Here is a 53,145-nt window from a genome sequence, read left to right as displayed (position 1 = left end):
GTCCGCCGGTTCGCTCGGCGAGCTGGACCGCGGTGGCGCCCGAGGCGGTCTTGACCTTCCGCACGAACACCATGAGCCTGACCCTACCCAGGCAATTAGTGTGTCAGCACACCCACTCGCAACTCGCTGACCAGCACAAACGCGAGCCGATCAACGAAAATCACCAAAAGTGGCACGAGTCAGGTCGTAGTGGCGGGATGCTCGGCGTGGTGACGGAGTGGGGGGTATTTGCCTCAGTAGGCACTGGTTTCGGAGATCGCGATACGCGCGGCTTTCTTATCCCCTTTGATCTCTCATCTGGGCCGCGTGAGGCCGATTTCGACGAGGTCTGCCAGTTCGTCGACGGCTGGCGTCTACTTTCTTCGAGCGGCTTCTTCGTGTGTCGAAGTGGCCCGATATCTGATGGCGTCGATGACGCACTGGACCGCGACGCGGAAGTTCTCCGGGTCGGTGACGTCGCAGAAGTACGGGGACAGGAATGCGATGTTGGGGAATCGATCTCGTGGCTGGGTTTGGTAGTCGACATGCCATGAGAGATCGTCCCCGGCAAGGATCGTAGGATCCAGCAGTGTCCGCGCAGCATCCATGGCGCTGTACGAGAGGACGAGGTCGCCGAACACGCGGTAGTAGCGTGCGGCGTCGTGTTCCTCGAGTCCGGCGCGTCGCATGCAGTCGATCTTCCATTCGACGGACTGGAACTCGTGCTCGCGGCGTGCGGTCCGTGGCGCGGCGATGGCTCCGACGCGCGGGTGTCTCATGAACGCCGCATGGGTGTGCAGGGCGATCTGCATCAGGTCTTCGGCCCAGTCATCCGACCGAGGCGGCATCTGCGCGAGGGCTTCCGCGTGCAGCGCATCGACCAGCGCCAGGATCAGTGCATCCTTGTTCTGGAAGTGCCGGTAGACCGACGTCGGGTGTGCCGACAACTCACGGCCTAGAGCCTGGAAAGTCAACTTCTCAACGCCCGACGCGTCGGCTACGTGCAACGCGGCCGCGACGATGAGTTCTTGGCTCAACGTGCCACGCGGCAGCCTCTTGTTCGTGTGCGTGGTCATCGTTGGCTCACGTTAACACGGGCCTTCCTACCAGCGCGGATCCATCGGCGCGCGGATCGGTCGCCGCCTCGAAGACCACGTCACCGGACCCGTCGCGGCTAGCTTGGATCACGTGCGCATGCCCGACTTCGTCATCCTGCTGCCCGAGGCGTTGAACCGTGAAGCCGGCCGCGGCGACCGAGTGAGCTGCCCGGTCGGGGACGCCTTGCTCCACTAGCACGGTGGATGTTTTCTCGATCGGGGCATCCCACTCCGCCGCATCTAGTACCCAGCGCGGTTGGGACACCGCTGCTTCCGCGCTGGCCCCGGCCGCGAGAGCCAGCACAAGGTGCGCCTGAATCTGTGGTTGGGCGCGACCGCCCATCGCTGCCTGACTGCCAACGATCAGCCCATCCTGCCGAACGAGAACCGGCATCAGCGTGTGTGGTGGTCGCTTGCCACCCGCAAGCCGGCTCGACGATCCGTCTCGTAGCGTGAACGATGCCCCTCGGTTGTGCAGCACGATCCCGGACCGAGGCTCGAGGATTCCCGACCCGAAGCCGTGGAAGACGCTCTGGAGCAAGGACACCCACAGTCCGTCAGAGTCTGCAGTGGTGACTCCGACCGTGTCCCCGTGTGCGGCGGGGAAGCCGGTTATGCGCGGGGGTTCTTGAGGCTTCGTCATGGATCGTACATGGTCATCGGAGAGTACCCACTCTGCCACGTCAGCATCGCCGAGGAACTGATCGCGGTCCATGGCGGCGCGACTCAGGACGGCAGCAACCCGCCCGGCGGACTCGCCTAAGGGATCGAGGTCGTCGCCATCCGCACGGAGCAGTTCCAGAGCGCGCACTGCGGCTAAGAAGAACACGCCCTGGGAGTTACCGCCGGTGGATACGTATTCACGATCAGCGAACCTCACGCCGATTCCGTGATCGAAGTCGACGTGGTGGCGGCTGAAGTCGTCCATGGACATTGCCGAGCCACGTGCGCGTAGCTCGGCCACGATGTGTTCCCCCAGTTCGCCGTGGTACATCGCCGCTGCCCCGTCGACCTTCAGCATGGCCAGGGAGTTGGCCAACTGGGGTTGACGAAGTGTGGCACCCTCGCGGAGGAACTCTCCACCCCTTTGGAACATGTTGCGTAGGCCTGGGTCCGCCGTAATCTTGTCGGGTTCCCGGCCGATACCACGGGCCAGACCCGCTGACACCTCGACGCCGTCACGCGCTGCCGCCTCCGCTACGGCGAGTGCGTCTGACAGTGGCTTGGTTCCCCAGCGCCGGCTGAGCACTTCCCATCCACTGACCACGCCGGGAACGGTCACCGGAAGCGCGCCCGTCAAGGGCATGAAGCGGTGGCTTGCCGCCACCTCGTCCACGTCGACTCCACGCGGAGCGCGCCCGCTGGCATTGACCGTATGAACCTCGCCATCCGCTGTGCCGACCAGGGCAATGAGGTCCCCGCCGACCGAGCACTGGTTGGGATACACCACTGCGAGCATCGCGGCCGCTGCTAGCGCCGCATCAACCGCGTTGCCGGCACTGGCGAACGTGCTGGCCGCAGCATCAGTTGCTGCCGAGTGTGGCGTGCTGACCGCCCACCCGGTACCAGTCTGCGCGATGGTATGCACACTCATCTTTGACCCGCTTCCTCATCTGCTTGCCCGGCTCCTGGCTGAGCCAAAACCCTTGACACTGCTCAGGCATAGATACACACTAAACCCTATAGTCAATGCCATCGGCTAGATAATCGGCTATCGCGTAGGCGTGACAATCGTCCTGCCTTCTAGCCCATGGGCTTACTTGAGGAGCGCGTATGCTTCGTCATCTTCGACACCGTCAGATCCTGGTCGCAGCAGCGGCAGCGACTACCCTTGCGGGGTCGCTCGCCGGCTGTGGTGGTTCCAGCAGCAGTGGGAGCACCGGCAGTGATACCCCATCAGCCTCCAGCGCACCGGACGGTTCCTCGTCCTCTGCGATCTCTGTTCCCTCAAGTGCCTTGATCACGCCAGGGAAGTTGACGGTCTGTTCGGACATCTCCTCTCCGCCCCTGGAGTTCTACACCTCATCGAACGTGCCGACCGGGTCCGACGTGGACCTCGGCGATGCGATGGCTGCCAAGATGGGCCTGACCGCGGTGTGGGCGAACACGGCCTTCAACGGGATCATCCCGGCCCTGCAGGCTAAGCGTTGTGACGTGATCATGAGCCAGCTCTACATCAAGCCCGCCCGGGAGAAGGTCGTTGACTTCGTCCCCTACATGTACTCCGGCAGCACGTTCATTGTGAAGAAGACGGGTGGCCTGACACTGACGAAACCGTCCGACCTGTGCAGGAAGAAGGCCGCGGCAGAGACCGGCACAACGGTCGTCGGCTTCTTGACGACGCAGTCAGCGGCCTGCCAGAAGGCTGGAAAGGCAGCGATTGACATTCGCCAGTTCAGCACGGACCCGGCCGCTCTTCAGCAGCTCAAGATTGGCCTGGTCGACGCGTACGGCACCACCGTCGAGACCGCCGCGTACGACATCAAACAGAACGCTGGCCAGTTCGTCATGGCAGGCAAGCCGTTCAACCGGATCAAGGTGGGTGCCGCCACGACGAAGAACAACACCGCCTTGCACGACGCCCTGACCAAGGCACTTTCGGCCATCCACAGGGACGGGCAATACCAAAAAGTCATGACCAAGTGGGGGCTGACCTCCGACATCCTCCCGCTCAGCTGAGGGGATAACACACCTTGATGATCCTCGACGCCGGCACCGGGGTGACGTTCGACTGGTCATTCTTTTGGGGTCACATCCTTGAGCCGTCGAGCGCGTGGCTTACCGGTCTGTGGCGCACGATCTACATCTCCGTCATCTCCCAGGCACTCGGCGTTGTGCTCGGGTTCCTGATCACGATTGTTCGGCGCTCCCGACTCGCTCCGCTGCGCGCGGTGGGAAGTTTTTACGTCTGGGTCGTGCGCGGCACTCCGCTACTGGTTCAGCTCGTACTGGTCTACAACGGGCTGGCAGCCACCGGAATATACAAGTTCTCCGACATCACCGTCGGCGACGTCACCGTCCTGGGAGTGGTTCAGGCCGCGATCCTCACGCTCGCCGTACATGAGGGCGCCTACATGTCGGAGATCATCCGGGCATCGCTCGACGCCGTCGACCACGGGCAGATCGAGGCCGCCGCCGCGCTTGGCATGACACCGTCATTGACGATGCGGATCATTCACATACCCCAAGCGGTACGCATCGTGATCCCGCCACTGGGCAACGAGTTCAACCTGATGATGAAGAACACCACGCTCCTGTCCGTGATCGGGCTCCAAGAAATGTTCCTGACCGCACAGGACATCAACTCGACCACCTTCAAAACGTTCGAGATATTCGCCGTGGCGGGCTGCTACTACCTTTTCCTCACAACCGTCTGGGGATTTGTCCAGCGGGGCATCGAGCGCAAGCTCGGTGATCCGTCCATGCGAGTGCCACGACAGTCCGCACTGACCAGACTGACTGGCATAGGTTCTCGTTCGACGGTGAGGGTGGAACATTGATGGCGCACCACACAAACCGAGAGGCGGATATCACGCACGACCCTGGAACAGTCCTGTCGGCCCGAAATGTTGTCAAGCGCTTCGGTGCCCTGACCGTTCTCGATGGCGTATCCTTGGACGTTCACCGCCAAGAAGTCGTCGTGATGATCGGCCGTTCCGGATCCGGCAAGACGACCTTCCTGCGTTGCCTGAACCATCTCGAGTCGATCGACAGCGGTGAAGTCCTCGTGAACGGCAGGCGCGTCGGATACCGCGAAGAAACCGACCAACCCGTCGAGGAATCACCCTCCAAAATTGCCGTGGCACGACGCAACATCGGGTTCGTCTTCCAGCACTTCAACCTCTTCGCCCACCTCAGCGCGTTAGACAACATCACCGCAGCACCCATCAAGGTCCTCGGGCTACCAAAGAACGAGGCGCAAGAACGAGCGCGCGACCTGCTCAAGCGCGTCGGACTCGCGGACAAGGCAGACGCACGCCCCTCCACGCTCTCCGGTGGGGAGAAACAGCGGGTAGCCATCGCCAGGGCCCTCGCGATGCGACCCGAGCTGATGCTCTTCGACGAACCAACCAGTGCACTCGACCCAGAAATGGTCGGCGAGGTCCTCGCCGTCATGAAGGAGCTAGCCACGGAGGGCATGACCATGATCGTCGTCAGCCACGAGATGAGCTTCGCCCGATCCGTCGCCGATCGGCTCGTCATGTTCGACAGCGGCCACATCGTCGAACAAGGCCCACCCGAGCGGCTGATCACCGCGCCACAGCACGACCGAACCCGTTCGTTCCTCCGCCTCCTCACCGACGGTGCATAAGATGCGCGCCGAAACCCTGCCCACCAGCTCGCAGCGTGTCGCCAGTATGGATCAAGCCACTACGACGGCACCTCGGTGAGCCTCTGGCAATGGGTGCTGGTCTTTTTTGCCGGGATCGCGGCAGGGGGAATCAACACCGTCGTCGGCTCGGGGACCCTGATCACCTTTCCCACCCTGGTCGCCCTCGGCATACCACCGGTGACAGCCAATGTCTCCAACGCCGTCGGCCTGTTCCCGGGCTCGCTCGCCGGGGCTTGGGGGTACCGGGAGGAACTCCGCGGCTGGCGTGGCCGAACGATCCGGCTCGCCAGCGGGTCGATCCTCGGAGCCGTGGGCGGTGCGACGCTGCTGCTGGTCCTGCCCACCTCGGCATTCCAAACCATTGCACCAGTACTGATCACCATCTCGCTGCTGCTGGTCCTGTTCGGCAAACAACTGAACACCTGGCTCGCCCATCGCGGCCACACACCCAGCAAGGCAGTGACACCAGCACTGTGGACCGCCACCCTACTGATCGGCGTATACGGCGGCTACTTCGGAGCCGCGCAAGGCGTCCTGATGATGGGCACGTTCGGATTACTGATGAGCGGATCCGTACAGCACCACAACGCCATGAAAAACCTGCTCTCCGGAGTGTCCAAACTAGTCGCGACCATCGTCTTCATAGCCACCGCTCACATCGACTGGCCAGTCGCCGGCACCATCGCTCTCGGATCCATCATCGGAGGGCTACTCGGCGCTCGAATCGGCCGCCGACTATCCCCGTCAGTACTGCGCGGAATCATCGTGATCGTCGGCCTGGTAGCCGTCGTCAAACTGCTTGCTTGATCGCGTTCTCCACTGGGCCGAGTGGCTCGGTGCCGGATGAGGTCGTGCGTGATGTGGGTTCACCGGATCCTCGCCGCGGTGGCAGCGTTGGAGACCTCGCGGGACCCCCGCCAACTGGGATCGGTCCTGCTCCTGTGCGACGTAAGGAATCAACCAAGATGACACGGCACGATCGGGCGCGACGTTGTCCACTCAGTCCTCCCGATTCAAATTGGCTCCGACGATTGGGCCGGGCGCAAGGTCTCGACACATAAGTCAGACTTGAACGGCAAGGTGCTTACGCACTATCGGCTGGGTGGAGGGGTGAATCTCTGTCCACCGGAATCGATCCAAGACGGGTATTCATGATGGTAATGGTGACGACATGAGTGATAAGCGAAAAGATGGATCCCCCGTGGAAGCGGTGCTGCTCGTGCCGCCAGTGCGGATGCCGACCGCGCAGGCCTGTGACGTCGCGGAGCGCACCTTTGGGATCGTTGCCGCGGATGCGTGTGATCTGGGTAGTGAGCGGGACCAGACTCTCCTTCTCCGTGACGCGTCGGGCACAGGCGTAGCCGTGATGAAGGTTTCGAATCCAGCTGAGGACCCGACGAGTCTGGACATGGAAGCGGAAGGTGCCCGCCATGCCGCTCAGGCGGATCCAGAACTTCGGATAGCCCAGCCAAGGTCGGCCGTCGAGCGTGGGAGCGGGGTGTACGAGCACCGCGTTCAGTGGGACCACGACGGCACAAGGCAGTGGGTGCGGATGTACGACGTACTGCCTGGCACTGCACGATCGGATCCGCGAAATCTCGACGATCGTGCGCTGATTGCATTCGGCCAGACTGCGGCCCGGTTGGGGCGAGCGCTGCGTGGTTTCATCCACCCTCGAGCAATACGTACCTTGCAGTGGGATGTGCAGCACGCCGCGAGTTGCCGGTCGATGGTGGCGGATATCGGAGACGCAACAACGCGAGCCGTCGTCACCGCGGTACTTGATCGATTCGACTCTGCGGTTGCCCCCCGGTGGTCATCGCTTCGTGCGCAAGTGGTGCACGGCGACTTCACGATCGACAACGTCCTGATGGACGATCGCGGGTTGGTTACCGCCATCGTTGACTTCGGCGACATGAGCCATACCGCGCTGATGGCCGACCTAGCTTCTGTGCTCGACTCCCTCTGCACAGGGCGAAGTGGCATGGAGATGTTCCGGGTCGCGCGCCTCGTCCTGGACGGCTACCAGCAAGTCACCCCCTTGGAGGCTCATGAGCTCTCGATACTCGCGGAGCTGTGGGCGACTCGGTCGGCGATCACTGTCGCAATCGGGTCTTGGCGCGCTTCCCACGGGCTAGAAGAGGCCACGTTTGCTGAGCGGTACAACGACACCGCACTTGCCATGATCGATCAGATCCGCACGACAGGGTGGGACCGAGCCGGCGAGATGCTTGGCGCACCCGTGGCATTACACGCAAACGGCGAGCTCGGCGACCGACGCGACGCAGCGTTCGGTCCAGCCATGGAACCACTGAGCTACGTCAAGCCACTTGAGATCGCAAGCGCGCACGGAGTGTGGATGACGGACGTCTCAGGTCGACGCTACCTCGACATGTACAACAACGTCCCCTGCGTTGGCCACAGTCACCCACGAGTCACCTCGGCCGTTGCGCGGCAGTGGCAAACACTCAACACAAACTTGCGCTACCTACACCCACTAGCGATCGACCTAGCGGAGCGGTTGCTCGCTACCTGCCCCTCATCCCTTGACACTGTCTTGTTCGTGAACTCCGGTTCGGAGGCCAACGACCTTGCCTGGCGTCTCGCAGCCCATCACACCGGCAATACCGCTGGCCTGTGCACGTCCTTCGCTTATCACGGCATCACCGACGCGATGGCTCCGTTCTCGCCCGAAACCCTTCCGCAAGCGTCGAACCGTGGGCACGTGGAGCGGTGGGCACCGACCGACACGTATCGCGGCCTGCACACCGACGCCACGGAGTTCACCGCCGCCCTGGAGCGCTTGGACCGGCGCGGCCTTTCGCCGGCGATGACCATCCTGGACGGGGTGCTGCAAAGTGACGGCGTGTATGACCTCAAGCCGGCCTACGTCCAAGAACTACTCCGACTGACACACGAGGCGGGTGGCCTGTGGATCGCGGACGAGGTACAGGGAGGCCACGGGCGCACCGGCGATGCAATGTGGTCCTTCGAGCGGTTCGGGATTGAGCCCGACATGGTGACCTTGGGAAAGGCCATGGGTAACGGACAGCCCGTTGGCGCGCTGATTACCCGACGGGAGATCACACGGACATTCTCCAATGACACGGTATTTTTCTCGACATTTGCTGGCAACCAGGTCTCGATGGCCGCTGCGGGCGCAGTGCTCGACGTACTGGACGACGAGCGCGTACTTGCTCGAGTCCAGCATGCAGGAAGCGAGCTTCGCCGAACCTTGAAAGGCGCAATGACAGGCGATGACAGGATCGGCGACATCCGCGGCATGGGACTGGCGAACGCAGTTGAGATCGTGCATGGCAGGGCAAACAAACTGCCCGACCCCGAGACAGCGAATCAAATCAAGAACGGGCTTCGCGCCCGCGGCGTCCTAGTCGGCACGACTGGACCTGCCGGAAACGTATTGAAAATACGACCGCCCTTAGCGTTCACCGAAGACCTCATACCAACCTTCATAGGTGCACTCCAGTCCACCCTGGCCCACCTCGCCTGACCGGACTTACGCAGGTCACAAGTCTCTTGCTTAATCGTGTGCCTGCCACCTGCGGAAGCCCGGACGACGAGATCGCCATGTCTCTTGCGGCATTCGGCGGGATCAGCGCTCCTCTGCGACGCTGTTCCCGCCGTCGAGGATGATCAACCTGGGGTGGCGTGGCTTGGACAAGCTCGAGGTGCACACAGGTGGATAGTGCACCGGTTCGCCCGCCACATTGCGGACCGTGCGCCCGAACCGCCAGCGCGTCCCCGTCCGCCGGTTGATCCCCACCGTCCGGCAGGCCTGCGCGTTACTGACGCCCTGGGCGATCAACCGAGTGAACTGCTCCTGCTTCTCTGCCATCGCCCTACTTGGACGCCTATGCCGACCCTGGCCCATCGCAACCTCCAAAACTGGTCTGGTGTTGCGACGTTCGCTGGAATCCGCCCGGCCAATTTGCGGCCAAACACGGCACCGTAGGCCTCTGACCTGCGGTTATGCCTACAGGTCGTAGTACATCTCGAACTCGTGCGGGTGCGGACGGAAGCGGATGGGGTCGATCTCGTTCATGCGCTTGTACTCGATCCACGTGTCGATCAGGTCCTCGGTGAAGACATCACCCTCGGTGAGGTAGTCGTGATCGGCCTCCAGCGCATCCAGCACTGCCGGCAGGGAGTCCGGCACCTGCGCGATGTTGGCGTGCTCCTCCGGCGGCAGTTCGTAGAGGTCCTTGTCCACCGGCTCCGGCGGCTCGATGCGGTTCTTGATGCCGTCGAGACCGGCCATCAGCTGCGCCGAGAAGCACAGGTACGGGTTGGCCGACGGGTCCGGGATCCGGAACTCGATGCGCTTGGCCTTCGGCGACGTGCCTGCGATCGGGATGCGGATGCACGCCGATCGGTTGCGGGCCGAGTAGACCAGGTTGACCGGCGCCTCATACCCGGGAACCAGGCGGTGGTAGGAGTTCACGGTCGGGTTGGTGAACGCCAGCAGCGAGGGTGCGTGCTGCAGCAGCCCACCGACATACCAGCGGGCGATGTCGGACAGGCCGCCGTAGCCCTTCTCGTCGTAGAAGAGGGCCTCGCCGTCCTTCCACAGGGACTGGTGGGTGTGCATACCCGAGCCGTTGTCACCGAAGAGCGGCTTCGGCATGAAGGTGGCGCTCTTGCCGGCCGCGAACGCGGCGTTCTTGATGACGTACTTGAACTTCATCAGGTCGTCGCCGGAGGCCAGCAGCTCGGAGAACTTGTAGTTGATCTCCTGCTGGCCGGCGGTGCCCACCTCGTGGTGCGCGCGCTCCACGGTCAGGCCCACCTGCTGCATGAACAGCGCCATCTCGTCACGCAGGTCGGCAAAGTGGTCGTTCGGCGGCACCGGGAAGTAACCACCCTTGAACCGGGTCTTGTAGCCCAGGTTCCCGCCTTCCTCCTCACGGCCGGTGTTCCAGGCGGCTTCGACCGAGTCGATGTGGTAGAAGCTGGACTGCGCCGAGGTCTGGAAGCGGACGTCGTCGAAGATGTAGAACTCCGCTTCGGCGCCGAAGTAGGCGGTGTCCGCGATGCCGGTGGACTTCAGGTAGGTCTGCGCCTTCGCGGCGATGTTGCGCGGGTCGCGGCTGTAGGGCTCCCCCGTGAACGGATCCACGATCGAGAAGTTCATGATCAGCGTCTTGTGCTTGCGGAACGGGTCGATGTAGGCGGACTGCGGGTCGGGGATCAGCTTCATGTCGGACTCGTGGATCGCCTGGAACCCGCGGATCGAGGAGCCGTCGAACATCTGGCCCTCATCGAACGCGTCCTGGTCGAACGACGACGCCAGCACATTGAAGTGCTGCATCACACCTGGAAGGTCGCAGAAGCGGACATCGACGAACTCCACTTGTTCGTCCTTGATGAACTTCAGAACCTCGTCAGCGGTGTTGAACATGAATCAATCCTCCATGGATCGGGTACCACGTGCTCACATCGGCGGACCACGTGTCCATTCGAATCTACCGGGTGTCCATTACCCGGCCGTGACTGAAATGTTTCACGAATGTTACGCGTCAGTCGGGTGGCAACGGGCAGGCGGCCAGGTGCTGGACCGGTGCGTCACCGGTGGACCGGTGGGTAGGTGAGGGGCGCTCAGCCACGGCGTCTAGCCTGACGCCGTGGTCAATCGCGATGAACTGGGCTCCTGGCTCGAGGGCCCTCCGACCTCCAGCGACCAGGACTGGCCCGGCCAACGCCTCGGTCGTCCCGAGTCGGGGCGCGGCGCGGTTGCGTCGATCGGCCGCCGCCTGCTGGCCCTGATCATCGACTGGGCCTTGTGCCTGCTGATCTCCTACGCACTCCTCGGGTACCACAACGGGCAGTCCGGCCTCACCGGATTCGAGCCGCTGCTGGTCTTCTTCGTCGAGAACCTGCTGCTGGTCGGCACCCTCGGCACGACGATGGGCCATCGCATCATGGGCCTACGCGTGACCCGGCTCGACGGCACCATGTCGAACCCGCTATTCATCGCCGCGCGCAGCCTGCTGCTGTGCCTGGTCATCCCCGCGGCCGTGTGGGACGGCGACCAGCGCGGGCTGCACGACCGCCTGGCGGGCACCATCATCACCCGCACCCGCTGAGGGGCTGGCGCGGCTCAGCGCCCGCGCATCGCCTTCCGGTCCATTCGCGGGGCGTTCCGCGGGTCGTAGCCCTTGGGGATCGGCGGCTTGGCCGCGCCGAGCGCGCGCAGTCGCTTGGTGACGGCGGTGACCTCGGCATCGGTGAGCTTCTTGTCGAGCTTGTTCATCGTCTTGACCAGCTTGGCGACTCGCACGGTGTCCTCGCCCTCGCCGACCCGCAGCGTGTGCACCGGCACCTCGGGCCCGGCGACGCGAGCGATGCGCTTGCTCTCGGAGTTCAGCAGTCGCGTCGTGGCGCCCTTCGGACCCTCACCGATGAGGACCACACCCGGTTTGCCCACCGCCCGGAATACCATCGCGGCCTGATTGATCTCGCTCATGCTGCGGGCGCGACCGCCGTCGGCAGCGACCGGCTCCTGCTCATAGCGCCAGCCCTTGCGCAGCGCGCCCATCGCGGCACTTGTCGCCCCCGGCTGCCCCTCGAGCGAGGCGTAGGCCGAGCGCTCGGCCAGCCGTCCGAAGACAACCAGGGCGAGCAGGGCGCCGAAGAAGACGCCGAGGATCGTGAAGTAGATCGGGTGACCCCACACCAGGCCGATGACGATGAAGACGACCAGGCCGACCAGGAAGGTCCCCAGCAGGTACCACGGAACCCGCGGGTTCTGCTTGCGCGCATTCTGGTAGAGCGTCTTGAACTGGTCGATGCGCTCGGCAAACTTCCCGCGCTGACGCGGGGGCTTGGGCGACTTCTTCGTCTTGGATGAGTCCTTCGAACGGGCCATAACTTCTAGGATACTTCGGACAGCCGCGATTCCACGAGCGACGCCGCCTCCTGTCGAGCGGGTGAGCTCGCGGCGGCGGCGAGATGCGTCAGGTTCTCTGGCAGCTCACGCCCGGATCGCCGCATGGCCTGTGCGTAGAGGCGCCCGGCCCGGTAGGACGAACGGACCAGCGGGCCGCTCATGACGCCCTTGAAACCGATCTCCTCGGCCAGATCCGACCAGTGTACGAACTCCTGCGGCTTCACCCAGCGGTCGATCGGATGGTGCAGCGGAGAGGGACGCAGGTACTGCGTGATCGTGAGCAGGTCGCAGCCCGCGTCGTGCAGGTCGTGCAGCGCCTCCTCGATCTCGTGGTCCTCCTCGCCCATGCCGAGGATCAGGTTGGACTTGGTGATCTGCCCCGCCTCCTTGGCCATCGTGAGCACCCGCAGTGACTTCTCGTAGGTGAATGCGGGTCGGATGCGCTTGAAGATGCGCGGCACCGTCTCGAGGTTGTGCGCGAAGACCTCCGGGCCGGCCTCGAAGAGCTGCCCCACGAGCTCGGGCTTGGCTCCGAAGTCCGGCGGCAGGATCTCCACGCCGGTGTTCGGGTTGAGCGCGTGGATCTGTCGGATCGTCTCGGCATACAACCCGGCCGCGCCGTCCGGCTGGTCATCACGGGCGACGCCGGTCACCGTGCAGTAGCGCAGGTCCATCTCCCGAATCGACTCCGCGACGCGACGCGGCTCGTCCAGGTCCAGCTCGGTCGGCCGACCGGTGGCGATGTCGCAGAAGTCGCAGCGACGGGTGCACACGTCGCCGCCGATGAGGAAGGTCGCCTCGCGGTCCTCCCAGCACTCGAAGATGTTGGGGCAGCCGGCCTCCTGGCACACCGTGTGGAGCCCCTTGGACTTCACCATGGAGTGCAACGAGGTGTAGGCCGGGCCCATCTTCGCGGTCGTGCGAATCCAGCTCGGCTTGCGCTCGATGGGAGTCTCAGAGTTGCGCGCCTCGACGCGAAGCATGCGGCGGCCCTCGGGGGCGACGGTCACAGTTGACTCCTTTGTGGCGGGATCACACGGACTTTTGGTCAGGAACCGGTATTCAGGGTACGCCGACCGGATCCGTCGACGGCCCGGCGGCTCAGTCAGACGGTGACGATCTCGGGCAGACGCTTCTCGAGGTAGGGCAGCACCTCGGCGACGGTCACGTCGCGTCCGGTCTCCTCGCTGAGGCTGGTCACACCGGCGTCGGGGATGCCGCACGGCACGATGACCTGGGCCCACGACAGGTCACAGTCGCAGTTGAGGGCAAAACCGTGCATCGTCACCCCCTGGCTCACCCGTATGCCGATCTGGCCGATCTTGCGCTCCGGCCGGGTGCCGGTCGCCTCCAGCCACACCCCGCTGCGACCCTTGACCCGCCCGGTCGCGACACCCAGGTCACCGCATACCTCGATCATCATCTGTTCCAGTCGTCGCACGTAGGCAACGACGTCGATCGGGTCGGGCAGATGCAGGATCGGGTAGCCGACCAGCTGGCCCGGGCCGTGCCAGGTGATCTTGCCCCCGCGGTCGACATCGATGACAGGGGTGCCGTCGAAGGGGCGTTCGTGCGGCGCCGTGCGCTTGCCTGCCGTGTAGACCTTTGCGTGCTCGAGCAGCAGCGTGGTGTCGGGTGTCTCACCGGCCACGACGCGGGCGTGCAGCTCGCGCTGGGACTCCCACGCCTGCTGGTAGTCGACGAAGTCCGGGTCGAATCCGAGATGCTCGATGCGCATGGACGAAGGCTACGCCGCACGAACGACCGGGTCTCAGCGGACGGCCCTGGCCAGCGCTCCGGTGAGGGCGAAGTAGCCCAAGGTGGTCGGGTGAATGTTCGGTTTGCTTGTGCACTCCCAGGTCAGCACGCAGACCGATATCTTCTCGGCGAATGACCCTGCCTTGATGTTGATGGCGCCGAAGGCGTTGACGAGCCGAGCGTCATACGCCGTCGCCAGCTTCGCGAGCTGCTGGTTGACGACCGCAATCAGTGCGTCGCTGCCGGGCAGTGCAAGGGCCAGGGGGTTGTAGAGGTTGAACAGCGCGATCTGCGCGTTCGGCGCCAGTTGGTGCACGGTGGCGAGGATCCTGCCGAGGTTGGTCGCCATGGTGGAGAGGGTCCCCGGCAGTCCGGTTTCGATGCACGTCAGCAGGTTGCTGGGCTCGCCGGCCTCGCAGCCGTAGACCAGGGCGAGCAGGTCGTTGTTGCCGAGGTCGAGGCTGACCAGCGACACCTGACCGCGGTGTGCCGTCAGGAACGCCTCCGTGGCGCCCAGCTGTGAGGTGGCCGTGCCGTAGGAGTTGTGCAGCGGAAGATGGTCCGTCGCGGTCCACGGGCAGCCGCCATTGATGAAGGTGCCGGTCGTCTCACTGGGACACCCGTAGTTGACCAGTCGCAGCCGCGGAGTGAAGGCGGCGTAGTCCTCCGCGTAGCTGCGGAAGTTGGCCGGGTTGGTGTCGACCTGGTTCGGCTGGTACCCGAAAGCCAGCGAGTCGCCGAGCGAGAGGTAGTACTGGGCGGGATGACGGGGCTGGCTGGCGAGCGCCGGCGCCGCGGACGTGGCCTCGATCAGGGCGACGGCCGCGAGTAGCACGACCAACCGAGTGAGCCACCCCCTGATGGTTCCGTGAGCTGAGGCGGCTCGAGTCCGTCCGCCGTGGTCCAAGTCCGCCATTGATCGGCGAGTTGGCAGGTGTGGCATGGCAATCTCCTCTGCGATCCGCAGGGCACGGGCGGCGTGTTCTGCCTCAGTTTTTCCCCGGAGCGGGCCGCTCTTCCTGCCTGCCTTCTATTGCTGTCCAGGCCGCGCCGGTGACGACCGGAACAAATCCCTTCAAACGCAGGATAGCGGTCCGCCATTGTGCTCCGCCAGAGTCAGTTTCGCGCCCGCGCTGTGGAGAACTCCCTCGGCCGGGTGCGACGTTGACTCAATCAACATTGACCGGTGGCACGGGGACTCGCACGCTCCAGGTATGGACACCGACAACACCACACCCACCGCACCACTCATCGCGCCGGCCGGGCTGGCCGGAGTCTCCGTCGTCGACACCGAGATCGGTGACGTGCGAGGTGGCGAGGGGTTCTTTCACTACCGGCAGTTCGACGCGACCGAGCTCGCGCGTCGGAGAAGCATCGAGGACGTGTGGCACCTGCTGATTCGTGGCTCGCTGCCCGATTCAGAGGAGTCGAGTCGCTGGCGAGTCGAGCTCGCGAGTGCGGCGGATCTTTCCCCAGACCTGCGCCGGCGGTTGGTCGAAGTCGTGCGCTGCGGGCACTCGACCATTCCGCTCGGCACGCTGCGGACGGCGGTCTCGGCCTTCGGCGAACTCATCGGTGCGGCGCCGCTGTGGGACAGCAATGACGCGGACAAGCAGTGTGCCGCACTGCAGACCGCGGCCGTCGTGCCGTGGCTCGTCACTGCGGCACACACGTTGAGCCATGGTGGGACGCCGAGAGATCCACGACCCGACCTGGGCTTCGTCGGCAGCTACCTGTGGATGCTGAATGGCGCTGAGCCGGCCTCGGAGCACGTCGCGGCGCTCAGCCGCTATCTGTGCCTGACCATCGATCACGGGCTGAACGCGTCGACGTTCACGGCCCGCGTGATCGCCTCCACCGGCGCGGATCTGCCGGCGTGCGTCGTCGGCGCGATCGGTGCGCTCTCCGGGCCGCTGCACGGTGGGGCGCCGAGTCGTGCACTTGCGGCGCTCGACGAGATCGGGACAGCCGACCGGGCGCAGGAGTGGGCCTGCCACCGGCTGGCCCGTGGTGAGCGGCTGATGGGCTTCGGGCACGCGGTGTATCGCGGCCTCGACCCGCGGTCGGAGCTGTTGAAGGAGACCGCGATCGAGCTCGACACGCCGCTGGCGCGGCTCGCCGTCGAGGTGGAGTCGGAGGTGGTGAAGGTGCTGGACGAGGCGAAGCCGGATCGACCGCTGCGCGCCAACGTGGAGTACTACGCGGGAGTCGTCATGCAGGCCTGCGGTGTCCCTGCCGAGATGTTCACCGCGACGTTCGCCGCGAGCCGGGTCATCGGCTGGACAGCGCACATCCTGGAGCAGAGCCGTGGCCGCAAGATCTTCCGGCCGAGCTCCCGATACACCGGACCGGCGGCCCCCGTGCCGGTGCCGGATGAGGTCTAATGAGTACGCCTCCTCGTGAGTTGAGGTAGCTGACGGTTGTTGCCAAGAGCGTGCCGCCGAGGAAGGTGCGGGCGTGTTTGTCGTAGACCACACCGAGCGGTACAAAGACCGGCACGCCGTCGGGTGCGGCAGCAACATCCTCAAGCACCACCGAGCACTCGCCACCCGCCACGACAAGCTCGCCCTCAGATACACCGCCACCGTCCGCGCCACGATCATCGAGCACCGGCTCAAACGACTTTCGTAACACGACCTAGGCGGAGTGGCCCATCAGGGCTGCTGGCCGGTGTAGATCGCGCGTGGCCGGAACCGCATCGGGTGTCCCCGCTCCTCGAGTGCGTGGGCGGCCAGACCGGCCATTCGCGCGACCATGAAGATGAGCTCGCCTGAACCGGAGGGAAGCCCGAGATCGTGGACCATCGCCGCGAGTGCGATGTCGACGTTCGGCACTAGCTGCCACCGGCGGTAGACCTCCAGCGCGAGGTCGTCGAGGATGGGCACCGACGAGCCGCTAAAGGTGCTCAGCCGGTCGAGCAGGTGCTCCGCTCTCGGGTCGACCTCGCGATACACGACGTGTCCGAATCCGGCTGGAGCGCCGTCAAGCTCGTCGAGTGTTGCGGCCACGCCTATGCGCGTCGACCGATCCAACAGGTGCTCGCCGGCCCAGGACGCGCGCCCGTGCCGTGGCCCGGCCATGGTGGCCAGGCCCGCGGACACCGCGTCGATGACCGAGGCACCGGTGCTGGCCGCGGCACGGGCAGCGATCGAGGACGTCGCCAGCTCGTGGTCCGCAAGCAGCACCAGCGCCGCCTGCAGCGCCTCGATCTCGCCGGCGCGTGGGCGTCGGGCAGCGATCGCACACCAAAGCCGGTCGGCGACGCCGGCCGCGCCATCCGGCGGTGAGGGCTCTGCGGGCAGCAGGGACTGCACCGACGCGACGACCAGGGCGCGGGGTATCCGACTCTCGTCGTCGCCGGCCAGTGCAAGGAGGCTTTCTGTGTCAGACGCGATCTCACACGCCAGGCGAACTCGTGTCGAGGGGCGCGTGCGGGACGTGCTTGCGCCCGCCACGCGTGCGGCGATGCTTCGCGCTGCAGGGCCGGCGGACCAGTCTCCGGGTGGCACCTGCCAGAGCAGTTCTGCGGTCTCCTCGAAGGTGGAGTGTGCTGCAAGGTCGACGGCGTCGTGGCCACGAAACAGCAGGGCGCCCGACGGGTCCAGGTAGGTGATGCTCGTGTCGATCGAGAGCTCGAACGTGCCGGTGCGCTGCCGCCGATGACGCTGAGCCAGCGCCTGCACGTCGGCGAGGCGGAACTCGGATCCCGTGTGCCGGCTGGTGTTGCCCACCCGCTCGAGCAGACCGCGGCTGACATACGCATAGATCGTCTGCACGCGGACGCCGAGCAGATCGGCCGCCTGCTTGCTGCCGATCAGGTCGTTCCCGCTCGATTTCCTGGCCGTCGGGCTCATGGCCCCACGGTAGGCGAGACCGGTCCTGTGGATAACTTCGTCGGCGAGTCGGTGTGTGGTGCCACGGTAGGGACATGGATGATCTGACCGGCACGTCGCACCCTGCGCACGCTTCGCCGCCCGCTCTGCCCGGCTATGAGGTGCTGCACCTGCTGGGGCGCGGCGGTAGTGGCACGGTGTGGGCGGTGCGACGCGGGGACGGAGTGCGGTTCGCAGCCAAGGTTGTCGACGGCGGCGTGGACGAGCTCGACCACGAGGTGGAGCTGCTTCGAGCCGTCGAGCACCCGCACCTCCTTCGGATCGTCGACGCCCTGGAGGTCGGCGACGACGGGGACCCGCGAGCCGTCCTGATCACCGAGCTCGCGGAGGGCGGATCACTCGCGCAGAGCATCCGGGCGCGCGAGCGGTTCACTCCAGGGGAGCTGGTCACGGTGTTGTGTCCGATTGCCCGGGCGCTGCACGACCTGCACGGAATTGGCCTGGTGCATGCCGACCTCAGCCCGGGCAACATCCTGCTCACCGCCGATGGCAAGCCCCTTATCGCCGATCTCGGCGTGTCCCGGATCGCGGGTGTCGAGGGCGATGAGGTGTGGGCGACTGAGCTGTGGGCCGCACCGGAGGTTCTCGCAGGGTCCACCCCGTCGCCGGCATCGGATGTGTATTCGCTCGGTGCGGTGGCGTGGGCGGCTCTGACCGGAGCTCCGCCGGAACCGGCGGTCCTGCGCCCAGATCTTGCCGACCTGGCACCCGAGCTGTCGCGGGAGCTGCGCGACGTGGTGATGTCCTGTCTGGCTCATACCCCCTCGACGCGACCTTCGGCGGGAGACCTCGCCCTGATGCTCTGGGACTGCGCCACCGCGGAGCCGGCTCCCGTGCAGGGCTCGCCCGGCGCCCGAGTGGCCAGCACACAGGAGGATGGCGACCCATCGTTCGAACTGACTCGCCGGATGCGGGCGCAGGCTCAGGTCGAGACCCGGACGGAAGCCCGTCACGCATCGGCAGAACCGACCCTGCCCTGGTGGCGGGGTCGCGTCACGCGGCGGGTGGCGGCGCTCGGCGCAGCGGTGGGGGTCGTCTGCGCAGGTGCGGCGGCTGCCGGCCCACCCGCCCTTGCCTGGGTCCACCGCCATGACCAGGCAGCAGCGCCCGCGCCCGATGCGGCGCGCACCGCGACCCGGACGCCTACGACTTCGACGGGGCACGGACGGGCTTCGCCTACGCCTTCGCCATCGGCATCCGGGGTATCGAGCGCGGCGGCCGGTCCGGCGGCCTTGCCCGACCACGCCACGGAGGTGGTGCAGCGACTGGTCACAGCGCGTGCGCACGCCTGGACCACCGGCGACGAGCACGCGCTCGGTGCGTCGATGGCGGCCCACTCGGCGGCCTACTCCAGGGATCGGTCCAGTCTGCGAACGGCTGCCGGTCGAGGAGCCCACTACCGGGGACTGACCTTCCGGGTCCGTTCGGCGACCTTGCAGCCCGGCGGCCAGGACAGCGTGCAGGTGCGCGCCACCATCGACCGCTCGGCCTACGACCTCGTGACGACCACCGGCACGAAGCACCTCGTCGCGGATCCGGGGGAGCGGATCGACCTGCAGCTGCAATGGACGACTGCCGGGTGGCGCATCGTCGACTGGTCATCGATCACGTGAGCAGCAGCCGCTCGAGTCGCTTGCCGACTAGGACCATCCCGAGGCAGCCGAGGACGATCAGATAGACCAGCGAGATGCCGGACCCCCAGGTGACCTGCCCCGTGGTGAGCTCGCGGCACAGGACGACTCCGCGGTAGAGCGGTGTCACGTCGATGACCCACTGCAACCAGGTCGGGAAGGTGCTTGCCGGGAAGAAGGTCGCCGAGAACAGGAACATCGGCACAGTGCTCAGGGTGATGTATTCAAAGTCCTGCCAGGACTTCATGAAGGTTGTGAGCGCCATTCCGACTGCGCCGAAAGCGAATCCGATCAGCAGCGCGGCGGGCAGCGCAAGCAGCGCCCACCAGCTGTGGATCAGTCCGAACAGTGACATCACGACCAGGAAGCCCGCTGAGTACACCCCGCCGCGCAACAGGGCCCAGGTGATCTCGCTGCGCGCAACGTCCCCCGTGGTGAGCGGCGTCGCGAGGATCTGGTCGTAGAGCTTTTGATACTTCAGCCGGAAGAACACGTTGAAGGTCGCGTCCATCACCGCGCCGTTCATGGCCGAGGCAGCGAGCATGCCGGGGGCTACGAACGCGGCATACGCAATGGTGTGCCCGCCGACGTCGAAACTCGGAATCAGCTTGCCGACACCGACGCCGATCGAGAGCAGGTAGAGCACCGGCTCGGCGAACCCGGTGACGAAGAACGTCCAGTTCCGGCTGAATACGGTCAGGTGGCGGCCGAGCAAAACTCCCGTGGAGCGGGTGACGCCCATGCGGCGCCCGGCGGCGTCGACCAGCGCCGCCCCTGCGATGCTCATTCGGCGGCCCTCACTTCGCGAGCCTCCGCGCAAGGCTGCGGATGGCCAGCCAGCCGCCGGCGACGGACAGGACGACCAGGTAGGCGAGGTGGACCAGGGCCGACGGGGTGTCCCAGGTTCCGAGCGCGAGCATCCGGGTCAGGTCGACTCCCTGCCACAACGGGGTTATCCGGGCGATCTGTTCAAGGACCGGTGACAGATTGCGCAGCGGGAAGAATGCACCGGAGAACAGGAACATGGGGATCATCAGCAGCCGGAAGATCACCGTGAACCCCTCCTCGCTCTGCAGCGCCGCCGAGTAGGCGAAGATTGGTGTGGCAAAGGCCATTCCGAGCAACAGCTGCACGAAGAAGGCCCCCAGCGCACCGCCGACCGAGCTGAACACCCCGAACGGCGTCATCACCAGGATGAAGACGACGCTGGCGGACATGATGCGGAAGGCGATGAAGCCCAGCTGAGCGATGACGACCTTGCTCACGGTCAGCGGGGTGGCGACCATCGAGGCATAGACCTTGTGCCACTTGATCAGACCCAGGACCGGATAGGTGGTCTCGCCGAATACGAGCTGCATGGTCTGTGCGGCGAGCAGGCCGGGGGCTACGAAGAGCAGGTAGCTCGAGGCGCCGTCCAGGTCGGCGGCGGGCGTCTTGATGAAACCGCCGAGCAGCACCCCCATTGCGACGACGTAGAGCAACGGGGTCAAGAACGACGTGAACACCGAGCCGCGCCAGGTGCGCCGGTACACCGTGATCCAGTAGTCCAGCAGCCGCCAGGTGATCGACAGCCACCCGAACGGTCCGCTCGGAAGCGTGGTGACGGCCATCAGTCGACCAGGCTGCGGCCGGTGAGCTTGAGGAAAACGTCCTCCAGGGTGGAGCGGCGCACCAGCACGGCCAGCGGGCGCAGTCCGCGGCCATGCACCTGGGCAAGGGTCTCCTCGCCGTGCTCGGTGTAGAGCATCAGCCGGTCCGGCAGCACCTCAACCCGGTCCGCCAGGTCCGCGACTCGTGCGGCGAGCGCCTCGTGCTGGCCGACGCCGAAACGTAGCTCGGCGACCTCCCTCGTCGAGTGCTCCCGGATGAGCTCCAAGGGAGAGCCTTCGGCCGCGATCGCCCCCTTGTCCATCACGACCAGCCGGTCGCAGAGCTGCTCCGCCTCATCCATGTAGTGGGTGGTGAGGACGATGGTCACGCCCTGCTCCTTGAGCCGGAAGAGCTTGTCCCACAGGCTGTGTCGTGCCTGCGGGTCGAGGCCTGTGGTCGGTTCGTCGAGGAGCAGGATCTCCGGGTCGTTGATCAGGGCACGGGCGATCGTCAGGCGCCGCTTCATCCCGCCCGACAGGTCGTCGACCTTGGCCTTGGCCTTGTCGGTCAGCTGGGCGAACTCCAGCAGCTCGTCCGCCCGCGCGCGCACCGCTCGACGGGACAGGCCGAAGTACCGTCCGTAGACCAGCAGGTTCTCCCGCACCCGCAGGTCCGGGTCCAGGGAGTCCTCCTGAGGGCATACGCCCAGCCGTGCTCGGATCAACGGCCCGTCGGTCTGTGGATCCATGCCGAGCACGCGCAGCGTGCCCGCTGTGACGGGGGAGACCGCCGCGATCATCCGCATCGTGGAGGACTTGCCAGCACCGTTCGGCCCGAGGAAACCGAACGCCTCACCACGGTGCACATCCACATCGATCCCACGGACCGCCTCGAACGATCCGAAGGTCTTGCGCAGCCCGCGTGCGTGCACCATCGAGTCGGTGGCTGCCGGCACGCCGGGTGATTGGGGAGCAGCAGTCACGCTCGGGTACTCGTACGGCATACGTCCGAGACTAGCCTCGGGTCCTGGCGCTGACATCTGAATAACGGCTGTGCTCACGTGGCTATGTCGGTGAACATCATCGGGTACCCCTCATCGAGATCGCATTATCCGGCCCCGTTTTCGCAATTCGGGCAAGATGGTGCGATCTCGTGCGAGCATCGGTCACGCGCAGGCCGGGTATGGTTGCGGCCGTTGGATACCTGGTCGCTCCGGTCTCGAGCCTGTCGTAGGGTGCGGAGATGGTCTTGCGACTGGAAGCGGTGACCTTCGACGTGGTCGATGTTCCTGCGGACGCCTCGTTCTGGGCCGGGCTGCTGAATCGAGGTCGTCATGCTGAGCCCGGTGGTGAACTGGTCCCGGGTGACGAGACCCAGGTTGGGCTCCGATCGGTAACCACTTCCTTGCGGGCACCGGCTACCTCGGCGAAGTGACGTGTGACGGGACCCGGAGCGTGGGCCTGTCCTGGCGGGACGCGCTGGGTTGGCCGCTGGTCTGGGAAGACGAAGAGACCGCGGTAGTCGCCGCTTGGCGGCAGGAAGATCTCGTGGGGCGGCCCACCACTGCAACCCAAGAGCGGCAGGAACCGGCAGCGCTTCGACCTGGTCACCGCTGACCTCGCCAACGAAACCAAACGACTGGTCTCGCTCGGCGCGACCGTTCTCCGCCACCGGACCGGCGGCGTGGAGGTGGGCGCTCTGTCATCTCCAGCTGGGCACCCGGCTGGTCGAGGTGCCGCCGCCGACGGACGTCGGCGGGCAGCGCGATCGTGCCACGGCCCGGGATGCCGAGGTAGCGGTGCTTCGTCGGTGAGGTCATGAACCCAGTGTTCGTCGCTAAGCAGTAAAGCAACGAAACTGCATAGCGGCATACTGCGGCACAGGACCAGCCTGCTGCATAGTTAGAGACAACACGGTGGCGCGGCTGCCGATGGACGCTGAGACCGACGTCAGAATTCACCGACAAGTGGCGCCGAGACGCCCTGACGTAGCCACTCACGTGGCGTGGGCGGTCACAACCCATCGCAAGGCGTCCGCGACGGCGTCATGCTGCCAGGTGAACCCGCTCGCCTCCAGCACGTCGGGTCGCACACGCTGGCCGCCGAGTACGTCACCGGCGAACTCGCCCAGGACCAGGCGCAGCGCGGGTGCCGGCGCGGGAAGGAACGCCGGGCGGTGCATGATGCGACCGAGAGCGCGCATCGCCTCGGCCTGTCGCACCGGGGAGGGTCCGACGAGGTTGACCGCACCGGTGATCTCCGGGTGGTCGATCAGGTGGGCGAGCGCGCGGACCTCGTCGACCAGGCTGATCCACGACCACCACTGGCGACCGTTCCCCAGCGGTCCGGCGAGCCCCAGACGCGCCAGGGGGAGCACCCGCCCCATGGAACCACCGTGCGGCGCGAGGACCAGACCGGTGCGGGCGAAGGCAGTGGGGTGGCCCTCGGCGGTCGCGGCGGCGGTCGCGGATTCCCAGTCGGTGACGAGCTGCGCCAGAAAGCCGGTGCCCGACGCACTGGACTCGTCGAGGACCTCGTCGCCGCGGTCACCGTAGTAGCCGATCGCGGAGCCGTTCAGCAGGCGCACGGGGTGGTCGATACTGTGCAGCGCACGCACGATGGTGGAGGTGGAGTTGGTCCTCGACTCCGCGAGCTCGCGCTTGTACGACGCGGTCCACCGGCGGTCCCCGATGCCGGCACCGGCCAGGTTCACCACGGCCGACACCCCGTCGAGACCTCGCGGGTCGAGCCGGCCCTCGCCGGGGGACCAGCGGACCTCCGCGGGCGAGCGCACCGGCCGACGCACCAGGGCGACGACTTGGTCTCCGCGCTCGCTCAGATATGCCGACAGCGCGCCGCCGATGAGCCCCGAGGACCCGGTAATGGCGACGCGCTGTGGCATGTGGGTGTCTTCCCTATACCTCGAAGGCGCCCTCTTCGAGCCGCGCCTTCATCGTGCCGAGGAACCTGGCGGCGTCCGCACCGTCGACGATCCGGTGGTCGTAGGACAGCGCGAGGTAGCACATCGAGCGCACGGCAATCGTCTCGTCACCATCCGGACCGATGACCACGACGGGGCGTTTCACGACGGTGCCCGTACCGAGGATGCCGACCTGCGGCTGGTTGATGATCGGAGTGTCGAAGAGCGCTCCGCGACTGCCGGTGTTGGTCAGCGTGAAGGTGCCGCCGCCGAGCTCGTCCGGGGTCACCTTGTTGTCGCGCGTGCGGGCTGCCAGGTCGGCGATCTTGCGCGCCAGGCCGGCGATGTTGAGGTCGCCGGCGTTCTGAACGACCGGCACGAACAGGCCCTTCTCCGTGTCGACCGCGATACCGAGGTTCTCCGACGCGTGGTAGACGATCGAGTCGCCCTCCACGCTGGCGTTGACCATCGGATGCGCCTTGAGCGCCTCAACGGTGGCCAGTGCGAAGAACGGCAGGAAGCTGAGCTTGACTCCTTCGCGCTGCTCGAAACCGGCCTTCGCTCTGGTCCTCAGCCGCGCGATCTTGGTCACGTCGACCTCGACCACCGTGGTCAGCTGAGCCGAGATCTGCAGGGACTCGACCATGCGCGTGGCGATGAGCCTGCGCATCCGGGTCATCTTCTCGGTCGTGCCACGCTTCGCGGAGACCTGCGGGACGGTGGCCGGAGCGGCGCTGCTGCTCGTCGCCGCGGGCGCCGGCTGCGCCGGCTCGGGCTCCTTGGCCTTCGCGGCGGCGTCGAGCACATCCTGCTTGCGGATGCGCCCGCCCACGCCGGTGCCGGTCAGGGCGGCAAGGTCGACTCCGTTGTCGCTGGCGAGCTTACGCACCAGCGGGGTGACGTAGGCCGCGGCGTCACTCTGGGCGGCCTCCTGCTTGGGGGCCTCCTGCTTGGGGGTCTCTTGCTTGGGAGCCTCCTGCTTGGGCTCTTCCTGCTTGGGGGCCTCTTGCTTCGGCTCCTCCTGCTTGGGCTCTTCCTTCTTCTCCTGCGGAGCAGGGGCGGATGCACCGCCGGAGACCTCGCCACCGATCACTGCGAGGTCGGCGCCGACCGGCACCGTCTCGTCCTCCTGCACCAGGATCTTGGTCAGCTTGCCTGCGACCGGGGACGGCACCTCGGTGTCGACCTTGTCGGTGGAGACCTCGAGAAGAGGTTCGTCCATCTCGACATCGTCACCCTCCGACTTCAGCCAGCGGGTGATCGTGCCCTCCGTCACGGACTCGCCGAGGGCCGGCATGGTGATCTTCTCCCCGCCGCTCACGGCGCCGCCACCGGAGGACTGTGCGGGGGAGTCCGAGTCATCGGAGGATGCCGGCTTCTCGTCGTTGCTCTGCGAGTCGCTCTGGTCGCCGGAGGCATCCTGCGACGACGTCTCGGGTGCCGCCGACTTCGCAGAGTCGGAGCCGCCGGAGTCGGCCGAGGACGGGGCGCCGTCCCCGATCACCACGAGGTCGGAGCCGACCGGCACCGTCTCGTCCTCCTGCACCAGGATCTCCTGGACGGTTCCGGCGATCGGTGACGGGATCTCGGTGTCCACCTTGTCGGTGGAGACCTCGAGCAGCGGTTCGTCGACGGCGACCTCCTCGCCGACCTGCTTGAGCCACCGGGTCACGGTGCCTTCGGTCACTGACTCGCCAAGAGCGGGCATGGTCACGTGTTCAGACATGGGTCACAGTCTCCTAGATCGCCGAGCGAATGTGCAGGTTCATCTCACGCATGCGCGTGCAGGGGCTTACCGGCAAGGGCGAGATGGGCCTCGCCGAGTGCCTCGTTCTGGGTTGGATGGGCATGGATCATGGTGGCGACATCATCGGGCAGGGCCTCCCAGCCGACGATCAGCTGCGCCTCACCGACCTGCTCACCCATCCGGGCGCCGATCATGTGCACGCCGACCACCGGGCCGTTCGCGGCGCGGACGACCTTCACGAACCCCTGCGTCTGCAGGATCTGGCTGCGGCCATTGCCACCGAGGTTGTACTCGTAGGTGGCGACCTCGCCGTGCTTCTTCCTCGCCTGCGCCTCGGTGAGCCCGACGGAGGCGATCTCCGGATCGCAGTAGGTCACCCGGGGGATGCCGCTCTCCTCGATCGGAGCCGGGTTCTTCCCGGCGATCTCCTCCGCGACGAAGATGCCCTGAGCGAAGCCGCGATGTGCCAGTTGCAGGCCCGGGACGATGTCGCCCACGGCATACACGCCGGGGACGTTCGTGCGCAGGCGCTCGTCGGTGGTCACGAATCCGCGGTCCATGGCGATGCCCCGCTCCTCGTAGCACAGTCCCGCAGTGACCGGCCCTCGGCCCACAGCAACGAGCAGCAGGTCCGCCTCGAGCGTCTCGCCCGACTCGAGTGAGACGGTCACGACGTCGCCCTGCTGAGTCGCGTTCGTGAGCTTGGCGCCGGTCTTCGCGGCAATCTTGCGCTTGCGGAAGGAGCGTTCGAGCTGCTTGGAGATTGCCTCGTCCTCGGCGGCGACGAGCCGTGGGAGGGCTTCAACAATGGTCACCTCGGCACCGAACGACTTGAAGACAGAGGCGAATTCGACGCCGATGACTCCGCCACCGAGCACCACTACCCGCGCGGGGACGAAGTCGATGGACAGGGCCTGGTCGCTGGTCATGATCCGGCCGCCGATCTCCAGGCCGGGCAGTGACTTCGCGGTGGACCCGGTGGCCAGCACGACGTTGCGACCCTTCACGGCGCGACCACCGACGGTCACGGTGTCCGGCGCGGTGAGGACGCCCGCGCCCTCGATGTAGTCGATCGACGCTGCCTTCACCAGGCCCTGCAGACCCTTGTGCAGGCGCGAGACGACGCCGTCCTTGTAGGAGTGGACGCCACCCATGTCGACGGACTCGAAGGTGGTTTTCACCCCGAACTTCGCGCCGTCGCGAGCGCTGTCCGCGATCTCTGCCGCGTGCAGCAGAGCCTTGGTGGGGATGCAGCCCTGGTGCAGGCAGGTGCCGCCCAGCTTGCCCTTCTCGACAAGCGCCACCGACGCCCCCAGCTCTGCCGCGCGCAGTGCGCAGGCATACCCCCCACTGCCTCCACCCAGGACGACGATGTCGTAGGTCTGACCGGCGTCAGCCGCCATGTGCGAACGCTCCCTTGCGCTGGCTCCAAGATTTACCCGGCCCATCTTGTCACTGAGACGGCGCTCACGTGCACCCGCCCGGTGCACTGTCCATGTCGTGGAACCGGGACGTGGCGCAATTCCCTGGCCTCGAGCGCGTCCACGTGCGACAGTGGCTGTACCCGGACCACGAGGAGAACGCCATGACCCATGACGCACAGCACAACGGTCCCTCCGAGGAGAGCAAACAGAAGTTCCGAGAGGCTCTCGACAAGAAGCAGGCACACGGAGGCAAGGACGTCTCCGATCGCAGCGGCCGTTCGAAGGCGCACGGCGCGCACGGCCCCGAGACGAGCGGCGCGCAGCAGATGTTCCGCCGCAAGTCAGGCTAGGTCGCCCCACGAAGTCTTCGCTCCTTCGTCGCTCAGTACTTCGCGAGGGCCGCAAGACTTCACCCTACGAAGTCCTGATGGATACGGAACTGCCCGAGCACTCATCGTGAGTGCTCGGGCAGTTCTGTGTCACCGTCGGTCAGGCGCGGCCTTCGGCGAGCGCGACGAGGGTGCGCACGGCGTGCCCGGTGGCTCCGACGGGCGTGTAGCCGTACGCGGTGCCGTCGTTGTAGGCCGGGCCGGCGATGTCCAGGTGGGCCCAGGGCAGCGCCTCGCCGTCGGCGCCGGTGCCGACGAACTCCTCGAGGAAGAGAGCTGCGGTGATCATCCCGCCCTCCCGGCGACCGGTGTGCTTGACGTCGGCGACGTTCGACGACATGTCGGCCTTCAGGTGGTGCAGCAGCGGAATCGGCCACATCGACTCGCCGACGGCCTGTGCCGCGTGCAGCACCTCGTCGCTGACCGCGTCGTTGTTGGTCAGCACGGCGGTGGTGCGCGGACCGAGCGCGAGGACGGCGGCGCCGGTCAGTGTCGCCACATCGATCACCAGGTCCGGCTTCACCTCCGAGGCGAACGACAGACCGTCGGCCATCACCAGGCGGCCCTCGGCGTCGGTGTTGATGATCTCAACGCTCTTGCCGTTGTGCATGGTCACCACATCGCCCGGACGCTGCGCATCCGCACCGGTCATGTTCTCGGCAAGGCACAGGTAAGTGGTGACAGCGATCGGCAGACCTAGCTCGGCGATCGCGGCGGTGGCCGCAGCGACCACGGCCGCGCCGGACATGTCGTCCTTCATCGTGATCATGCCGGTGGCCGGCTTGAGGCACAGGCCACCGGAGTCGAAGGTGATGCCCTTGCCGACGAGCGCAAGGTGCGACTTGGCCCTGGCCGGCTGGTAGGTCAGCTTGACCAGGCGCGGCGGTCGCGCCGAGCCACGGCCTACCCCGATCAAACCGCCGCAGCCCTGCTTGGCGAGGGCCACCTCGTCGAGCACCTGCACTCGCACCTTCGAGTCCGCGAAGTACTCCTTCGCCCGGTCGGCGAAGGATCCGGGGAAGAGGTCCAGCGGCGGGGTGTTGATGAGATCGCGGGCCCAGGCCTGGTGGGTCGCCACGATCTGCGCACGTTTGGCGGCGGCGCGCACCTTGGTCGCGACCGGTGTGTGCACCGTGATACCGCCGAGCGGCTTGGTGGGCTTGCTGCGGTAGGCGTTGAAGGCATACGCGCCGAAGAGGGCACCTTCGGCAACCGCGGTGGCCAGCGCAGGGGTCGAGGCGGGGAAGAGGAAGGACGCCTTGTCCGCCTTGCCGGCCAGCGCGCGAGCGGCTGCTCCCGCGGCGCGTCGGATGGCCTCGGCGTCGTCGTCGGTCGGGTCCTGCGCCAGTCCACAGCCGGAGACGAGCACCAGGCGGTCGTCGCCGGGGATGCCGGAGAAGCGGAGCACCTCATCCTCGCCGGCGGTGGCGCCGACGGTCGCGAGTGCGGAGTTGAGATGGTCACGGGCGGCCGCAGCAAGGCCGTCGACCGCGGCGATGCGAGCACCCTCGCCGTCCTTGACTGACAGCAGTGCGAGCGCCTGGGCCCTGGTCTTGGCAGTGGGACGATCAGTCATGGACAACGTTGTCAACGGATGATTCCTCTCGGGGTGACGACTTGTGAGCCTCCCGCGAGGATACGCGTGCGTGCGGGCGGTACGGTGCGCCGTATGACTGACGCCACCTCGAACGACGGACCACTGACCTCCCCGCTGCACGAGCGGCACATGGCGCTCGGCGCCAAGATGGCCGACTTCGGCGGATGGGACATGCCCGTCCAGTATCCGGGCGGGGGAGTGCTGGCCGAGCACACCGCCGTGCGGGAGCGGGTCGGGATCTTCGACGTCAGCCACCTGGGGAAGGCCCTGGTGAAGGGGGCCGGCGCGGCCGACTTCGTCAACGGCTGCTTCACGAACGAACTGCGCAAGGTGGAGCCGCCGAAGGCGCAGTACACCATGTGCTGCGACGAGCGGACCGGTGGCGTTGTCGATGACCTCATTCAGTATTTCCGCAGCGAGGACGAGCTGTTCTTGGTGCCCAACGCCGCCAATACCGCCGAGGTGGTCCGGCGCCTGCGGGCGCAGGCGCCGGACGGCGTCGAGGTGACCAACCTGCACCGGGCCTACGGCATCATCGCCGTGCAGGGACCGAAGTCCGCGGAGGTTCTCCAGGCGCTCGGGCTGCCGACCGACCACGACTACATGTCGTTCACGACCTCGGACTGGCAGGGCCGCGAGGTCATCGTGCTCCGTTCGGGATACACGGGCGAGAAGGGGTACGAGCTCGTCCCACGATGGGAGGACACGCCGGCCCTGTGGGATGCGCTGGTCGAGGCGATGGAGCCGTATGCGGGTCTGCCCTGCGGGCTGGGTGCGCGGGACACCCTGCGCACCGAGATGGGTTATGCGTTGCACGGGCACGAGCTGACGATGGACATCACGCCCAACATGGCTCGGGCCGGTTGGGCGGTCGGCTGGAAGAAGGACACGTTCTGGGGCAAGGACGTGCTGGTCGCTCAGCGTGCGGAGAAGAGTTGCCGGCTTGCCTGGGGGCTACTGGCCACCGGCCGGGGGATTCCGCGACAGGGCTGTGAGGTGCGGGACGCCGACGGGAAAGTGATCGGCGTGATCACCTCGGGGACGATGTCGCCGACCCTCAAACAGGGCGTCGCACTGGCGCTGCTGGATCGTGGTGCCGCCGTCGATGACGAGGTCGTCGTCGACGTCCGTGGTCGAGAGCTGCCGATGAAGGTCGTCAAGCCACCCTTCGTGCAGGTGGCGACCGACTGAGGAGCCACGCCCGGTACGGCGGGCTGCGCGGCGGTGCGCCCTGCCATCACTTAGGCTGGGATGGTGCTCCAGCGACAGAAATCCCGCCGTGTCGCACTGTTGCCCGAAGGACTGCGTGTCCATCGGCCGCTGCGCTGGTGGCATGAGGTGCTCATCCTGATCGTGCTCGATGTGATCTACGAGCGCCTCCACAACCTGGTCCCGACCCAGGAACACGCGGCCATCGACCGTAGCCAGGACCTGTTCGAGCTGACGGTGCGGTGGCATGTCGACATCGAACTGACGCTGAACCACTGGCTCGCGGCCCACCCGACGATCGGTCGACTCGCCGAGTTCGACTATTCGTTCTTTCACCTGACAGTCACCGCCGCAGTGCTCATCTGGCTCTTCGCCTTTCACGCGCGGGTCTATCGCGCGGCGCGCACGGCCCTGGTCGTGTTGACCGCCATTGCCCTGACCTGGTTCTACATCATGCCGATGGCGCCGCCACGGCTGCTGCCGCACAGCGGTTTCATCGACACCGCGGTCCTCTTCCACAGCGCCATGTCGTGGAGCACCCCGACCGTGGTGGACCACTCCAACCAGTTCGCGGCCATGCCGAGCCTGCACTGTGCCTGGGCCTTCTGGTGCGGGGTGTGCATCTACGCGCTGTCGTCAAGGGTGTGGGTCCGGGTGCTCGCCGTCGCCTACCCGGCGACGACCTTCCTGGTGGTGCTCGGGACGGCCAACCACTTCGTGCTGGACTGCATCGCGGGCGCGGCCGTGACTGCGCTGGCCTTCGGCATCCAGCGGCTGCTGAGCGGTCACCGCGCGTTTGAGCCCGCCCCGGACCGCGACGAGGCCGGCTCGCGGTGCCGCAAGCGTCCGGAGTTCGCGTCGCGCGGCTAGCCGCCGAGGGCTCGCTAGCTGCAGGCCGCTGCGACCAGCAGCCCGACGGCGAGGGTGGTCTCGACACTCGCACCGAGCACGTCGCCACTGATGCCGCCTATCCGCGACACACACCGACCGACCACGCCCGCCGCGGCCACGAAACCGCCGGCGACAACGACGAGCCCGCACCACCACGGTGATCCGGTCAGCGCAGTCGCCGCAACGCTGACGCCCGCCAGCAGCACGGTCGCGCCCGCAGCGACGGCCGGGTGGACGCTCTGTGCGACGGTGGCTCCCAGCCCGCCCGGTCGCGCGGCGGGCACCCCTCGCGTACAGGCCCAGGTCAGCGCCGCACGACTGACCAGGACGGCCACGCCGGCGAGCGCCATACCCCGATGAGAACCGAGCAGCACAGTGCCGCAGGCAATCTGAAGGATGAGGGTGAGCGTGACCGCCGCGACCCCGGACGGTCCGACATCTCCGGTGCGCATGACCGCGAGTGCGCGATCCCGGTCATAGCTCGCCGACAGACCATCGGCGGTGTCGGCCAGCCCGTCCAGGTGCAGCCCGCGGGTGCACAGCGCGAGCGCGATGATGCAGACGGTGGCCTGGACCAGCGGTGGAAGGCCGGCCAGGTGCGCGATGGTGACCAGCACGGCCGGCGGCACCAGCAGCAGCACCGCGACGAGGGGAGCGAGCACCATGGCCAGGCCCGCCCGGCGTCGGTCGATCGTGTTCGGCGCAGGGACCGGCAGAGCGGTCAGGGTGCCGACCGCCAGCCGGCCGGCGTCCAGGAGCAACGTCAGCCGACGAGTGGCGCATCGGACAGGTCGAGGACCCGCCCGGCGACGACGAGGTGCGTGCGGTGGCTCACCGCGCTCACCTGGGCGTTGACCTGGCCGAGCAGATCCTGGAACAGCCTGCCGGAGGCGGTCTGAGCCACGAGGGACATCCCGACCTCATTGCTGACGGCGACACAGTCGAAGGGGGCGTTGGCCCAGATCGCGACGAGCTCCTGCGTCGCCGTCGTCACCAGCTCGGTGGCCTTTTCGCGGTCGTCCCAGGCGCCCGCGGCGTCGATGATCGCCGTGACCCAGGTGCCGAGGCAGTCGACGAGGACCGGGGTGCGGGCGCGCAGGATGCCCCGCGTCACGTCGCTCGACTCAGCGGTCGTCCACCCGTTCGGGCGGGCGGCGCGGTGTGCGGCCACTCGACTCGCCCATGCCGGATCGTCGTCGGTCGGCTTGCCGCCCGGCGTGATGACCGTGACCGACTGATCCTGCGGCAGCAGCCGAGTCGCGTGGCGACTCTTGCCGCTGCGCACACCCCCGAGCACCAACGTCGTCGTCATTGTGTGTTCACCGTCTCCTCCGTCGTCGTCGCACCCGAGCACAGCCTAGTGTCACCCCACGAAGTCCTCGCTCGTGCCTCGCTCGGTACTGCGCGGGGACCCCGACTGTCACCCCACGAAGTCCTCGCTCGTGCCTCGCTCGGTACTGCGCGGGGACCCCGACTCTCACCCCACGAAGTCCTCGCTCGTGCCTCGCTCGGTACTGCGCGGGGACCCCGACTGTCACCCCACGAAGTCCTCGCTCGTGCCTCGACTGGTACGGACGTCGAAGGTCGGCGCCGCGTCGAAGGCTGCGCGTCGCAGAGCACGGCGCAGGGCCGCCAGGACCGGGTGGCAGGCCAGCAGCACCAGGACGGCGGTGAGCACGCCGCGTGGCAGGTCCCAACCCAGTGAGGTCAGGCCGTAGAACACCGCGTAGTGCTGCAGCTGTGTCGCCAGCGAGGCTGTCGCCGCAAAGCCTGCTCCGGATGGCGCCGAGGAGCCGAGAAAGGGCCAGAACCACAGGTTCATGATGGCGCCATAGGCGAGTCCGGCGACCAGTCCGTAGGCGGTGAGCATCCAGCGCTCGAGTCGGGGCCGGACCGCGGGCAGCATCGCCGCACCCATACCCACCCACCCCGCGGCGAACATCTGGAACGGCAACCACGGTCCGACTCCGCTGGTCAGGAAGGCTCCGGTGGTGATGGCGAAGGCGCCGAGCAGGAAGCCACCGGCGCGGCCGAGGACCCGCCCACCAAGGACGAGGAGAAAGAACAATGGCTCGAGGCCGGCAGTTCCTGCCGACAGCACGCGCAACGCGCCACCCATGGCCGCGAGCACCCCGAGCACGGCAACCGACTTTGCGTCCATCGTGCCGCCGGACAGCTGTGCCACCAGCACCAGGCACAGCAGACCGACCAGCACCGGAAAGAGCCACGGGGCGTCGTTCGAGGTGGCGAGCGTCGACTCGGACGACACAAAGAACGGCCAGGTGAAGCTGAGGAACCCGACGATGGTCATCAGGGTCATCGTGACGGTCGACGACCACCGCCAGACGAGCAGCTCGTCCCTGCGGCGAGGGCTCATCGTGCATCCCGTGCAGCGAGCACGTCGTGCACAGTGAGGTAGCTGCGTGGGTGCATCACCTTTGCCACCTGCGGCGCGAACGACGGTGAGTCGCAGAGGATCTCGCGTGCCGGACCTGCGCCGATGACGTCACCGTCCGCGAGCAGCAGCACATCGTCGGCAACTTCCGCGGCGATCTCGACGTCGTGTGTGGCCATGAGCACCGTCACCCCGCGTGCGGCACGCGCGCGCAGCAGGTCCGCCAGCCGCCGTTTCGCGCCGTAGTCCAGTCCCCGGGTCGGCTCGTCGAGCAGCAGCACCTTCGGGTCTCCGGCAAGGATGACCGACAGCGCGAGCAGCATGCGTTGACCCTCGGACAGGTCGCGGGGGTGCCGGGTCGGGTCCAGGGCGGCGAGCGAGGAGAGGATGCCCGCCGCGGTGCCGGGGGTGGCGTCGAAGTCGCGGTCTGCGCTGCGGCACTCGGCCTCCACCGAGTCGCTGTAGAGCAGACTCCCGGCGTCCTGCGGCACCATGCCCACAACGCCGATCAGATCCCGTGGGCGGCTGGTCCGAGGATCCAGTCCGCACACGTCGACCGATCCGGAGTGCGAGCGGACGAGGCCGCAGAGCACGCCGAGCAGAGTCGACTTGCCCGATCCGTTGCGTCCCATCAGCGCCGTCACCCGGCCGCCGGCCACCGCGAGATCGATCTCGTGCAGCACGGGACGCGCGCTGCGGCGCACATACAGCCGCTTCACCCGAATCGTCGCCTCGCCGCCTGGAACCGGCGGCTGCGGACGGTCCGGCAGGGTGCGTCGCAGATCCGTCGCGTGTCGGCGCGCGTCACGGATGGACAGGGGCAGCGGCGACCAGCCGAGCTCCCGGCCCAGCTCCACCACGGGTGGCACGCTGAGCGCCCGTTGCATCGCATCGGAGGGCGCCAGCGGTTCGGTGGCGCGGCCGGCCTCGACCAGGATCACGCTGTCCGCGTGATGGATGGTGCGCTCGAGCCGGTGCTCGGCCAGCACCACGGTGACGCCGAGATCGTGCACCAGGCGGTCGAGAGACGCCAGTACGTCCTCTGCCGACACCGGGTCCAGCGCCGAGGTCGGCTCATCCAGCACGAGAGTGCGGGGTCCGGAGGCCAGCACCGCGGCGACCGCCACCCGCTGCTGCTGGCCGCCACTCAGCTCTCGTAGCGGTCGGGTTCGCAGATCGGCCAACCCCATCAGGTCGAGCACCTCTTCGACCCGTCGGCGCATGGCGGTCTGACCGACCGCAAGAGTCTCCATGCCGTAGGCGATTTCCTCCTCGACGCTCTCGGTGACGAAACCCGACAGCGGATCCTGGCCGACGAAGCCCACGAGCTCGGCGAGGTCCCGCGGCCGGTGGTCGCGGGTGTCGCGCCCGTCGATCAGCACCCGTCCGGCGAGCGTGCCCCCACTGAAGTGGGGGACGAGCCCGTTCAGGCAGCGCAGCAGCGTCGTCTTGCCGCTGCCGGTCGGGCCGACCAGCAGCACCAGTTCGCCCTCGTCGATGGTCAGGTCTGGGCAGCTGATCGCCGGCCGGCTTGCACCGGCATACGTGATCGACAGTGCCGTGAGGTGAATCATGCTTTGGACCGTGACAGTTCGGGATCCCGGCGCAGCGACGAGATCGGTGGCCCTTGCTCCGGGTCGGTCGGTGGCCGCAGCCGGCGTCGGTCTTCGCGCTCGGCTCGACGGGGAGTCCGCGGCGCCAGCACAGCGGGGACCGCGGCGACCAGAAGGGCAAGGGCGATGGCGACCGAGACATGGGGGAGTGTCGCAGGCACCTGGGCGGGCACGATCCCCGACCATCCCCGGCGCAGACCCACCGAGACCACGGCCAGGGGCACAACACCGGAGAGTACGACGAGCGTCTCAGGCAGGCCCCAGGGATCGCGTCGGTAAGGCGTGCGCTGGTCACGACGGGCACCGGTCATGAGGGCCATGGCGGCAATCACCAGACCGCCGACCAGGACGGGTAGCCCCAGCGATGCCGGGGTGGGTCCACCGAGCAGGCCGAAGAGACCCACGAGCACACCCGCAAGCCCGATGATGGTCAGGGCGGTGGCTCGGCGGCGTGCGGAACGGTCGAGGGTAACGCGGCCGTAGCCGCGCGATTCCATCGATGCGGCCAGCGAGATGGAGCGCTCCAGCGAGTTCTCCAGCACCGGGACGACCAGTGCTGCCAGCTCCCGCAGGCCTCGGCCGCTGTGGCCGCGCAGCCGCCGGGCGCGGCGCACCGATGCGGCGTCCTCGGCGAGCTGCGGCACATAGGTCATGGCGACCACGATTGCCGTCCCGGCGTCATACAGGGTCGCGGGCACATAGCGCAGCAGCCGGCGCGGATCAGCCAGCGCATTGCAGCCGCCGACGCACAGCAGCACGGCGGCCAGCTGCAGACCCGTGTAGAGGGCGTCGAGCAGTCCGGCGAGCATCACCGGACCACCGAGCTGCACGCCGGCCATCCAGTGCGGCAGGGGCACCTCTGGCAGGGTCACCAGAGTGATGCGTCCACCGACGGAGGACCCGAGCAGGACCATCATGGCGACACGCACCACCACGGCCAGCAGCGCGATGCCGATGAACAGACCGAGCGCGTTTCTGGTCCCGACTTCCTTGCGCTGCAACACGACACAGCCGACAATCGCGCAGATCAGCAGCAGCAGGAACGGGTTGGTCATGCGGGTGGCGCTCGCCGCGAGCAGCAGACCCCAGATCCACCATGCCACCGGGTGCAGGAGGCGCGGGCGAGACAGGAGATCTGCTGCTGTGGTCACGCGGGGGTCAGTCCTCCAGCGCCGCGCGGCGCCTGCGAAGCACGAGCAGGAGCACAAGAACGATGAGGATGATGACGACGATTGCGACGACCCAGCCGGTCACAGCCCCGCTGCTGCTCGAGGCGGCCGGGCTGGTGGACGCCGTCGCCCTCGGGCTGGCCGAGGCGGCAGCGGCCACCTTGATCGCCACCGCGGTGTCGGGTGCCTGCTGGGCAGCGGTGACCTTCTTGATCTCACCACCACATCCGGACGCCGGCCAGTTGCTGATACCGCAGACCAAACCCTTGGCGTTGCGCACCGACGTCACGTCGGCGAGCACGTCGGCGCCGGTCGCCGCGGTGGGCACCTGCGCGCACTTCGCGATGGGTGACGGGGGGGTGCCGGTGCTCGCGTCTGCGGCGCGCCCGTAGTCGATCACCACGGCGACCCTCTTGTCACCGGACTTGGCCGGGGTACCGGCGCAGACCTTCGCGAAGGTCACGACGCCACGGGGGTGCCGAGCGGAGGTGCCGGAGATCGACCAGCGCCAGCCCTCGATGGAACCGTCAGCCGGGTGGGTGTCTGCGGGGCCCTTCTGCGAGAAGGTCCAGGTGCTGCCCTTCAGGGACCAGTAGCCCCAGTACTGATAGGTCGCAGCGTGCGCGGACGACATGGGCAAGACGATCATGAGCAGGGCCAGGACGAGACCGACGCCGGTCAGTCGGCCGGAGTGGGGGCTGAACGTGCGCTGCATATGTGCCTTTCCTGGCGAACCGGGACCGGGCCAGCACGGACAAGACGCTCGCACGGCTCCAGTCCGCGAGCCACGACGGAATGAGGAAGCCTCGACCACAGTTCAGGTGCTCCGGCTTCGAGCGGTGCTCGTCACGGTTGCGGGTCAGCGCCGGAGTTGCACCGGCTTCCCCTGGAAATGGGTCAGATAACGCCTAAAGATCCCACTCCCGAGATCTATCTGTCAAAGTGTGCCCACCCCAGCAGTTCGGGTGGCAGGCTGGCTGCATGTTGAGCACAATGCAGCCGACGCCGCTGCTGATCTCCACACTGCTTCGGTATGGCACCACGGCCCACGGTCGGAGCGAGGTCGTGACGTGGACCGCCGACGGGGCGCGCCGGACCACGTACGCGCAGGTGGGGGAGCAGGCCGCGCAGCTCGCCCACGCCCTGCGGGACCTCGGGATCACCGGGGATCAGCGGGTGGGCACCTTCATGTGGAACAACGCCGAGCACCTCGCGACCTATCTCGCCGTGCCGTCGATGGGTGCCGTCCTGCACGCCCTCAACATCAGGTTGTTCCCCGAACAGCTGGTCTATGTCACGCGACACGGGGGCAGCGAGGTCGTGATCGTCGACAACACGCTGGCCGAGCCGTTCTCCCAGCTCCTGGAGCAGCTGCCCGCGGTGCGCCAGGTCATTGTCAATGGGCCGGTTGAGGCTGCGGTGCTCGAGGCGCTGCGGCGCCCCGCTCACGTACGGCAGGTCCACGACTACGCCCAGCTGCTGAAGGGGCGCCCAACCACGTTCGACTGGGTGGACGATCTCGACGACAACGATGCGGCCTCGATGTGCTACACCTCGGGCACGACCGGCAACCCGAAGGGTGTCGCCTACTCGCACCGGAGCAACTATCTGCATGCGATGGCGGCGGTCGCGACGTTGGGGTCCACCCAGGCCGACCGGCTGCTCGTCGTCGTGCCGATGTTTCACGCGAACGCCTGGGGCTACCCCTACGCCGCCATGGTGTCCGGTTCCACGCTGGTCATGCCTGATCGGTTCCTGCAGCCGGAGCCGCTCGCAACGATGATCGAGACCGAGAAGGTGACCGGCGGCGCCGGCGTGCCGACGATCTGGAACGGCTTGTTGCAGTATCTGGACCAGAACCCGCATGATGTGTCTTCCTGCCGGATGCTCATGGTCGGTGGGTCCGCTCCGGCCCCGTCGATGATGCGTGCATACCAGGAGCGGTACGGCATCGAGATCATTCAGGGCTGGGGCATGACCGAGACCTCACCCATCGGCAGCCTGGCGTTCGCCCCGGCGGCCGCGGAGCCGGGATCCGACGACTACTGGTCGTATCGCACGTCGCAGGGCCGCCTGGTGTGCGGTGTCGAGGGCAGGGTGATCGGACCGGACGGCACTGAGCAACCTCGCGACGGGCAGCGCGTTGGTGAGATCGAGGTGCGTGGCCCGTGGATCACCGCCTCGTACTACTCCAACGGTGAAGAGTCTGAGGCCGAGATCTCTGCCATGGCAGAGAAGTTCGATGATGGATGGTTGCGGACCGGGGATGTCGGATCGCTCACTGAGGACGGCTTCCTGCACCTGACCGACCGCGCAAAAGACGTGATCAAGTCCGGCGGCGAGTGGATCAGCTCGGTCGATCTGGAGAATGCCATCATGGGCCACCCCGACGTGCTCGAGGCGTCGGTCGTCGGCATACCCGATCCGAAGTGGGACGAGCGGCCACTGGCAACGGTCGTCCTGCGCGCGGGAGCGTCGCCCACTGCCGGAGACCTGCGGGAGTTTTTGGCAGACAAGGTCGCCCGCTGGCAGATCCCCGAGCAGTGGGCCTTCATCGACGAGGTGCCGAAGACCAGCGTCGGCAAGTTCGACAAGAAGCGGTTGCGGCAGCGCTATGCCGAGGGCGACCTCTCGGTGCTGCGGGCCGACTGATCACGGACTGCAGGGGCGCCGGTTAGAGGCGACCACCCGACGTGCCGGTTACAGACGACCTGATTTGACCACTCGGCTGAGGAACTGCTGGGTGCGCTCTTCGCGCGGCTCCTCGAAGATCTGCTGTGCAGAGCCGTGCTCGCAGATGGCGCCCTGGTCCAGGAAGCAGACCTGACTGGACACTTCCTTCGCAAAGCCCATCTCGTGGGTGGCGAGCATCATGGTGAGTCCTTCGTGCGCGAGCTCGCGCACGATCTCCAGGACATCGCCGACGAGCTCGGGGTCGAGAGCGGCAGTGATCTCGTCGAGGAGCATCACCCGCGGTTCCATGGCGAGTGCTCGCACGATCGCGACCCGCTGCTGCTGCCCGCCGGAGAGGCTGTCGGGGAAGGCCTTGGCTTTGATCCCCATCCCCACCGACTCCAGCAGGACCATCGCCTTTTCCTGCGCCTCCCTCTTGCTCACGCCGCCCACCCTGATCGGGGCCAGCGTGACGTTGTCCATTACTGACATGTGCGGGAACAGGTTGTAGGACTGGAATACGATGCCGACGTCGCGTCGGAGCCTGTTGAGATCGACGCCGGCTCCGGTGACCGTGTCGCCATCGATGTGGATCTCACCGGAATTGACCTGTTCGAGCTGGTTGACACAGCGCAGCAGGGTGGATTTGCCTGAGCCCGACGCGCCGATGAGGCAGACCACCTCGTGACGTTCCACGGTGAGGGAGACGCCCTTCAGCACTTCGTTGTGACCGAACGACTTGTGTACGTCGCTGATTTCCAGGAATGACATTGCTCTAGCCTCCCGCCCGTTTCGACGCATCCCGGTTGATCAGGTAGTCGACGAAGCGGGCCTGCGGGATGGTGATGATGATGAAGAAGAATGCGGCCAAGGTCACGGGTGACAGGTTGAACAGCTTGGCCTGCCAGATGGTCGCTGTGAGAAGCGCCTCGCCGATGGCGGCGATCGACAGCAACGCCGTGTCCTTCTGCAGGCTGATGAAGTCATTGAGCAACGGCGGGATGACCCGCCGGACGGCCTGTGGCACGAGGACCGTTCGTAGCGTCTGGAAGTAGCTCAGACCAAGGGATCGTGCCGCTGCGGTTTGGCTCGGGTGGATCGACTGCAGTCCGGCGCGGTAGACCTCGGCGACATAGGCGGAGTAGGTCAGGGTCAGTGCCAGAACGCCGAGCAAGGTCGGGGAGATCTTGGTCAGGCCCGGCGCCGCAAGCGGCACGCCGAAGACGATCAGATAGATCACGACGATCGCGGGCACGGCCCGGAAGACGTCGCAGTAGACGATCGCGATCCTGCGTAGTGGTGCACCGGCCCGGCCGGGAAGCATCCGCATGACCGCCAGCAGCAGCCCGAAGATCAGCACGAGCACCTGCGCGATCAAGGCCACCCAGATATTGATCCAGAAGGCCGGGAGCATCTGGCTGAACGACTGACGCCAGGCGCTCGAGCTGAAGAACGTGTGGGCGATCCCGTTGCCGTGAGCGGAGTTGGCCAGCACCATCAGCAGGAGGAGAGCGACGACCACAGACGCGACCGCATAGCCCATGCCGATCTGTGCATCCTCACGGCCACGGGCAGCAGACCGCCGGGCGGCCACCAGCTTTCCGTCTTGGAGCAGCCGAGCTCGCTCCCGCCCGGCTCCAATCGAGCGCAACGTCGGCCAGAGTGGGTAGAGGGTGAGCAGCACCAGCACGACCCCGATGATTGTCGAGACAACACCGTGGTGGTTGAAGTTCCGCAGCTCCACTGCAGCCAGGACCATCAGTGCTATGCCGATGACGGACGCCACCACGGCGGCCACCGTCAAGGGCAGGACGGGCTGCGGCGGGCTCGGTGCGGGGCTGGGCTGAACGTCGCTTCTGATCAGGCTCGAGGAGCTCATCGTGGGCCCCTACTTCGTGCGGGGCGCCTGGGGCTCACTGCAGCTGCCAGACCGGGACCGCCGAGGGGTCGCCACCAAATGCCGGGCCGAGGTAGGTCTTCGACAGGGTGTTCAGGGTGCCGTCGCTGGAGAGGGTCTTGATTCCCTGGTCGAGTGCCTTCTCGTTGGCGGAGCCCTTCGGGTAGATCGCGCCGTAGTGCTCCCCGGTCTTGTACTGGCCGGCCACCTCGAGCCTCCCGCCGGTGTTCTTCGCCTCGGCCAGCACAATTGCCGTGTCCAGGAATGCGGCGTCCACCTGTCCGGACAGCACGCCCTGGTAGAGGGTCTGCGAGTTCGGGTAGATTTTCGTCGACTTGCACTTGAGCTTGTCCTGGATGAACGGCTGGGACGTGGTGCCTGCGTAGGCCGCGCAGCTCTTGGTCTTGATGTTGGCGGCGGTGACCCCGGCGCCCTTCTTGGTCAGCACCCCGATGTTGGAGTCGAAGTAGGGCGTCGAGAAGTCCACCACCTTGGCGCGCTCCGCGGTGATGGAGATCTCCGCCAGGGCGATGTCGAAAGTATTGGTGTGACCGGCGACCAGTTGGGCGAACGACACGTTCTTGACCGTCACCGACTTCAGTCCGGCCATGTTGGCCAGGTTGGCGGCCATGCAGTACTCGTATCCGCTGTTGATGGAGCTCGCGGTGGTGCCGTTCCACCACCCTGGCGCAGGCAGCGTCGTCTCCACCGTCAGCGTGCCGGAGGAGGCCGGCTTGATCTTGATGGAGTTGGCCTTGCTGGTGACCTTGCAGTTGCCGTAGTGACCGGCGCCGGACCCACCCGAAGACGCGGAGCCGGAGCTGGAACTGGGGCTTGAACCCGAACTGCATGCGGCGAGCGAGGCAGCAACTGCGACCGCACTGGCGATGCTGAGGGTACGTTTGAATGCCATGACGTGGAATTCCTTCCGGCAGCGGAAAAGCCAAGCGGCTTGGGAGAACAGTGGCTTGGTTCGTGGGTGGAGTCAAGGATATTGGCCACGAGTCGCACGCGTGTTGAGTTCGGCGGTATTGACCGACAAACCGTTATGCCGACGGTGATCTGCGGGCGTTGAGACGTCTGCTCCGTCCGTCGCGGAAATTCAACCCTGTGTTGCGCGGCTGTCTTCTCGCAGATGTAGCAGCGTCGGGCGGTCCGCGGTGAATGCTTCCTGGACGGCCGCGGTGAGCTCGGTGGGCGATTCGAGTGAGCGACCCCGGCATCCCATGGCACGCGCCGCCGCCGGGAAGTCGATGCCGCCCAGTCGAACTGAGTGGACCGGGTCGTGGCGGTCGGCCATCTCATTGCGGATCTCGCCGTATCCGCCGTTGTCCACCACCACGACGGGCAGCGAGAGTCCGAGTGCGGCGGCGGTGGCCAGCTCGGGCAACGTGAACATCGCGCCGCCGTCGCCGAGCAGCGCGATGACCCGCGGCCGCTTCGGCGCCAGTGACGCTCCGATCGCCGCCGGTAGGCCATAGCCGAGCGTCCCTCCGCCCGTCGGGTAGAGGAAGCCCGCCGGCCGGTGGACGCGTACGCCGGTCAGTGCCCCGTAGTAGCAGGCCATGGTGCTGTCACCCGCGACCACGGTGCCTTCGTCGACGACCGGTGACAGCGCATCGACCAGTGCCTCCCACGGCGCACCCTCGGCGGCAGCATCGGCGGCGAGTCCCTGCCGTGCCGCCTCCGCTCGCACGAGGGAGTCACCGGCGGCACCTTCGCGCCCGCCGAGAGCGTGCAGCAGCTGGCCGAGCACGATCGGGGCATCCCCGACGAGACGGACTGCCGGATCGGCATTCGTGATCATCGAGGTGCAGTCGACATCGATGCGAATAAGCCTGTCGTCCAGGTGGATCGGTCCATTCCACAGGTCCGATGGTGCAAGCTCGGTCCCAATTGCCAGCACCGTGTCAGCGTCGTCGAGCAGGGCGCGAGCCGACGGGTGATGCAGGCCGGCGCCGACACACAGCGCATGACTTTCGTCGAGCGTGCCTTTGCCATTGGCCGTCGTGAGGACCGGTGCATTCAGCCGCTCGGCAACCCCCCGGATCTGCTGGACGGCAGTTCGGGCGCCACCGCCGACGATCATCACCGGACGGCGCGCCGATCGCAGGCGGTCAGTGGCAGCCTCCACGGCGTCGTCGCGTGCTGCGGAGGCGGCGGGCTCAACGGGGGTCACATGACGCACCGCCGCCGTGGCCTCCAGCAGGTCGAGCGGAACTTCGAGATGCACCGGTCGCGGTCGCCCGGTGCGCATCGCGGCGAAGGCGTAGGCGACCGCCGCCGGGATCTCCTCGACGCTGGTGACGCGATGACTGTACGCAACCACCGCGTCGAGGGCCGCGTGCTGGTCCTTGACCTCGTGCAGGTAGCCGTTGCCGCGTCCGGGGTGGGTGAGCGGCATGCCCGGGGAGATGAACAGCACCGGCACCGAGTCAGACCACGCCTGTGCTGCGGCCGCCAGGGCATTGAGGATGGCCGGGCCGGTGGTGGTGAGGCAGACGCCCGGTTGGCCGGAGACCCGGGCGTATCCGTCGGCGGCGTAGCCCGCGCCCTGTTCGTGCCGGGTGAGCACCAGGTGGATCGGCGAGGCCGCGAGCGCGGAGAACACGGACAGGTTGTGCGTGCCGGGTATCCCGAAGACGGTGTGCACGCCGTGAGCTTCGAGCGCGGCGACGAGTGTGGCTCCGCCGGTGAGTGATGGCATCAAAGTCCTCCAGAGGTGGATTGCCAGGGGCTGTGGGCTAGGTCAGGTGGCGGGCGATCACCAGGCGCATGATGTCGGAGGTGCCTTCCTCGATCTCCTCCAGCGTCACGTCCCGCATCCACTGCTCGACCGGGTATTCACGCGAGTAGCCCCAGCCGCCAAGGGTCTGCACCGCGGCGTGGGTCACGAAGGCAGCGGTCTCCGATGCAGTGAGCTTGGCCATGGCGGCGAGGCCCGTTGCGCTGCCCCCCTCGTCGATCACCCGCGCCGCGCGATGCACCAGCAGCCGCGCGGACTCGATCCGGGTCGCCATGTCGGCAAGCCGAAACGCGACAGCCTGGTGCTCGATGATCCGGACGCCGAACTGCGTGCGGGTCCTGGCGTAGTCGAGTGCATACTCGTAGGCCGCGCGCGCGGCACCGAGCGCGGCCGCACCGAGGACCACGCGGGAGATGTCGAACGTGCCCATCAGGCCGTAGAAACCCTCGCCCTCCTCGCCGAGCCGATCGGCGTCCGGCACGAACACGTGATCCAGGAAGATCTCACGGCACACGATGGCGCGCTGGCCCATCTTGCGCATCGGTTCACCGAAGGACATCCCAGGGGTGCCGTTCTTGACCACGAACGCGGTGACGCCCGCCGAACGCTTGGTCTTGTCCGTCTTGGCGAAGATGACGTAGAGCTCGGCGGCACCGGCATTCGAGATCCACGACTTCTGGCCGTCCAGATGGTACCCGCCGTCCACACGGGTGGCCGTGGTGACGATGGAGGCGGCATCCGAGCCTGCGCCGGGCTCGGTGGTCGCCAGCGCGGTCAGCGGCGCGTCCGGTCCCGTGAGGGGAGTCAGCCAGCGCCTCTTTTGGGCCTCGGTTCCGAGGACCATGATCGGGTCGGCGAAGAATCCGCCCGAGCAGATCAGGTTGCCGATGCCGGGGTCGCCCCAGCACAGCTCTTCCTGGACCAGACACTGGGTGAAGACATCGGTGAACCCGCCGCCGCCGTAGGTCTCGGGGATCATGAAGTCCGTGATGCCGACCGCCGCGGCCTTGGCGAAGATGTCGACCGGGATGACGATGTCGGCCTCATCGACCTCTCGCCCGCGGGGCCGGATCTCGTTCTCGGCAAACGTCTTGCAGAGCTTCACGACCTCCATCTGCTCATCGGTCAATGGCCACGCTGTGCAGCTCATCTCGTGGTCTCCTTCGGTCTCGGCACGATGTGATGGGTGTGATCTACGGTGTCGCACGCTTCGGCGTCCGGCGGATCCCGTGTCGGAATGACGAGTGCATCAACGGCGACCGCGCCACGAACTCCGACGCGGACCGGATTGAGCTCGACCTCGGCGATACGCGGATGTGCAACAACCAGCTGGGAGATGGCGACGACAAGGTCGGCAAGGGCTGCGCCGTCCAGGGATGGGCGATGGCGCCAGCCAGCCAGCAGGGGAGCGCACTCCAGGCGTCCGATCATGGTCGCCGCGGTGCGGCCGGACACCGGGGCGCGCTCGATGGCGACGTCGTGCCACAGTTCGCTCTCGGTGCCACCGCGGCCCACCACCACGACCGATCCGAGGTCCGGATCTCGCCGGGCGCCGACGAGCATCTCGACGCATCCCGGTCTGGTGTCCTGTTCCTCCACGACGTAGTCTCCGTCGCCCAGGCGGGCCCGCATCCTCTCGAACGCGGCAGCCAACGACTGCCCATCGGCCAGATCGAGCTGAACTGCCTCGACCTCGCTCTTGTGGTCGATCCAGCCGGCCTTGAGGACAAAGGGTGCGGTGAGCACGCGCGCGGCCTCCCGCGCGTCGTCGGCGCTTCGAACGCGGTGCGCAGCAGGAAGTGTCACGCCTGCCGCGCGGAGCAGCGCACGAGCCGCCCAGTATCCAGGCTGTAATCGGCCGGCACCGGGCAATGTCTGCGCATGGTGCGCCGGCGGGGGCTCCAAGCTGAGGGATGCGAGCCCGCGAACCAGGTTGACAGCATCCTGAATGCTGTCAACTGTCGGAACGCCTTGACACCAAAGGGAATTCACCACCGAGCTGCGAGCGGACATCGAGTGGACGACGACGGTCTTGTCATGGGTACGCGCGATGGTGGCCATGCGCTTCGCCACCTGGAGCTCGTCGTCCAGGCGGGCGGGGGTGTCCTCGCCGTAGCGGCCGAAATAGCCGGTGACGACGGTCGCGTCGATGCCGGGGTCGTTCAGGACGTGGTCGATGACGCGTGCGTAGGCGGTGAGATCCGCCTCTCCGGCGCCCGCGAGGTCGACCGGATTGTGGCGAGCTGCTCCTCGTGGAAGTGCGGACTGCAGACGAGCCGAGGTGCGTTCATCGAGCTCGGGCACCAGTAGTCCTTCGGTGCTTGCGAGGTCTGCGGCGATCCCGCACTGGCCACCGCTGTCCCCGACGATGGCGACGCGACGCCCCGTCCGTGTCCGGACGGCGAGGAAGCCGCGGGCAACGCTCACCAGTTCTCGCGGGGTCTGCACACGCAGCACGCCCGCCGCCCGGCAGGCGGCATCCACCAGGTCGAGGGGTGACGTCAGTGATCCGGTGTGCGACCGAGCGAGACGGACGCTCGCGCCGCTTGCGCCCACGGTCAGCAGCAGGGTCGGCTTTCCCGCGGCGCGCAGCCGCCGTAATACCTCGAAGAGGGCCTCTCCATCGGGGAAGCCCTCGAGGTAGAGGGCAACCGCTCGAGTGGACGGGTGGGCGACGAGACCCTCGAGCAGCTCGATCGCGCGCACATCGCTCTGATTGCCCACCGAGAAGAACCTGGAGATGCCGACGCCGCTGCGCTCACACAGAATCGCCAGCTCCGATCCAAGCTGGCCACTTTGCGTGACGATTGCCAGCGGTCCTGGGGTGAACGTCCCCCACGCCAGGCGGAGATTGCTGTCGGCGTCATACAGTCCGAGGCTGTTCGCGCCGAGGAGGCGGGCCCCGCCGTCGCGGATGCGATCCGCCAGATTCTGCTCGTCCGGAATGCCCGCAGTGACCCCCAGGAATCCGCGGACACCTCGCGCCAGCCCGTCCTCGACGACCGCGCGAACCTGCTGGGCGGGAACGCACAGTGCGACCAGTTCGGGGGGCTCCGGCAGGCTCGCCAGGTCGGCGAAGCATCGCCTGCCGAGCACCGTGCCACCGGATCGATTCACCAGGTGAACGGTGCGCTGATCGTCGCCGTCGAGTGCGCCGGCCGCCAGCCAGTAGCCCCACTTGGCCGGGTTGTTCGAGGCGCCGACGACGGCCACGGAGGACGGCGCGGTGAAGGCGTGCAGGTCGAGCGACGGGGGCAGTCCGCTGGATGGCACGGGAGGCTCCTGGGGGTGCCGGGGTGAATAACTGACTGATCAGTCAGTTACTGGTTCATGGTCGATCCTGGGTGCAGGGATGTCAAGGGTGCGCGCTGCACGGCGCCCAGGTCGCCTACGCTCAAGCTGTGGCGAGACGGCGGAAAGACGCAGGAGTGCGACGTGAGGAGATCCTGCGCGCGACGGCGCACCTGATCGAGGAGCACGGCATTGCGCTGCTGCGGGTGGCCGATGTCGCCGTGGAGCTGGACGTGAGCCCGGCCCTGGTGGTCTACCACTTCCAGACCAAGGACGCGTTGATCGCGGAGGCGCTGACATGGGCGGCGCAACAGGATCTCGACCGCCTCGCGCTTGCGACCGGAGGCGAGGGCTCGTCTCGTGACCGGCTCTTCGCCGCCCTCGCCTGGTATGCGCCGACCGGCAGCGAACGCGGTTGGCGACTCTGGATCGAGAACTGGGCCGCCGGGTTGCGTGAGCCGGCCCTGCGGCAGGTGGGGCGCGAGCTCGACCTGGTGTGGAAGGAGTCGCTGACCGAGATCATCCAGGCCGGCGTCGCCGAGGGTGACTTCGTGACCGCCGATGCCCGCGGCGCCGCGTGGCGGATCACCGCGCTGCTCGATGGCCTCGCGGTGCAGGCGATCGTCCATCGTGGTGTCGTCGGCCGGGAGCAGCTGACCGCCTGGTCGATGCAGGCCGTCGCCGCCGAGCTCGGGCTGGACGCGTCGCTGCTCTCGCCGGGCACTCCTTGACAGGAGCGATGCCAGTACTGCATCGTTGTTCAGTAAAGAATTCGAGGAGGCCCCATGACCGATTCCAGCACCGACACCGGTGAGCAGCGCGCCGCGGCGGCGCCGCATCTGCAGGTCATCTGGACCGATCCGGTCACCGGACGGCAGGGCTTTGTCGTGATCGACCGGCTCGTGCGCGGTGTGTCCAGCGGCGGGCTGCGGATGAGGAGTGGCTGCACGCTCGCGGAGGTGCAGGGGCTGGCCGCGGGCATGACTCGCAAGGAGGCCCTGCACTACGACCCGCGCGGCAAATACGTGCCGCTCGGCGGTGCCAAGGGCGGCATCGACTGCGCCCCGGAGGACCCGGGGGCGCGAGCGATGCTGGTGAGATACCTGGACGCGGTCCGAGCGATCATCGAACGGCACTGGACCACGGGCGAGGACCTCGGTCTGCGACAGGACACCATCGACGAGGCCATCACGGAGATCGGCCTGACCAGTTCGGTTCAGGCGATCTACCCGCTGCTGGACAATCCGGCGCGGGCGCGGCGCAGACTGGCCGACGCGTTCGAGGTGACGGTCGACGAAGTCAGCCTGCCCGAGCTGGTGGGTGGCCTCGGTGTCGCCCAGTCCGCCCTGACGGCGATGGAGCACCGGGGTGTCGTCCCGGGGGAGTCACGCGCGGTGATCCAGGGTTTCGGGTCCATGGGCGGTGCGACCGCCCGCTACCTGGCCGCGGCAGGAGTGACCGTCGTCGGGCTCGCCGACGTGCGCGGCACGGTGTCGAACCCGCGCGGTCTCGACGTGGAGCGCCTCTTGCGCGGCCGCGACCCGTTGGGCGGGATCGACCGCGACCTGCTGGACCCGGCCGATCGGCAGCTGGGAGTCGAGGACTGGCTCGACCTCGACTGTGACGTCCTGGTGCCGGCCGCGACGTCCTACTGCATCACCCCGGCCAACCAGGGTCGGATCCGGGCGGGCCATGTCGTGGAGGCCGCCAACATGCCGACGCTGCCCGAGGCGGAGACGCAGCTGCGGGATCGCGGGGTGGAGGTGATCCCCGACTTCGTGGCGAACTCGGCGACCAATGCCTGGTGGTGGTGGACCCTTTTTGGTGACATCACGGCCGATGCCACAGTGGCACAGGACCACGTGCGCACGGCGATGGACCGGGTGGTCTCGCAGATGCTCGAGCAGGCAGACGCCCAGCAGTCGTCGCCACGAGCGGCCGCACAGATCGTGGTCGACGAGAACCTGGTCGCTATCCAGGAGCGCTTCGCGAGCTGACCGGCGGGACGCCTTAGGCTGCAGTCATGAGCGATGCATGGACCTGGACGTATGAGGACGCCACCGGCAAGCCGGTGCGGGGTGCCGCCACGGTGTCGTCACAGTTTCCGACCCAGGGGGACGCCGAGTCCTGGCTGGGCGAGCAGTGGCGCGAGCTGACGGGCGCCGGAGTGGCGGCGGTGACTCTGCACGAGGCAGGCGCCGTTGTGTACGGCCCGATGAGCCTGTCGGACGGTTCGTAGTCGACTTGGTGGGAGTGCCTATATTTTTGCGCCGCGCTTGACCTGAGGCTTCGGCACCCGTGACATGCGCATCTGGAAGGACCGCATGATCGCGTAGGTTGCGCACCTGCGCGGTGGGTCCTCATGGAAGCGCTCGCGGATCTGCTTCTTGAGCCGGCGCCACAGCAGGAACGAGTCGACGACGCCGACCAGCACGATCACCCAGACGAAGTAGAGCCCGAGGCGCTGCAGCCCGGCGGTCGGCATCAGGGTGAACAGCAGCACGATGAGCATCAGCGGCAGCAGGAACTCGCCGACGTTCCAGCGCGAGTCGACGGCGTTGCGGATATACCTCTTGACCGGTCCGCGGTCGCGGGCGGGCAGGGCACTCTCGTCACCGCGGTTGAAGGCCTCACGCTGCTTCATGCGAGCCTGCCGGGCCTCGTCGCGGGCGCCCTTCTTGGCCTGCTTGCGATCCTCCGGCACGAGCGGACGGCGTCGGGCGGCCTCCTGCTCCTTGCGCTTCGGCGTCGGGTGGCCCTTCCTGCCAGGCGCACCTTGGGTGGACCTGGTCTCGGGCTCAGGGTTGGACGCCTTGTGCGCGTCGGAGTCTTTGCGGCCAAACACGCTCGATACTGTACGTCCTGGGCGACGGGCGCGTGACATCGTGTCGGCCATCGGGCGCTGCGAGACGCCATTCGACTGTCCACGAGCTCGCAGCAGTGGCTACCGTGAGCATTGTGACTACCAAACTCCCTGCCGACCGACGTGCCGCTCTGACCCGACGGGTTGGTGAGCTGATGCCCGAGGTGCGGCGCGACCTGGAGGCCCTTACCCGCATCCCCAGCGTGTCGCTCGACTCCTTCGACCAGACCCAGGTGGATCGCAGCGCCGACGCCGTCGCGGACCTGCTGCGCGCCGAGGGCCTGGACGTCGAGGTGGTGCGAGAAGGTGGACGACCTGCGGTGATCGGTCGGCTGGCCGCGCCCGACGGAGCTCCGACGATCACTCTCTACGCCCACCACGACGTGCAGCCTCCGGGTGATGGCTTGGGCTGGGAGTCCGCCCCGTTCGAGCCGACCGAGCGGGACGGTCGCCTGTACGGGCGGGGCGCCGCCGACGACAAGGCCGGCGTGATGGCCCACGTGGCTGCCCTGCGCGCGCATGATGGTCGCCCGCCGACCGGTGTCAACATCTTCGTCGAGGGGGAGGAAGAGATCGGCTCGGACTCTCTGGCCACCATCTTGGAGCGACACGGACACAAGCTGCGCGCCGATGCCATCGTGCTCGCGGACTCCACGAACTGGGACATCGGCACACCGGCCCTCACCACCACCCTGCGCGGCATGATCCGGGTGGTCGTGACCGTCAGCACCCTTGATCACAGCGTGCACTCCGGAATGTTCGGCGGCCCGGTGCCGGATGCGCTGATGGCTCTGGTGCGACTGCTCGCCTCGCTGCACGACGATGACGGCGGCGTTGCGGTGCAGGGCCTGCGCGGCGGTGAGGCAGCGGAGCTGGACTACTCGCAGGAGCGGCTGCGGCAGGAGTCCGGGCTGCTCGACGGAGTGCAGACCATCGGGACCGGCTCGCTGCTGTCGCGGCAGTGGACCCGGCCGAGCATCACCACCATCGGCATCGACGCGCCGAGTGTCGACACTGCTTCGAACACCCTGGTCCCGTCCGCCCGGGCCAAGGTGTCGATGCGGATCGCTCCCGACGAGGATCCGCACACGGCCTACCAGGCGCTGTTGAACCATCTGTCCCGGCACACGCCCTGGGGCGCGAAGATCGACGTCCATCTGGACGACGAGGGCGCGGGGTTCCAGGCCGATGCGCAGGGACCGATGTATGACGAGGTGCGGGCTGCGTTCGAGGACGCCTGGGAGGGGACCAAGCCGGTCGACATCGGTGTCGGCGGGTCGATTCCGTTCGTTGCAGCCTTCGCCGAGCAGTTCCCGCAGGCGGCGATCTTCGTCACGGGGGTCGAGGACCCCGACACGCGGGCGCACGGTGCGAACGAGAGCTTGCACCTCGGCGAGTTCGAGCGAGTCTGCCTGGCAGAGGCGCTGCTGCTGGAACGGCTCGGAAGGATGAAACCCCGGAAAGTTCTCCACTCGCAGGCTCGCTCCGATACTTTGCGGGGGCCCCGAGATGAGTGACGAGCACCTTACGGATAGGGAAAGCGATTACGTCGCGTCGAGCTACGAGCGCGACACCCGCTACCTCACCTCGCGCATCACCCGTGACGGCGACGAGGGGTGGCCCGTCGAGCCCGGGCGATACCGACTGGTCGTCGCCCGGGCCTGCCCCTGGGCGAACCGCGCGATCATTGTGCGCAGACTGCTCGGCCTCGAAGCTGCCCTCTCGATGGGCATCTGCGGCCCGACCCACGATGCGAACAGCTGGACGTTCGACCTCGACCCCGGTGGTGTCGATCCGGTGCTGCGCATTCCCCGCATCAAGGACGCCTATGAGGCGCGCGAGCTCGGCTACCCGCTGGGCATCACGGTGCCGGCAATCGTGGACGTGCCGAGCGGCAAAGTGGTCACCAACGACTTCGCCCAGATCACCCTCGATCTCAGCACCCAGTGGACCGACTACCACCGCGACGGCGCGCCGGACCTCTACCCGGCGCAGTTGCGGGACGAGATGGACGAGGTGATGCACCGCATCTACACCGAGGTGAACAACGGCGTCTATCGATGTGGGTTCGCGGGCACGCAGGACGCCTACGAGGCTTCGTATGACAGGTTGTTCGTCGCGCTCGACTGGTTGGAGGAGCGGTTGGCCGGCCGGCGCTACCTGGTGGGCGAACACATCACCGAGGCGGACGTGCGACTCTTCACCACGCTGGCCCGGTTCGACGCGGTCTACCACGGCCACTTCAAGTGCAACCGCCAGAAGCTCTCGGAGCTGCCGGTTCTCTGGGCCTACGCGCGAGACCTGTTCCAGACACCGGGGTTTGGCGATACCACCGACTTTGCGCACATCAAGCGGCACTACTACGTCGTGCACAAGGACGTGAACCCTACCGGCATCGTGCCACGGGGACCGGACCTGTCCGGGTGGACCAGGCCACACAGTCGTGAGGAGCTCGGCGGCAGCCCGTTCGGTGAGGGCACGCCACCCGGGCCGCCCAGCGAGGGCGAGCGGGTCAGCCCTGCACACAACCCGGCGATCGACGCGAACGGGATGGTTCGAGCATGAGCACCCCGCTCATCATGGACGTCGACACCGGCGTCGATGACGCCTGTGCCCTCCTGCTGGCGGCTCGGCATCCCGCGCTCGACCTTCGCGCGGTGTCGTGTGTCGGTGGCAACACGGACGTGGACAGCGTTGTCAGCAACACGCTCACCGTGCTGGACGCCGTCGGACGACTGGACATCCCGGTTGGCCGCGGAGCCGGGCGCCCGCTGCTCGAGGCGCCAGTGGACGCACGGCATGTCCACGGTGAGGACGGTATGGGTGACCTGGACTGGCCGCAGTCGGCCCGGACGCCGGACTCTCGCCATTCGGTCGAACTGATGCGCGACGTGCTCCGCGACGCGATGTCACGTGGCGAGCGCGTGACCATTGCACCCACCGCGCCGATGACTAATATCGCGCTGCTTCTGCGCACCTACCCCGATGTTGCCAAGGGGATCTCGCAGATCGTCTTCATGGGCGGGGCGGCGGACACGGGCAATGCCACGGCGTCTGCGGAGTTCAACGTCTTTCACGATCCGGAGGCCACGGCGATCACGCTCGCCGCCGCGGCGGAGCTCGGCATACCCGTC

Annotated in this window: 51 protein-coding genes (1 of these 51 only partly in view); 21 read left to right on the top strand and 30 right to left on the bottom strand. The window is 67.1% G+C overall.

What is annotated here, in order from left to right; genetic code table 11:
• Positions 1-353 precede the first annotated feature (353 nt).
• From FGL98_RS08360 to FGL98_RS25785, 3 genes are all read right to left on the bottom strand, one after another.
• Positions 354-1,055 carry a TetR/AcrR family transcriptional regulator gene (locus FGL98_RS08360; protein ID WP_146316295.1) on the bottom strand — a complete coding sequence of 234 codons (702 nt, stop codon included), beginning with the start codon at positions 1,053-1,055 and terminating at the stop codon, positions 354-356.
• A 7-nt stretch (positions 1,056-1,062) separates the two neighbouring features.
• On the bottom strand, positions 1,063-2,670 hold the full coding sequence (locus tag FGL98_RS08355) for a gamma-glutamyltransferase (RefSeq protein WP_146316294.1): 1,608 nt from the start codon (positions 2,668-2,670) through the stop codon (positions 1,063-1,065).
• A 202-nt stretch (positions 2,671-2,872) separates the two neighbouring features.
• A complete protein-coding gene (locus FGL98_RS25785; RefSeq protein WP_222432062.1) occupies positions 2,873-3,070 on the bottom strand; it encodes a hypothetical protein in 198 nt (65 codons plus the stop codon).
• Here FGL98_RS25785 and FGL98_RS08350 point away from each other — a divergent pair.
• The 5 genes from FGL98_RS08350 (at position 3,051) to FGL98_RS08330 (ending at position 8,920) form a co-directional block, all read left to right on the top strand.
• Positions 3,051-3,755: an ABC transporter substrate-binding protein gene (locus tag FGL98_RS08350; protein ID WP_222432061.1), complete on the top strand. Its 705-nt coding sequence runs from the start codon at positions 3,051-3,053 to the stop codon at positions 3,753-3,755. The genes FGL98_RS25785 and FGL98_RS08350 overlap by 20 nt on opposite strands.
• Positions 3,756-3,772: 17 nt before the next feature.
• The gene (locus tag FGL98_RS08345; RefSeq protein WP_146316292.1) at positions 3,773-4,576 is read left to right on the top strand and encodes an amino acid ABC transporter permease; all 804 of its coding nucleotides are present in this window, start codon (positions 3,773-3,775) and stop codon (positions 4,574-4,576) included.
• Positions 4,576-5,388, top strand: coding sequence for an amino acid ABC transporter ATP-binding protein (locus tag FGL98_RS08340; RefSeq protein WP_146316291.1), 813 nt, complete (start codon positions 4,576-4,578; stop codon positions 5,386-5,388). Before FGL98_RS08345 ends, FGL98_RS08340 begins: the two co-directional genes overlap by 1 nt.
• Before the next feature lie 75 nt (positions 5,389-5,463).
• A complete protein-coding gene (locus FGL98_RS08335; RefSeq protein ID WP_146316290.1) occupies positions 5,464-6,216 on the top strand; it encodes a sulfite exporter TauE/SafE family protein in 753 nt (250 codons plus the stop codon).
• Positions 6,217-6,580: 364 nt separating this feature from the next.
• Positions 6,581-8,920 carry an aminotransferase class III-fold pyridoxal phosphate-dependent enzyme gene (locus FGL98_RS08330; protein WP_146316289.1) on the top strand — a complete coding sequence of 780 codons (2,340 nt, stop codon included), beginning with the start codon at positions 6,581-6,583 and terminating at the stop codon, positions 8,918-8,920.
• Between the two features lie 102 nt (positions 8,921-9,022).
• Here FGL98_RS08330 and FGL98_RS25345 read toward each other — a convergent pair whose 3' ends face one another.
• Together FGL98_RS25345 and glnA are read right to left on the bottom strand one after the other, a co-directional pair.
• Complete coding sequence (locus FGL98_RS25345) at positions 9,023-9,265, bottom strand: helix-turn-helix domain-containing protein (RefSeq protein WP_186526054.1); 243 nt, start codon at positions 9,263-9,265, stop codon at positions 9,023-9,025.
• A 138-nt stretch (positions 9,266-9,403) separates the two neighbouring features.
• On the bottom strand, positions 9,404-10,828 hold the full coding sequence (gene glnA / locus FGL98_RS08320) for a type I glutamate--ammonia ligase (protein WP_146316288.1): 1,425 nt from the start codon (positions 10,826-10,828) through the stop codon (positions 9,404-9,406).
• A 223-nt stretch (positions 10,829-11,051) separates the two neighbouring features.
• On the opposite strand from glnA, the gene FGL98_RS08315 reads away from it, so the two are divergent.
• A complete protein-coding gene (locus FGL98_RS08315; RefSeq protein WP_146316287.1) occupies positions 11,052-11,513 on the top strand; it encodes an RDD family protein in 462 nt (153 codons plus the stop codon).
• A gap of 14 nt (positions 11,514-11,527) precedes the next feature.
• Here FGL98_RS08315 and FGL98_RS08310 read toward each other — a convergent pair whose 3' ends face one another.
• From FGL98_RS08310 to FGL98_RS08295, 4 genes are all read right to left on the bottom strand, one after another.
• Positions 11,528-12,295 carry a DUF4191 domain-containing protein gene (locus FGL98_RS08310; protein ID WP_146316286.1) on the bottom strand — a complete coding sequence of 256 codons (768 nt, stop codon included), beginning with the start codon at positions 12,293-12,295 and terminating at the stop codon, positions 11,528-11,530.
• Between the two features lie 5 nt (positions 12,296-12,300).
• On the bottom strand, positions 12,301-13,326 hold the full coding sequence (gene lipA, locus FGL98_RS08305) for a lipoyl synthase (RefSeq protein WP_146316285.1): 1,026 nt from the start codon (positions 13,324-13,326) through the stop codon (positions 12,301-12,303).
• A 95-nt stretch (positions 13,327-13,421) separates the two neighbouring features.
• Entirely contained in the window at positions 13,422-14,054 is a 633-nt protein-coding gene (lipB, locus tag FGL98_RS08300) for a lipoyl(octanoyl) transferase LipB (RefSeq protein WP_146316284.1), read from the bottom strand.
• A gap of 33 nt (positions 14,055-14,087) precedes the next feature.
• Positions 14,088-15,017 carry an SGNH/GDSL hydrolase family protein gene (locus tag FGL98_RS08295; protein WP_146316283.1) on the bottom strand — a complete coding sequence of 310 codons (930 nt, stop codon included), beginning with the start codon at positions 15,015-15,017 and terminating at the stop codon, positions 14,088-14,090.
• Between the two features lie 271 nt (positions 15,018-15,288).
• On the opposite strand from FGL98_RS08295, the gene FGL98_RS08290 reads away from it, so the two are divergent.
• Positions 15,289-16,458 (top strand): citrate/2-methylcitrate synthase, encoded by a 1,170-nt coding sequence (locus FGL98_RS08290; protein WP_146316282.1) that lies wholly within the window; start codon positions 15,289-15,291, stop codon positions 16,456-16,458.
• A gap of 73 nt (positions 16,459-16,531) precedes the next feature.
• On the top strand, positions 16,532-16,705 hold the full coding sequence (locus FGL98_RS08285) for a hypothetical protein (RefSeq protein WP_222432060.1): 174 nt from the start codon (positions 16,532-16,534) through the stop codon (positions 16,703-16,705).
• Between the two features lie 23 nt (positions 16,706-16,728).
• Here the strand turns inward: FGL98_RS08285 and FGL98_RS08280 are convergent, their stop codons facing one another.
• A complete protein-coding gene (locus FGL98_RS08280) occupies positions 16,729-17,928 on the bottom strand; it encodes a citrate synthase (RefSeq protein ID WP_146316281.1) in 1,200 nt (399 codons plus the stop codon).
• A 74-nt stretch (positions 17,929-18,002) separates the two neighbouring features.
• Here FGL98_RS08280 and FGL98_RS08275 point away from each other — a divergent pair, with 74 nt between their 5' ends.
• Positions 18,003-19,580 carry a serine/threonine-protein kinase gene (locus FGL98_RS08275; RefSeq protein ID WP_146316280.1) on the top strand — a complete coding sequence of 526 codons (1,578 nt, stop codon included), beginning with the start codon at positions 18,003-18,005 and terminating at the stop codon, positions 19,578-19,580.
• Here the strand turns inward: FGL98_RS08275 and FGL98_RS08270 are convergent.
• Genes FGL98_RS08270 through FGL98_RS08260 form a run of 3 tightly spaced genes read right to left on the bottom strand, consistent with a single transcriptional unit; the run spans position 19,573 to position 22,191 of the window.
• Positions 19,573-20,385: an ABC transporter permease gene (locus FGL98_RS08270; protein WP_146316279.1), complete on the bottom strand. Its 813-nt coding sequence runs from the start codon at positions 20,383-20,385 to the stop codon at positions 19,573-19,575. The two genes, FGL98_RS08275 and FGL98_RS08270, sit on opposite strands and share 8 nt — an antisense overlap.
• A gap of 10 nt (positions 20,386-20,395) precedes the next feature.
• Positions 20,396-21,208: an ABC transporter permease gene (locus FGL98_RS08265; RefSeq protein ID WP_146316278.1), complete on the bottom strand. Its 813-nt coding sequence runs from the start codon at positions 21,206-21,208 to the stop codon at positions 20,396-20,398.
• A complete protein-coding gene (locus FGL98_RS08260) occupies positions 21,208-22,191 on the bottom strand; it encodes an ABC transporter ATP-binding protein (RefSeq protein WP_222432059.1) in 984 nt (327 codons plus the stop codon). Before FGL98_RS08260 ends, FGL98_RS08265 begins: the two co-directional genes overlap by 1 nt.
• Positions 22,192-22,430: 239 nt before the next feature.
• Between FGL98_RS08260 and FGL98_RS25340 the strand changes: the two genes are divergently transcribed.
• Positions 22,431-22,622, top strand: a complete 192-nt coding sequence (locus FGL98_RS25340) for a hypothetical protein (RefSeq protein ID WP_186526053.1) — start codon at positions 22,431-22,433, stop codon at positions 22,620-22,622.
• 108 nt (positions 22,623-22,730) lie between these two features.
• The gene (locus tag FGL98_RS26255) at positions 22,731-23,009 is read left to right on the top strand and encodes a VOC family protein (protein ID WP_342779957.1); all 279 of its coding nucleotides are present in this window, start codon (positions 22,731-22,733) and stop codon (positions 23,007-23,009) included.
• 174 nt (positions 23,010-23,183) lie between these two features.
• Here FGL98_RS26255 and FGL98_RS08250 read toward each other — a convergent pair whose 3' ends face one another.
• Genes FGL98_RS08250 through lpdA form a run of 3 tightly spaced genes read right to left on the bottom strand, consistent with a single transcriptional unit; the run spans position 23,184 to position 27,257 of the window.
• Complete coding sequence (locus FGL98_RS08250; RefSeq protein WP_146316277.1) at positions 23,184-24,089, bottom strand: TIGR01777 family oxidoreductase; 906 nt, start codon at positions 24,087-24,089, stop codon at positions 23,184-23,186.
• 13 nt (positions 24,090-24,102) lie between these two features.
• Positions 24,103-25,833, bottom strand: coding sequence for a 2-oxoglutarate dehydrogenase, E2 component, dihydrolipoamide succinyltransferase (gene sucB / locus FGL98_RS08245; RefSeq protein ID WP_146316276.1), 1,731 nt, complete (start codon positions 25,831-25,833; stop codon positions 24,103-24,105).
• A 44-nt stretch (positions 25,834-25,877) separates the two neighbouring features.
• Positions 25,878-27,257: a dihydrolipoyl dehydrogenase gene (gene lpdA, locus FGL98_RS08240; RefSeq protein ID WP_146316275.1), complete on the bottom strand. Its 1,380-nt coding sequence runs from the start codon at positions 27,255-27,257 to the stop codon at positions 25,878-25,880.
• Positions 27,258-27,439: 182 nt separating this feature from the next.
• Between lpdA and FGL98_RS08235 the strand changes: the two genes are divergently transcribed.
• Entirely contained in the window at positions 27,440-27,628 is a 189-nt protein-coding gene (locus FGL98_RS08235) for a DUF5302 domain-containing protein (RefSeq protein ID WP_146316274.1), read from the top strand.
• Positions 27,629-27,767: 139 nt separating this feature from the next.
• Here the strand turns inward: FGL98_RS08235 and FGL98_RS08230 are convergent, their stop codons facing one another.
• Entirely contained in the window at positions 27,768-29,243 is a 1,476-nt protein-coding gene (locus tag FGL98_RS08230; protein WP_146316273.1) for a leucyl aminopeptidase, read from the bottom strand.
• Between the two features lie 93 nt (positions 29,244-29,336).
• On the opposite strand from FGL98_RS08230, the gene gcvT reads away from it, so the two are divergent.
• Positions 29,337-30,455 carry a glycine cleavage system aminomethyltransferase GcvT gene (gene gcvT / locus FGL98_RS08225; protein ID WP_146316272.1) on the top strand — a complete coding sequence of 373 codons (1,119 nt, stop codon included), beginning with the start codon at positions 29,337-29,339 and terminating at the stop codon, positions 30,453-30,455.
• Positions 30,456-30,518: 63 nt separating this feature from the next.
• Positions 30,519-31,343 (top strand): phosphatase PAP2 family protein, encoded by an 825-nt coding sequence (locus FGL98_RS08220; protein ID WP_186526052.1) that lies wholly within the window; start codon positions 30,519-30,521, stop codon positions 31,341-31,343.
• 14 nt (positions 31,344-31,357) lie between these two features.
• Here FGL98_RS08220 and FGL98_RS08215 read toward each other — a convergent pair whose 3' ends face one another.
• The 6 genes from FGL98_RS08215 to FGL98_RS08190 all read right to left on the bottom strand — a co-directional run bounded on the left by FGL98_RS08215 (position 31,358) and on the right by FGL98_RS08190 (position 37,256).
• Positions 31,358-32,125 carry an adenosylcobinamide-GDP ribazoletransferase gene (locus FGL98_RS08215; protein ID WP_146316270.1) on the bottom strand — a complete coding sequence of 256 codons (768 nt, stop codon included), beginning with the start codon at positions 32,123-32,125 and terminating at the stop codon, positions 31,358-31,360.
• A gap of 2 nt (positions 32,126-32,127) precedes the next feature.
• Positions 32,128-32,676, bottom strand: a complete 549-nt coding sequence (locus FGL98_RS08210; RefSeq protein ID WP_146316269.1) for a bifunctional adenosylcobinamide kinase/adenosylcobinamide-phosphate guanylyltransferase — start codon at positions 32,674-32,676, stop codon at positions 32,128-32,130.
• Positions 32,677-32,898: 222 nt separating this feature from the next.
• Entirely contained in the window at positions 32,899-33,741 is an 843-nt protein-coding gene (locus FGL98_RS08205) for an ECF transporter S component (RefSeq protein ID WP_146316268.1), read from the bottom strand.
• Positions 33,738-35,333: an ABC transporter ATP-binding protein gene (locus tag FGL98_RS08200; protein WP_146316267.1), complete on the bottom strand. Its 1,596-nt coding sequence runs from the start codon at positions 35,331-35,333 to the stop codon at positions 33,738-33,740. Before FGL98_RS08200 ends, FGL98_RS08205 begins: the two co-directional genes overlap by 4 nt.
• Complete coding sequence (locus tag FGL98_RS08195) at positions 35,330-36,523, bottom strand: energy-coupling factor transporter transmembrane component T (protein ID WP_186526051.1); 1,194 nt, start codon at positions 36,521-36,523, stop codon at positions 35,330-35,332. The genes FGL98_RS08200 and FGL98_RS08195 overlap by 4 nt, the downstream gene beginning before the upstream one ends.
• Positions 36,524-36,530: 7 nt before the next feature.
• Complete coding sequence (locus FGL98_RS08190; protein WP_146316266.1) at positions 36,531-37,256, bottom strand: SCO2322 family protein; 726 nt, start codon at positions 37,254-37,256, stop codon at positions 36,531-36,533.
• 266 nt (positions 37,257-37,522) lie between these two features.
• Here FGL98_RS08190 and FGL98_RS08185 point away from each other — a divergent pair, with 266 nt between their 5' ends.
• Positions 37,523-39,193, top strand: coding sequence for a long-chain fatty acid--CoA ligase (locus FGL98_RS08185; RefSeq protein WP_146316265.1), 1,671 nt, complete (start codon positions 37,523-37,525; stop codon positions 39,191-39,193).
• A gap of 48 nt (positions 39,194-39,241) precedes the next feature.
• Here the strand turns inward: FGL98_RS08185 and FGL98_RS08180 are convergent, their stop codons facing one another.
• The 6 genes from FGL98_RS08180 to FGL98_RS08155 all read right to left on the bottom strand — a co-directional run bounded on the left by FGL98_RS08180 (position 39,242) and on the right by FGL98_RS08155 (position 47,130).
• Positions 39,242-39,985, bottom strand: coding sequence for an amino acid ABC transporter ATP-binding protein (locus FGL98_RS08180; protein WP_146316264.1), 744 nt, complete (start codon positions 39,983-39,985; stop codon positions 39,242-39,244).
• Positions 39,986-39,989: 4 nt separating this feature from the next.
• Complete coding sequence (locus FGL98_RS08175; protein WP_146316263.1) at positions 39,990-41,093, bottom strand: amino acid ABC transporter permease; 1,104 nt, start codon at positions 41,091-41,093, stop codon at positions 39,990-39,992.
• Between the two features lie 34 nt (positions 41,094-41,127).
• A complete protein-coding gene (locus FGL98_RS08170; RefSeq protein WP_146316262.1) occupies positions 41,128-42,024 on the bottom strand; it encodes an ABC transporter substrate-binding protein in 897 nt (298 codons plus the stop codon).
• Positions 42,025-42,213: 189 nt separating this feature from the next.
• Positions 42,214-43,818, bottom strand: coding sequence for a thiamine pyrophosphate-binding protein (locus FGL98_RS08165; RefSeq protein ID WP_146316261.1), 1,605 nt, complete (start codon positions 43,816-43,818; stop codon positions 42,214-42,216).
• Between the two features lie 37 nt (positions 43,819-43,855).
• Positions 43,856-45,007, bottom strand: coding sequence for an acyl-CoA dehydrogenase family protein (locus FGL98_RS08160; protein ID WP_146316260.1), 1,152 nt, complete (start codon positions 45,005-45,007; stop codon positions 43,856-43,858).
• The gene (locus FGL98_RS08155) at positions 45,004-47,130 is read right to left on the bottom strand and encodes an acetate--CoA ligase family protein (protein ID WP_146316259.1); all 2,127 of its coding nucleotides are present in this window, start codon (positions 47,128-47,130) and stop codon (positions 45,004-45,006) included. Before FGL98_RS08155 ends, FGL98_RS08160 begins: the two co-directional genes overlap by 4 nt.
• A 128-nt stretch (positions 47,131-47,258) precedes the next feature.
• Here FGL98_RS08155 and FGL98_RS08150 point away from each other — a divergent pair, with 128 nt between their 5' ends.
• The 3 genes from FGL98_RS08150 to FGL98_RS08140 are packed head-to-tail and all read left to right on the top strand — an operon-like array spanning position 47,259 to position 49,387.
• Positions 47,259-47,879: a TetR/AcrR family transcriptional regulator gene (locus FGL98_RS08150; protein WP_146316258.1), complete on the top strand. Its 621-nt coding sequence runs from the start codon at positions 47,259-47,261 to the stop codon at positions 47,877-47,879.
• Positions 47,880-47,933: 54 nt separating this feature from the next.
• Positions 47,934-49,145, top strand: a complete 1,212-nt coding sequence (locus tag FGL98_RS08145) for a Glu/Leu/Phe/Val dehydrogenase dimerization domain-containing protein (protein WP_146316257.1) — start codon at positions 47,934-47,936, stop codon at positions 49,143-49,145.
• 26 nt (positions 49,146-49,171) lie between these two features.
• A complete protein-coding gene (locus tag FGL98_RS08140; protein ID WP_146316256.1) occupies positions 49,172-49,387 on the top strand; it encodes a hypothetical protein in 216 nt (71 codons plus the stop codon).
• An 18-nt stretch (positions 49,388-49,405) separates the two neighbouring features.
• Here the strand turns inward: FGL98_RS08140 and FGL98_RS08135 are convergent, their stop codons facing one another.
• Positions 49,406-49,993: a DUF3043 domain-containing protein gene (locus FGL98_RS08135; protein ID WP_246136435.1), complete on the bottom strand. Its 588-nt coding sequence runs from the start codon at positions 49,991-49,993 to the stop codon at positions 49,406-49,408.
• 113 nt (positions 49,994-50,106) lie between these two features.
• On the opposite strand from FGL98_RS08135, the gene FGL98_RS08130 reads away from it, so the two are divergent.
• The 3 genes in view from FGL98_RS08130 to FGL98_RS08120 are tightly spaced (each overlapping or abutting the next) and all read left to right on the top strand, a layout consistent with a single transcriptional unit that may run on beyond the window.
• A complete protein-coding gene (locus tag FGL98_RS08130) occupies positions 50,107-51,528 on the top strand; it encodes a dipeptidase (protein WP_281289160.1) in 1,422 nt (473 codons plus the stop codon).
• On the top strand, positions 51,521-52,576 hold the full coding sequence (locus tag FGL98_RS08125) for a glutathione S-transferase family protein (RefSeq protein ID WP_146316255.1): 1,056 nt from the start codon (positions 51,521-51,523) through the stop codon (positions 52,574-52,576). The genes FGL98_RS08130 and FGL98_RS08125 overlap by 8 nt, the downstream gene beginning before the upstream one ends.
• On the top strand, positions 52,573-53,145 hold the 5' portion of the coding sequence (locus tag FGL98_RS08120; protein ID WP_146316254.1) for a nucleoside hydrolase. It continues 396 nt past the right edge of the window; the window shows 573 of its 969 coding nt (coding positions 1-573); the start codon lies at positions 52,573-52,575; its stop codon lies beyond the right edge, outside the window. Before FGL98_RS08125 ends, FGL98_RS08120 begins: the two co-directional genes overlap by 4 nt.

The organism is Leekyejoonella antrihumi, assembly GCF_007845645.1.
Classification (GTDB): Bacteria; Actinomycetota; Actinomycetes; order Actinomycetales; family Dermatophilaceae; genus Leekyejoonella; species Leekyejoonella antrihumi.
The sequence above is the reverse complement of the archived record's forward strand: the minus strand, read 5'-3'. Positions and strand labels throughout refer to the sequence as shown.

Bases quoted from the DNA above. Each gene is read 5' to 3' on its own strand.
- FGL98_RS08360 (WP_146316295.1), bottom strand. From the start codon at position 1,055: ATGACCACGCACACGAACAAGAGGCTGCCGCGTGGCACGTTGAGCCAA.
- FGL98_RS08355 (WP_146316294.1), bottom strand. From the start codon at position 2,670: ATGAGTGTGCATACCATCGCGCAGACTGGTACCGGGTGGGCGGTCAGC.
- FGL98_RS25785 (WP_222432062.1), bottom strand. From the start codon at position 3,070: ATGTCCGAACAGACCGTCAACTTCCCTGGCGTGATCAAGGCACTTGAG.
- FGL98_RS08345 (WP_146316292.1), top strand. From the start codon at position 3,773: ATGATCCTCGACGCCGGCACCGGGGTGACGTTCGACTGGTCATTCTTT.
- FGL98_RS08340 (WP_146316291.1), top strand. From the start codon at position 4,576: ATGGCGCACCACACAAACCGAGAGGCGGATATCACGCACGACCCTGGA.
- FGL98_RS08330 (WP_146316289.1), top strand. From the start codon at position 6,581: ATGAGTGATAAGCGAAAAGATGGATCCCCCGTGGAAGCGGTGCTGCTC.
- FGL98_RS25345 (WP_186526054.1), bottom strand. From the start codon at position 9,265: ATGGCAGAGAAGCAGGAGCAGTTCACTCGGTTGATCGCCCAGGGCGTC.
- glnA (WP_146316288.1), bottom strand. From the start codon at position 10,828: ATGTTCAACACCGCTGACGAGGTTCTGAAGTTCATCAAGGACGAACAA.
- FGL98_RS08310 (WP_146316286.1), bottom strand. From the start codon at position 12,295: ATGGCCCGTTCGAAGGACTCATCCAAGACGAAGAAGTCGCCCAAGCCC.
- lipB (WP_146316284.1), bottom strand. From the start codon at position 14,054: ATGCGCATCGAGCATCTCGGATTCGACCCGGACTTCGTCGACTACCAG.
- FGL98_RS08295 (WP_146316283.1), bottom strand. From the start codon at position 15,017: ATGCCACACCTGCCAACTCGCCGATCAATGGCGGACTTGGACCACGGC.
- FGL98_RS08290 (WP_146316282.1), top strand. From the start codon at position 15,289: ATGGACACCGACAACACCACACCCACCGCACCACTCATCGCGCCGGCC.
- FGL98_RS08280 (WP_146316281.1), bottom strand. From the start codon at position 17,928: ATGAGCCCGACGGCCAGGAAATCGAGCGGGAACGACCTGATCGGCAGC.
- FGL98_RS08275 (WP_146316280.1), top strand. From the start codon at position 18,003: ATGGATGATCTGACCGGCACGTCGCACCCTGCGCACGCTTCGCCGCCC.
- FGL98_RS08270 (WP_146316279.1), bottom strand. From the start codon at position 20,385: ATGAGCATCGCAGGGGCGGCGCTGGTCGACGCCGCCGGGCGCCGCATG.
- FGL98_RS08265 (WP_146316278.1), bottom strand. From the start codon at position 21,208: ATGGCCGTCACCACGCTTCCGAGCGGACCGTTCGGGTGGCTGTCGATC.
- FGL98_RS08260 (WP_222432059.1), bottom strand. From the start codon at position 22,191: ATGCCGTACGAGTACCCGAGCGTGACTGCTGCTCCCCAATCACCCGGC.
- FGL98_RS25340 (WP_186526053.1), top strand. From the start codon at position 22,431: ATGGTCTTGCGACTGGAAGCGGTGACCTTCGACGTGGTCGATGTTCCT.
- FGL98_RS08250 (WP_146316277.1), bottom strand. From the start codon at position 24,089: ATGCCACAGCGCGTCGCCATTACCGGGTCCTCGGGGCTCATCGGCGGC.
- sucB (WP_146316276.1), bottom strand. From the start codon at position 25,833: ATGTCTGAACACGTGACCATGCCCGCTCTTGGCGAGTCAGTGACCGAA.
- lpdA (WP_146316275.1), bottom strand. From the start codon at position 27,257: ATGGCGGCTGACGCCGGTCAGACCTACGACATCGTCGTCCTGGGTGGA.
- FGL98_RS08235 (WP_146316274.1), top strand. From the start codon at position 27,440: ATGACCCATGACGCACAGCACAACGGTCCCTCCGAGGAGAGCAAACAG.
- FGL98_RS08230 (WP_146316273.1), bottom strand. From the start codon at position 29,243: ATGACTGATCGTCCCACTGCCAAGACCAGGGCCCAGGCGCTCGCACTG.
- gcvT (WP_146316272.1), top strand. From the start codon at position 29,337: ATGACTGACGCCACCTCGAACGACGGACCACTGACCTCCCCGCTGCAC.
- FGL98_RS08210 (WP_146316269.1), bottom strand. From the start codon at position 32,676: ATGACGACGACGTTGGTGCTCGGGGGTGTGCGCAGCGGCAAGAGTCGC.
- FGL98_RS08205 (WP_146316268.1), bottom strand. From the start codon at position 33,741: ATGAGCCCTCGCCGCAGGGACGAGCTGCTCGTCTGGCGGTGGTCGTCG.
- FGL98_RS08200 (WP_146316267.1), bottom strand. From the start codon at position 35,333: ATGATTCACCTCACGGCACTGTCGATCACGTATGCCGGTGCAAGCCGG.
- FGL98_RS08190 (WP_146316266.1), bottom strand. From the start codon at position 37,256: ATGCAGCGCACGTTCAGCCCCCACTCCGGCCGACTGACCGGCGTCGGT.
- FGL98_RS08185 (WP_146316265.1), top strand. From the start codon at position 37,523: ATGTTGAGCACAATGCAGCCGACGCCGCTGCTGATCTCCACACTGCTT.
- FGL98_RS08180 (WP_146316264.1), bottom strand. From the start codon at position 39,985: ATGTCATTCCTGGAAATCAGCGACGTACACAAGTCGTTCGGTCACAAC.
- FGL98_RS08175 (WP_146316263.1), bottom strand. From the start codon at position 41,093: ATGAGCTCCTCGAGCCTGATCAGAAGCGACGTTCAGCCCAGCCCCGCA.
- FGL98_RS08170 (WP_146316262.1), bottom strand. From the start codon at position 42,024: ATGGCATTCAAACGTACCCTCAGCATCGCCAGTGCGGTCGCAGTTGCT.
- FGL98_RS08165 (WP_146316261.1), bottom strand. From the start codon at position 43,818: ATGCCATCACTCACCGGCGGAGCCACACTCGTCGCCGCGCTCGAAGCT.
- FGL98_RS08160 (WP_146316260.1), bottom strand. From the start codon at position 45,007: ATGAGCTGCACAGCGTGGCCATTGACCGATGAGCAGATGGAGGTCGTG.
- FGL98_RS08145 (WP_146316257.1), top strand. From the start codon at position 47,934: ATGACCGATTCCAGCACCGACACCGGTGAGCAGCGCGCCGCGGCGGCG.
- FGL98_RS08140 (WP_146316256.1), top strand. From the start codon at position 49,172: ATGAGCGATGCATGGACCTGGACGTATGAGGACGCCACCGGCAAGCCG.
- FGL98_RS08125 (WP_146316255.1), top strand. From the start codon at position 51,521: ATGAGTGACGAGCACCTTACGGATAGGGAAAGCGATTACGTCGCGTCG.